The sequence below is a fragment of the Inquilinus limosus genome (assembly GCF_002195995.1).
GTDB classification, from domain to species: Bacteria; Pseudomonadota; Alphaproteobacteria; order DSM-16000; family Inquilinaceae; genus Inquilinus; species Inquilinus limosus_C.
Genome location: NZ_NHON01000022.1, coordinates 1 through 55932, shown reverse-complemented (window position 1 = coordinate 55932; position 55932 = coordinate 1). Strand labels below are relative to the sequence as shown.

Genomic DNA, 55932 nt, shown 5'->3' with positions numbered 1-55932 from the left:
GCCGCCCGCCGGGCCCTGGCCGGACGGGTTGAGTGGCCGTCATCTCTGGAAAGCGCGGAAGTCGGCGCTACGGGGCGTCGTGTCTCGGTCTGGGACGCCGGCGGTCGCTCGTTTCCATCTGATTCCCCTTCACTCAGGCACGCGGCATCTCGACCGGCCGTCCGGACATCGCCGGGACAGACCGATGATCGCGACCGCTTCCCCGGGGTTGAGATCCCAGATGAGGCGTAATGGCATTGAAGCACCACACGCCAGGCAGGTTTTAACACCTAGCCTTGGGGTTAGTCGGCCGCAGGCCACCCATTCCTTTTGACACCGTTCATCTAAGGGCGCAACCAGTAATTCGTCTGCTGATTTCATTGGTAATATGGATCGCAATTTATTTTATTTGTCTCATAATTGCGCAATTGCGGCACACGGCTTTTATCAGTTCTTGACCGAAGAACCTCCGCTCAGTTTCCTATGCTAGGACGAAGCGGCAGATGCGGCAAGCTTTCACTGCTAAATCTTCCCAGGAAAATTACCGATCTCTGGCGTCGGCCTGGGAATTACAAGCTTCCCCTCGGGGGGTCAGGCCGCCGCCTTGCGCTCCAGGCGCCGGACCGCATCGGCGAGCGGCCGCGCCGCGTCATCATAGCCATCCCAGGCGGAGCCCTTCGCCAGCAGCCCGGGCGCGGTGCGCATCGTGTAGCGCTTGGGGTCGAGCCCCTTCCGCACCTGGTCCCAGGTCAGCGGCATCGACACCGTCGCCCCCGGCCGGGCCCGCGGCGACAGCGGCGCCACCGCGGTCGACATCCGGTCGTTGCGCAGATAGTCGAGGAAGATCCGGCCGCGGCGCTTGTCCTTGGCCATGTTGACGACGTAGCGGTCCGGCGCGTCGCCGGCCAGGCGCACGCAGACCTCCTTGGCGAAACCTTTCGCCTCCGCCCAGTCCGGCCCGCCGCCGCGGGGCGCGGCCAGCGGCGCCACCACATGCAGCCCCTTGCCGCCGGTGGTCTTGCAGAAGGGGACGAGGCCGATGGCCTCCAGCCGGTCCTTCAAGGCCCGGGCGGCCTCGACCACCGCGTCGAAGGCGACGCCGGGGCCGGGATCGAGGTCGAACACCAGGCGGCCGGGCCGGTCGATCTGGCCGGGCCATCCGTTCCAGGGATGCAGCTCCAGCCCGCCGGACTGCGCCACCGCGGCCAGCCCCTCGACCCGGTCGATCTGCAGATAGGGCTTGCGGTCGCCCGCCACCTTGACGAGGGACAGCAGGCTGGACGTGCCGGGCATGGCGTGGCGCTGGAAGAACACCTGGCCGCCGATGCCGTCCGGCGCGCGCAGGATCGAGCAGGGCCGGCCCTGGATATGCGGCAGCATCCAGGCGCCGACCGCCTCGAGATACTGCGCCAAGTCGAGCTTGGTGACCGGCTCGCCGTCGCCGGCATCGGGCCACAGCGCCTTGTCGGCCTTGGACAGGGCCACGCCCAGCACCGTCGCCTTGCCCGTGGCGGCCCGGCCACGGGCCGGCTTCGCCGCCTTGGCGGGCGCCGGTTCCGCCAGCTCGGTCTCGGCCGCCGGGGCGGGAGCCTCGGCCTCGACCTCCTCCGCCGGCTTGTCCTCGCGCAGACCCTTGAACGCGGCCTGCCGCACCATGCCGGAACCGGTCCAGCCGGCGAACTCGATCTCGGCCACCAGGTCCGGCCGGGCCCAATGCACGCCGCGCTCCTTCCGCGGCGCTCCGGCGCCGGTGAAGGGCGATGTGTCGGCTTCGACCGCCTTCAGCCACGGCAGCAGCCGCTCGACCTTGGCGGCGCCGTAGCCGGTGCCGACCCGGCCGATATAGACCAGGTGGCCGCCGCGATGGACGCCGACCAGCAGGGATCGGAAGCGGTTGCCGGTGGTGGACCAGCCGCCGATCACCACCTCCTCGCCGCCGCGGCACTTGGCCTTGGTCCAGCGATCGCTGCGGCCGGACTGGTAGGCGGAATCGAGGCGCTTGGAGATGATGCCTTCGAGTTTCAGCTGGCAGGCGGAGCGCAGCACGGCCTCGCCCGCCTCCTCGAAATGGTCGACATAGCGGATGGGCGTGGTGGCATCGCAGCCCTGCTCCTCCAGCAGCGCGCGCAGCCGGTCCTTGCGCGCGGACAGCGGCTCCGGCCGCCAGTCGCGGTCGCCCTCATGCAGCAGGTCGAAGGCGAAGAAGATCAGGTCGCGGCTGCGACCTTCCGACAGCGCCACCTGCAGGGCGGGGAAGTTCGGATGGCCGTCCTCGTCCAGCGCCACCGCCTCGCCGTCGATGATGCAGTCCGGCCAGCCCTTCGCCGCATCGGCGGTGGCCTGGAAACGATGGGTCCAGTCCAGCCCCTTGCGGGTCTTCAGCGTCGCCTTGCCGCCGTCGATCCGGAGCTGCAGGCGATAGCCGTCGAACTTGATCTCATGCGCCCAGCCCTTGCCGCCGGGCGGCCGGTCGACGGAGAGGCACAGCTCCGGCGGGATGAAGTCCGGCATCGCCGAGGCGCCGGCCTTCCCCTTCCGCCGCGGCGCGAACGCCTTGGCCGCCGCCTTCTCCGGCTTGGCGGACGAATCCCAGACCGCATCCGACCGCGCCGAGGCCCCACCGCCCAGCATGAAGGGTTTCGGCCCACGGCCACGACCCGCCGCGATCTCGGCCATGGCCCGGCCGGAGGCGACGGAGCGGTCCTCGGCCAGCACCGCATCGCCGTCGGCTTCCACCGCGTGCTCGTCGCGATGCTTGATCAGCAGCCAGTTGGTGCGCTTGCCGCCGGTGCGGTCCCGCTTCATCCGCACCAGCACCCAGCTGCCGTGCAGCCGGTCGCCGTCCAGCGTGAACTTCAGCTCGCCCTTGGCCAGCTGCTGCTGCGGCGACGCCCGCCCCTCGGGCTGCCAGACACCGCGGTCCCACAGCTGGACCGTGCCGCCGCCATATTGCCCCTTGGGAATGGTGCCCTCGAAATCGCCATAGGCCAGCGGATGGTCCTCGACCTCCACGGCCAGGCGCTTGTCATGCGGGTCCAGCGACGGCCCCTTGGTCACCGCCCAGGACTTGAACACGCCGTCGAGCTCCAGCCGCAGGTCGTAATGCAGCCGCGTCGCCGCATGCTTCTGGATGACGAAGCGCAGCCGGTCGGAGGCGGCGACGCCGGTCGCGTCGCTGGGTTCGGCCGTCTTCTCGAAGTCGCGCTTGCGCCGGTAGGTCGACAGGCTGTCCCTGGCCATCGCCTTCGCCCGAAAGTTGCGTCGCCCTGGGAACGATGCGCGCGACGCGGCGGTTCCGGAAGACCCTTCTGGCGCGGCGCCCGATTCTAGCGCGGCGCCCAGTCGCCCTCCCGCACCCCGGGCACGGCCAGCAGCGTCTCCACCGCCGGCGGCAGGCCGTTGTCGGCCGGGTAGCCGCGCCAGAACAGGTCGTAGCGCAGGGTGCTGACCCCGGATGCAGGCTGGACGGTGATCGAGCTGGCGACGATGCGGAAACCCGCCTGCTCGAGCGCCGCCTCGACGTCGCGGGCGCCCAGCCGCCCCTGCTCCACGGTCAGGCTGAGGCGGGCCTTGCGCTGCTGCCTCACGCTCTCCTCCAGCCATTTCAGGCCCCACAGCGTGGCCAGTCCGATGGCGAAGGCGATGCCGCCCAGGATCAGCTCCGCCGCGCCGAAGCACAGGCCCATCACCGTGACGAACCACAGCGTCGCCGCCGTGGTGACGCCCAGCACCAGGCTGCCGCGGCGCAGGATGGCGCCGCCGCCGATGAAGCCGATGCCGGACAGGATGCCGAGCGGCAGGCGCATCACATCCATCCGGACGAAGGAATCCCCGGCCTTGCCGGTGGTGGCGAGCAGCTGGTTGGCCAGCACCATCGAGAAGGCTGCCGCGAGGCAGACCAGCAGATGCGTGCGCATCCCGGCCGCGCGGCCATGCGCTTCGCGATTCCAGCCGATGATCGCGCCGGCGAGGGTGGCGAGCGCGAGGCGCAGCAGGATATCGGGCCAGGTCGGGACCAGCGGCATTGACGGGCGCCCTCCGGTGACGTGCGATTCAGGAACCCGGCGGGACGGCCGCCCGTTCCTTCCGGGACCGATCCGCTGCCCCGAGGACGAGATGGCACCGCGCGCGACCTGGAAAGGCACCTTGAAGCTGGGCTTCCTGTCCTGCCCGGTCGCCCTGTACACCGCCGTCGGCGAGGGCGACGAGATCCACTTCAACATGGTCAACCGCCGCACCGGCCACCGGCTGCGGCGCCTGTTCGTCGATGCCGAGACCGGCAAGCCGGTCGAGCGCGACCAGCAGGTGAAGGGCTATGAGGTCGACACCGACCGCTATGTCGTGCTGACCGAGGAGGAGATCGAGGCCGCGATCCCCGACAGCACCAAGACCATCGAGATCGAGAGCTTCGTTCCGCGCGACCGGGTCGACCGCGTCGCCATCGACCGGCCCTACTACCTGGCGCCGGCGGATGCCGTGGGGGCCGAGGCCTTCGCGGTGATCCGGGCGGCCTGCGAGAAGGCCGGGACGGTCGGGATCGGCCGCACCGTGCTGTTCCGGCGCGACCGGGTGGTGATGCTGTGCCCGGAAGGACCGGGCTTCCTGGCCAACCTGCTGCATTTCGAATATGAGATGCGCGACGAGGCCCAGGCCTTCGACGACATCCCGGCCATGAAGATCACCGGCGAGATGCTGGACCTGGCCCGGCACATCATCGGCCAGAAGAAGGGGCGGTTCGATCCGGCGAAGTTCGAGGACCGCTACGAGACGGCGCTGATGGAACTGATCCGGGCCAAGCAGCGCGGCGAGACGATCAAGCCGCCGGCGGCGCCGAAGCGCGGCCAGGTCATCGACCTGATGGCCGCGCTGCGCGAGAGCGCCGGGGCTTCGGCGAAACCCGGCCGCAAGTCTTCGGCGAAGCCCAAATCGACGGCCAAGGGCAAGACCACGCCGGCCGCCCGATCGACCCGGCGGCGCAAGGCGAGCTGATCGCCCGCACATTGCCTCTCCCGCCTACGGGAGCCTCTCGGAATTTTCAACACCGTCATTGCGAGCGCAGCGAAGCAATCCAGGGGCCAGTGCGCACCGGCCCCTGGATTGCTTCGTCGGCTTCGCCTCCTCGCAATGACGGCGGGGAGGGCGTTCGAAGATCCCGTTCGCGGAACAAGCAACGCGTTGTTCTGCGTGCATAAATAGAATTGCACTAGCCTTAATTGCCGTTTGTGTTCATGATACGTTCTATGCATGAGGCAGGCGGCCGAGATCGACATGCGCAGCAAGCGGATGACCGAGCGGCAGCAGGAGAGGGCGTCGCCGGAGTCGCCGGTCGAGTTCGGCCTGATCCAGTCGCGCCTGTCCCGGTCGATCCGGCTGTCGGCCGCGATGGCCGAGCGGATCCGTGCCGACTACCTGATGCGCCGGGGCGAGCGCGAGGCGTCGGGCGAGCAGCAGCGCCGGGAACAGGTCACCGAGACCGTGACCAAGGCGATCGCGACGCCCGCGGATGGCGAGGGTGCCGAATATCTGCGCACGGCGGTGTGGGAGACGCTGGTCGAGGACGAGATCCTGGACGCGCAGCTGGACACGCTGTCGGAGGAGGCGTTCGTGCAGGCGGTGTGCCGCAAGCTCGGCCGCCCGCCGCCCTCGATCCCGCTGCCGCAGAGCTGCCGCGAGGATGCCGAGGACGCTCCGCAGGCGGAGCCCGCCGAGGCGGGCGACCGCGAGATCGTGGCGGAAGCCGCCGAGCCCGCATCTGCCAAGGGCTGGCCTCGCCCGATGGACGAGTCCGTCACCGGACTGCCTCCGCCGGAGCCGTCGAAACCGGACAGCAGTTAATCGCCACGTCGCCTCCCCTCACCGTCATTGCGAGGAGGCGAAGCCGACGAAGCAATCCATCGGTCCGCTCGTGCGGCTGCATGGATTGCTTCGCTGCGCTCGCAATGACGCTGTTTGGAATTTTGAGAAGGTCGGGGTACCGCGTCTGTTCCCAAGATGTCACGCCGAGACCTTCCGCCGATCTCGCGCCCGTCACCGCTTCCGCTTGTTGGACTCCAGGCTCTTGCGCAGGGCGGCCATCAGGTCGATGACCTTGCCGGTCTCCTCGGCCTCGGGCTTCGGCGCCTTCACCGTCCGGCCCTTCTTCTTGCGGGCGATGATCTTCTGCAGCGAGGCCTGGACCCGGTCGGCCAGCAGGTCCTCGCTCCACTGCACCGTCCGTTCCTTGATCACCGACAGGGCCAGCTTCATCGCGTCCTTCGGCGGCGTGGCCGGCTCGATGCCGCCGAAAGCCTCGCCCTCGTCGCGCACCTCGTCGGCCTGGCGCAGGGTCCAGACCACCATGCCCCTGCCGCGCGGCTCGATCATGATCGGCCGCTCGCGCCGGTACAGCACCAGCTTCGACAGCCCGACCATCTTCGTCGCGGCCATCGCCTCGCGGATCACGCTGAACGCCTCCTCGCCCACCGGCTCGCTCGGCGCCAGGAAATGCGGGCGGTCGCGCCAGACCAGACCGACCTCGGCGCGCGGGACGAAGCTCTCGATGTCGATGGTGCGCGTGGTCTCCAGCGCGACGGCGGAGAACTCGTCATCGGTCAGGGTGACGTAGTCGTCCTCGCCGACCGGATAGCCGCGCAGCTGGTCGTCCTCCGCCACCGGCCTGCCGGAGACGCTGTCGACATACTGGCTGACGACGCGATTGCCGGTCGCCTGGTTCAGCGTGTGGAAGCGCACCCGCTCGGCCTGGGTGACGGCCGGAATCATCTCCACCGGGCAGGTCACCAGGCTGAGCTTGAGATAGCCGGACCAGAAGCTGCGGGCCGCCATGGGCTGCCTCCACGACGATGTCTCCTGGCGAAGAAAGCGCCGTGGCCGGCCGGAGGTTCCCCGCCGGCCGGCCCGCCTGCTTACTTGGCGGCAGCCTTGCGGCCGCGGCCCGACTTCGCCGGCGCCGGTGCGGGCTCCGCCGGGCGGCGGGTGCCGAGGCCGATGCTCTTGGCCAGCGAGCTGCGCTGCTTGGCGTAGTTCGGCGCGACCATCGGATAGTCGGCCGGCAGGCCCCAGCGCTCGCGGTATTCGTCCGGGGTCATGTTGTAGGCGGCCTGAAGATGCCGCTTCAGCATCTTCAGCTTCTTGCCGTCCTCGAGGCAGACGATGTAGTCGGGCGTCACCGACTTGCGGACCGGCACCGCCGGCTCCGGCCGGCTCGGCGCCGTGACGGCCGGCTTGCCGAGACCTGTCAGGGCGCCATAGACCTGCTCGATCAGCGCCGGCAGGTCGCTCGGCGCGACGCTGTTGTGCGAGACATGGGCGGCCACGATCTGAACGGTGTGCTTGCGCACCTCATCTGACGAAGTCGGCTTCAAATCATCGGCGATGTCCGCACCCATCAAATCTCTCCTGTGAATGGATTGGACATAGATATCGCATTCCACACACACGTCCAGACTTATCTGAGACAAAACGGTGTCGCCGTTGTTCGAAGACTTCCGCTTCCTTGGCCGGACGGCCGGAGCGGCGGCCGCCATGGTCGAAGCCGGCCCGCAGGCGAGACCGGCAAGGCCGGGCCGCGCCGGCACACGGCACCGCCCGGGGAGCCGGATTGAAGCATTCAGAGCACGAAATCGCCGGCCGCCAGGGTCATGGCGCCGGACAGCTGAATATGGAAGTCGGAGACCTTGTCGCCGTCGATGTCTCCGGCAATGGTGGTGACCCCGCCGCTGACCGCATAGCGCAGCTGGCCGGCGACACCGGAGTACAGCGCGGTGCCGATGAAGATGAAGGCCTGGTCGCCGGCCGCGCCGGCGTTGGCGTCGATCGCCGAGAGGTCGATCCGGTCACCCTGGGCATGGCTGAAATCGGTGATCCGGTCCGCCCCGGCGCCGGCCGGGCTGTCGGCCGCGGCGGCATAGACGAAGCGGTCGGCGCCGGCACCGCCGGTGAGCGTGTCCCGGCCGCCGGCCCCGATGAGCACGTCGTTGCCATTCCAGCCCTGCAGGACATTGGCGCCGCCGTCGCCGGCGAGGCTGTCGTTGCCCTGGCTTCCCGACAGGTTCTCGATGCCCTGCAGATTGTCTCCTTCGGCATCGCCACCGCTGTTGGAAGCGTCGATGGCAAGGCCGACCGAGACCCCGGCCGATGCGGTGTAGTAACTGGCGGCGTCGATGCCGTCGCCGCCGTTCAGCTCGTCTGCTCCCGCCCCGCCGCGGAGCACATCATTGCCGCCATTGCCGTTGAGGAAGTCGGTTTCGGCACTGCCCGTGACGGTGTCGCCGCCGGAGCCGCCATAATATTCGAGGCTCTCGACATTGATCGCGACGAGACCTTTGCTGTCGGTGGCGGATGTACCGGTGAAGGTCAGCGTCACCCCCGCGGTCCCGCCGCTGTCGTCGACCGAGAGCCGATCGTTGCCGATGCCGCCATCCACCCTGTCCACCACCGGAGCGGCCCCGGCCTCGGCGGCCGCGACGATGTTCTCGCCGCCGGCGAACATCCGGTCACGGGGCGCCAGGACATCGTCGCCCGCTCCTCCGGTCAGGATGTCGCTGCCGGCACCGCCGGCGAGGTCGTCATCACCGGCCCCGCCCGTGACGGTGTCGGCGCCGGAGCCGCCGTAATAGCTCAAGGTCTCGACATTGACCGCCGAGATCCCGAGGAGGCCGATGGTCACGCTGGTGCCGATGAGCGCCGCAGTGACGTTCCCATCGCCATCGCGGTTGTCGATGACCAGCCTGTCGGCCCCGGTGCCGCCGTCGACCGAGTCCAGGATGCCGGCCTGGATATAGTCGTCGCCATCGCCGCCGAGCAGGACGTCGCCGGCCCCATCCTCGGTCGACAGGTTGTAAGGCGGGGTGGTGCCCTGGGTGCCGCCGAACAGCTGGTCGCTGCCGGCGCCGCCCTCCAGCCGGTCGGCGCCGGCATCGCCATACTGGATGTCGTCACCGGCCCCGCCGCGCAGGCTGTCGGCGCCGTCGCCGCCGAACAGCCAATCGGTGCCCGCCCCGCCCTCAAGGATGTCGTTGCCGGCCGCATCGAACAGCCGGTCGTTGCCATCGAGACCGGCAAGGACGTCATTGCCGTCGGCGCCGAAGAGATCATTCGCGCCGGAGGAGCCGGTCAGCCGGTCGCCGAGGGCCGAGCCCACGAGGTTCTCGACGTCGCCGGCGATCACGTCGCCTTCGGCATCACCGCCGGATCCCGCACCGCCGATGGCGACCGTCACACCCGCCGCGCTGCCCCAGTAGCTGACCGTGTCGAAGCCGGCGCCGCCGACCAGGAGGTCGGCCCCGGCCCCGCCCCAAAGCGTGTCGTTGCCATCGTCGCCATACAGCACGTCGGCCCCGCCGAGGCCGTAGAGCGTGTCGCTGCCGCCCAGGCCGTGAACCACGTCGTCGCGATCGGAGCCGAGGATCAGGTCGTCTTTGGGCGTACCGGAAAGAATGGTCATGTTGGATCTCCCCGTGAAGGTCCTCCAGACAGCAAGTCTAGGACAAATCATGGTCGTTTCACGGATCGTCGCCCGACGACGTCAGTCGGCGCCGGCCGGCTCCCGCCCGACATGGATCCGGCCCCCCGCCGCCCGGACGATCTGCGCCAGCTCGGCCGGCAGCGGCCGGTCGACCACCAGATCGTCGATCGCGTCGAAGCCGCAGACCCGCTCGACCGCCGAGAGGCCGAACTTGCTGGCATCCGCCACCAGCATCGACCGGTCCGACTGCCGCAGCATGGCGCGCTTCACCGCCGCCTGGCCTGGGCTGACGTCGCAGGGGCCGTTATGGCCCAGCCCGGATGCCCCGATGATGGCGCGGTGGGCGTTGAAGCGGGCCAGGTATTCGATCGTCTCCTCGCCGGTGACCAGCGCCTCCGACCCGTCATAGGCGCCGGGGCAGAGCCGGACCCTGAAGCCGGGATTCGCGGCGGCGACCGCGGCGATGGCGGTCGAGTTGGTGATGACGGTCAGCTCCCGCGCCCGCTGCGCCAGGTGCCGGATCACCTGATAGGTGGTCGACCCGCCGTCGATCATCACCACCGCGCCGTCGGCCACCAGCCCGGCGGCCGCATCGCCGATGAGGCCCCGCTCGGCGACCCGCACATTCTGCCGGATGGCCAGCGATGCCTCGCTGGTCACCGGGCGCAGCGTGGCCCCGCCATAGGTCCGGCTGAGCAGGCCGCTGGCGTTGAGCTCGGCGATGTCGCGCCGGATCGTCTCGCCGGTGACGCCGAGCTGCTCGGCCAGCAGCGAGACCCGGATCGACGCCTGCTCGGCGATCTGCCGCAGGATCAGCTCGTGCCGGTCCTTCTTCTTCGGTTTGCTGAGCCGCACCAGACGACCTCGCGATCAAGACCAGCCGGGCCGGCGCCGCAGGCCGGTCAGGTCCGCAGCGCCACCTCCGCGGCGATCACGACGGGGCTGTTGAGCGGCGTCGCCGTCACCCCGACGGCGGTGCGCGCATGCCGGCCGGTCTCGGGGCCGAACAGGTCCACCAGCAGCTCGGAGGCGGCGGCGACCACGGTGGTGGCGCGGTCGAAGCCCGCCGCGGTCAGCACGAAGCCCTCGAGCCTGAGCCAGGCGGCGACGCGGCCGAGATCCCCGATCTCCCGCTTCAGCGAGCCGAGCACGGCGAGCAGCGCCAGCCGCGCCGACTGCCGCGCCTCGTCCGGCGAGACCTCGATCCCGACCCGGCCGAAGGGGCCGGCGGGGTTGCCGTCCGGCGCCTGCGGGCCGTGGCCGGAGATGTGCACCCGGTCGCCGAAGCGGCGCGCCCAGGCGAAGGGCATCGGCGCGTCCGCCGGCAGCCGGAGCGGCGGCGGCAGGTAGAGCCCGCGGGCCTGGATGCGGCTCTCGACCACCACGCCTCCATGGCGCAGCGGCAGATGCGCCGTGACGGAATGGTCGCCATAGCCGGCAACGCCCGCCCGGCCGGTCAGGGTGGTCATGGTCAACCTCTCGCAGCTTCAGGCCGGCCGATCGCGCCGGCCGGGATCCCGCCTCGCACCAGGACGCTAGCAGCGGCGGAACGAGCGGGCCCCTCCCATTTGGGAGGTTCCACAAAAGATCGTCGGACTCGGACATCGGCGGTTATGCGGCTGCGACGCCATGGCCCGGACCGGCGGTGTCGCCGCCGCTGGAAAGCCGGGTACAATCGAAACGGACTGCCCGAACGAGAGGACCCGACGGATGGCACTGCACCGCCCGGCCCCCTGCCTCCGGCGCATCGCCGGCCTCGCCGCCGCGCTGCTGCTGGCCGGCCTGTCCGCGGCCCGGGCCGAGCCCGCCTTCACCGATCCCTGGCCCGCGGTCGGCGACGCCGCCGGGCGGATCGTGGCGGTGCCGAGCCACAGCCCCTTCGTGCCGTCCGAGATCGGGCCCGACGCCCCGGCCACCCCGGCGCATGTCACCTGGTACCCGCCGGCCGGCGCCGACGCCGCGCACAAGGCCCCGGCCGTGGTGCTGCTGCACGGCGCCGCCAGCGTCGACGACAACCGCGAGCCTCATTACGCCCGGCAACTGGCGGCGATGGGCATCGGCGCCGCGGTGGTCGACGTGTTCGGCGCCCGCCGCGACATCGCCACCAGCTTCACCGACCGGGTGATCCGGATCACCGAGACCATGGCCCTGGCCGACGCCTATGCCACCCTGGCCTGGCTGAAGGCGCGGCCGGAGATCGACGGCGGCCGGGTGGCGGTGTGGGGCTTCTCCTACGGCGCCATGGCCAGCATCGTCGCCACCAACGCCGCCATCGCCGACCGCTTCGCCGCCCTCTACCAGCTGGGCGACACGCGCTTCGCCGCCCATGTCGCCTTCTACGGCCCTTGCATCATCGGCTTCGAGCAGCCGCGCACCACCGGCGCGCCGGTGCTGATGGCCTGGGGCGACCGCGACGCCATCATGGATCCGGCCCGCTGCCAGGTCACCGCGGCGGCGCTGCGCCAGGGCGGGTCGCAGGTGCGGACCATCGTCTACCCCGGTGCCGTGCATCAGTGGGACGGCAGCCGCCCGGGGCCGCGGCCGATCGGCCGCCTGCTGAACGACTGCGACTTCCAGGTCGAGCGCGACCTGACGGTGCGCGACGGCAATCTGGGAATCGCCATGGGCGGCAGCTTCACCCGCAAGCTGATCCTGGCCAACTGCGTCGGCGGCGAACCCTATCTGATCGGCCGCGACGACGCGGTGCGGGCCAGGTCGGACCGCGACGTGGCCGCCTTCCTGTCGGCCGCCTTCGGGCTGGCCCAGCGCAGCTGATCCGATGTCGGCCCTGCACCGGCTGATCACCATGCTGGCGCCGCTGGTGCCGGCGCTGCGCGCCTTGGCGCCGCGGCCGGTGACGGCGGCGGAGCGCCTCGCCGCCTTCCCGACCAGCGGCCTGCCCCTCTCCCGGCCGGTCGACATCCGCTGGAACGGCCACCAGATCCCCTTCATCGAGGCCGAGACCGACGGCGACCTTGCGGTGGCGCTGGGGCTGGTCCACGCCCATCTGCGCGGCGGCCAGATCGCGCTGATGAAGCGGGTGGCGCAGGGCCGGCTGTCGGAGATCGCCGGGCCGGTCGCGCGCGACATCGACCATGCGCTGCGCATCCTCGACTACGGCCACGCCGCCGACACGGTGATCGACCGCATGCCGGCGGACAGCCGGGCCTTCGCCGAGGCCTTCGTCACCGGCGTCAACGCCTATCACGCGCTGGAGCGGGCGCCGCCGCCGGAATTCGCCCTGCTGGGGCTGCGGCACGAGCCCTACACGCTGCGCGACCTGTGGTCGATCGGCCGGCTGGCCGGCAGCGACATCAACTGGGTGGCCTATTTCGGCCTGCTGCGCGAGCGCGGCACGCCCGGCTTCGCCGAGGGCTGGGCCCGCACGCTCAAGGCCGGGGCCAACGCCGTCACCAGCTTCACCACCGACGGCCGGCAGGCGGCGCTGGCCACACTGCTGACGGCGACCGGCCGCACCGGCAGCAATAGTGTCGCCGTGGCCGCCAGTCACAGCGCCACCGGCGGCGCGATGATCGCCAGCGACCCGCATCTGTCGCTGGCGCTGCCCAACCTGTGGCTGGTCGCCGGCATGCGCTCGCCCGGCTACCACATGGCCGGGCTGATGGTGCCGGGCCTGCCCTTCGTCGCCGTCGGCCGCAGCCCGCATCTCGCCTGGGGCGGCACCAACATGCGGGCGGCGTCGAGCGACCTGTACGACGTCAAGGCGCTGCCGGATGCCGAAATCGAGACCCGCGAGACGGTGATCCGCACCCGCTTCTGGCGATCGGCGCGGCGCAAGGTCCGGCGCACCCGATTCGGCCCGATCGTCAGCGACGCCAAGGTGGCGCGCAGCCGGCCGGGCGACACCATCGCCCTGCGCTGGATCGGCCATGAGCCGACCGACGAGGTCACCGCCCTGCTGCGCGCCAGCCGCGCCACCACGCCGGAGGCGTTCCGCGCCGCCTTCGCCGGCTTCGGCGTCTCGGCCCAGAACATGCTGGTGGCCGGGGCGGACGGGCGGATCGGCCAGATCATGGCCGCGACCCTGCCGGTGCGCAGCCGTTTCCCGCCGGCCGACCCGGTGCTGGACGCCGGCGACCCGGAGACGCATTGGCAGGGCCTGGTCGACGCCCCGGCCCTGCCCTGGACCGCCGACCCGCCGGACGGGGTGCTGGCCACCGCCAACAACCGGCCGACCGACACCGCCTTGCCGGTCGGCTTCTTCTTCTCCGCCGACGAACGCGTGCGGCGCCTCTATGCCCTGCTGCGCGCCAAGGACCGGCTGGCGCCCGAGGATCTGGTGGCGCTGCAGGCCGACACCGTGTCGCCGGATTCGGGCGCCCTGGCCCGGCATCTGGCGGACGCGATCCGGGACGCGGGTGTCGGTGCCGAGCACGCCGTCCTCCTCGACCGGCTGGCCGGCTGGGACGGCGACTACGCCGCGGATTCGACCGGCGCCCCGGCCTTCGAGGCGCTGCTGCACCATCTGGTGCCGCGGGTCTACGGCGCCGAGACGATCGACGCCATGCCGCGGCTGATGGCGCAGTGGAACGCCATCACCGCCTTCCTGGCCGACGACCTGGCAGAGCTGGCGCCGGAGCGGCGGCGGCAGGTGCTGGCCGAGGCGGTCGGGCTGGCGGCGATCGACACTGGCCCGATCCCGAGCTGGGGCGAGATGCACCGGATGCGGGTGGCGCATGTACTGGCCAACCTGCCGGTGCTGGGCCGTTTCTTCGTGTTCGGCGATTATCCGACCGGCGGGTCGCGCGAGACGCCGATGAAGACCGCGCACGGCCTGGTGCGCGGCCGGCATAATGCCAGCTACGGCTCGATGGCCCGCCATGTCGCCGACATGTCCGACCCCGATGCCAGCTGGGTCACGCTGTTCGGCGGCCAGGACGGCTGGCTGGGCAGCGAAGGCCTGACCGACCAGATCCCGCTGTGGCGCGAGCGCCGGTCGATCCGCCTGCCGCTGCGGCCGGAAACGGTGGCGCGGGAGTTCCCGACCCTGACCCGCCTGTCGCCGCGATGATCGACTTTACCCCGGCCTTCCGGCTGACGGCGGCGCTGCGGCGCCGGCGGCTGCGGCGGCTGGACCCGGTGGAGAGCCAGCGCCGCACGCTCCTTCACTTGCTGCATCGCGCCGCCGGCACCCGCTTCGGCCGCGACCACGGCTTCGACCGCATCGGCGACGTCGCGGCGTTCCGGGCCGCCGTGCCGCTGCGCCCCTACGAGGAGATGTGGCGCGATTACTGGCAGCCGGCCTTCCCGATCGTCGAGGATGTCTCCTGGCCCGGCCGGATCCCGTTCTTCGCCGTCACCTCCGGCACCACCAGCGGCCGCAGCAAATACATCCCGGTCAGCGACGCAATGCGCCGGTCCAATGTCCGCGGCGGCTTCGACCTGACGGCCTGGCATCTCGGCGCCCGGCCGCAGAGCCACATGTTCGGCGGCCGCAGCCTGATGCTGGGCGGCAGCACCGCCCTGACCGAGGAAGCGCCGGGGGTGTTCAGCGGCGACCTCAGCGGCATCGCCGCCCGCACCCTGCCGCCCTGGGCCCGGCCCTTCGTCTTCCCGGGGCCGGACCTGGCCCTGCTGACCGACTGGGAGGAGAAGCTGGACCGCATCGCCCGCGGGTCGCTGACTCTCCCGATCCGCAGCGTTTCCGGCACCACAAGCTGGCTGCTGATCTTCCTGGAGCGGGTGTGCGCGCTGCGCCGCGCCCGCGGCGATGCGCCGGATCCGCCTTACCCCTCTCTCGACCTGCTGGTGCCGGGCGGCGTCGCGCTGGCGCCCTACCGGCCGCGGCTGGAGCAGGCGATCGCCGGCACCACCGCGGAGATCCGCGAGGTCTATGCCGCCAGCGAAGGCTTCATCGCGGTGCAGGACGGCGGGGTCGGCGACGGGCTGCGGCTGAACCTCGACCACGGGCTGTTCCTGGAGTTCGTGCCGGTGGAGGAGCTTGGGTCGCCCCGGCCGACGCGACACTGGATCGCCGATGCCGAGCCCGGGGTGAGCTACGCCATCGTGCTGACCACCTGCGCCGGCCTGTGGGCCACCGTGCTGGGCGACACGGTGCGCCTGGTCGGCCGCGACCCGCCGCGCATCCTGATCACCGGCCGCACCAGCTACGGCCTGTCGGCCTTCGGCGAGCACCTGATCGCCGAGGAGGTGGAGCGCGCCGTCGCCGATGCCACGGCCGCGATCGGTGCCGACATCGCCGATTTCGCCGTGATCGCGGTGTTCCCGGATGACGCGACGCCGGTCGGCCGGCACCGCTGGTTCGTGGAGTTCGCCGCGCCGCCCGGCCCGGATGCGGCCGCCCGCTTCGCCGCAATGCTCGATGCAAGGCTGTCGGCGCTGAACGACGACTATGCCGCCCACCGCGCCGGCGACACCGGCATGGGCCCGCCGGAGGTGGTGGCCGTGCCGCCGGGCCGTTTCGCCGCCTGGATGAAATCCCGCGGCCGGCTGGGGGGTCAGAACAAGGTGCCGCGGCTGATCGCCGATCCGGGGCTGGCGGCCGAGTTGTCGGCGTTCATGTCCGGCCCCTGAGGCCCCACGAGGGCGCGGACCATCAAGGTCGGATCATCGTTGCGCACGGCGTTCACACGGGTCGAGACCGGGTAGGCCTCGATCGGCAGGTCGGCCGGCGGCGCCAGCAGCGCCCGCAGCTGCGCCGGCGACGACGGCGTCTCGCCCAGCCAGGCCGGCCACTGCTCCGGCGCCAGCATCACCGGCATGCGGTGGTGGATCGGCCGCAGCCGCTCGACCGCGTCGGCGGTGACGATGGTGAAGGTCCGCACCCATTCCTCCGACTGCGGGTCCTTCCAGCCCTCCCACAGCCCGGCGAAGACCATGGGCGTTCCGTCGATCCGGCGGACGAAATGCGGCGTCCGGTCCGGCGCCCATTCGTAGAAGCCGTCGACCGGGACCAGGCAGCGCCGGGCCTGGAAGGCCTTGGCGAAGCTGCGCTTCTGGGCCAGGGTCTCCGACCGGGCGTTGATCAGCTTGGCGCCGCCCTTCAGATCCGCCTCCCAGCTCGGCACCAGGCCCCAGCGCAGCGGGTCGATCGACCGCCGCCCGGCCTTGGGGTTGAACCGGACCACCGCGATGTCCTGGGTCGGCGCCGCGTTGTAGCGCGCCGGGATGTTGGGGACCGGACCTTCGGCGCCGAACACCTCGACCAGCTCCTGCGCCGGCACTTTCTGGACGAAGCGTCCGCACATGGCTCAGGCCGGCACCGGCACGACGTAGGGCCCGAGCAGCAGGAACAACAGCATCGACAGCACCACGAATGTGACCAGCGTCAGGCCGAAATGGGCGCCGCGCTGTTCCTGCGGCACGCGCAGCACCAGGCCGGTGCCTCGATAGAGGATCAACATCGCGTAGCCGATGGCGAGTAACAGAAACAGCACCGCGGCCGGACCCGACAGGAGCAGCTGCACGCCGGGCCCCAGCATCTCGGCGACATACACCGGCGTCATCGCCAGCGCCACTAGGGTGAAGCCCGCGTCGAAGCTGGCAGCGGCGCCGAACATGCCGGCGTAGAATCGGACCACGGCCGCCATGATGAACAGCCCGGCGAGGTTCATTGGCACCCGGACCATCAAAGCCAGGACGAGAAGGCCAGCGCTCGGCCCCACTTCGGTGGCGGAAGCGAGCAGAAGCCATAGCGGCAGCGAGATGATCGAGGTCAGGACCAGCACCGGCAGCGCATGCTCGCGCACCACGATGCGCCAGTTCGGGGCCGGGACCCCATGGGCGGCCAGCGTCGCGTCGGGCTCGAACAGCATGCCGCGCACGCGGCCCACCACAGCGGCGAGATCCAAAACCGTCTCCAACACGTCGTCGCGGTCCTGCAGGACCGTCCCCCTAGAGCAGGGATATGGCCCTGCCCCCGAGGGGCATGCAACCCCACGCCTTGCAAGGCCGGGCCGCGCATGCCATGCCTGCCACCATGAAGCGGCAGATGCGACGGAGCAAGCCCGCGGCCCCCGGGTCGCGGCGCGAGATTGAGCTGGTGATCGAACGCCTGGGCGGCGGCGGCGACGGTATCGGCACGGTCGACGACCAGCGCGTCTACGTGCCCTTCGCCGCGCCGGGCGACCGGGTGCGCGCCCGGCTGGGCCGGCCGGACGGCCAGGCCTATCGCGGCGAGTTCATCGAGCTGGTGCAGCCCGGCTCGAATCACCGCGAGCCGCCCTGCCCGCATTTCGGCCCCTGCGGCGGCTGCCAGGTGCAGCATCTGGCCGCGCCGGTCTACACCGAGTGGAAACAGGGCCTGCTAGCCGGCGCCCTGGCCCGCAACGGCTTCGAGATCGAGGTCGGCGCCCTGGTCGAGACCCCGCCGCGCAGCCGCCGCCGCGCCAGCCTGGCGGCGCGGCACGGCCGGTTGGGCGTGTTCCTGGGCTTCAACGAGGCCGGGTCCAGCCGCATCGTCGACCTGACCGACTGCGTGGTGCTGCGGCCGGAGATCACGGCCCTGCTGCCGCCGCTGCGCGCGGTGCTGGCCCGGATCCTGCCGGAGAATGGCGGCGCCGACGTCGCCGTCACCCTGCTGGATGACGGCATCGACCTGGTGATCGTGGCCGAGGCAGGGCTGGACCTGGCACGGCGGGAGGCCCTGGCCGAATTCGCCGCGGCGCAGGACCTGGCGCGGCTGTCCTGGCGCGGCGCCGACGGCTTCACCGACCCGGTGGCGCATCGCCGGGCCGGGGTGGTGCATTTCGACGAGGTGCCGGTGGCGGTGCCGCCCGGCGGCTTCCTGCAGGCCAGCGCCGAGGGCGAGGCCGCGCTGACCCGGCTGGTGCGCGACGGCGTCGGCCAGGCGAAGCGGATCGCCGACCTGTTCTGCGGCGCCGGCACCTTCGCCCTGCCCATGGCGCGCGGCGCCCAGGTCACTGCGATCGACGGTGAGGCCGCTTCGGTCGAGGCGCTGGCATCGGCCGCCCGGCGCGGCGGCCGGGGCGAGCGGATCACGGCGCAGCGCCGCGACCTGTTCCGCCAGCCGCTGACGGCGGCGGAACTGCGCGGCTTCGACGCCGTGGTGTTCGACCCGCCGCGGGCCGGCGCCCGCGACCAAGCCGAGGCGCTGGCGGCCTCCACCGTGCCGGTGGTGGTCGCCGTCTCCTGCAACCCGTCGAGCCTGGCGCGCGACGCCCGGACCCTGGTCGATGGCGGCTACCGGCTGGAACGGGCGACCCCGGTCGACCAGTTCCTGTGGACGCCGCATCTGGAGGCGGTGGCGGTGTTCCGCCGATAAGAGCTGAGGGGACCTTCCCTTCGTTGTCATTGCCGGGCCTGACCCGGCAATCCAGAGAGCGTCGAGACCTTCTGGATGCCCGGGTCAAGCCCGGGCATGACACTGGGGGAAGGAGACGCGGTGAGCGGCTCAGCCGATCAGGCTGCGCAGCGGCACCAGCGGCCGTGGGCCGACATGGCTGATCACCTCGGCGGCGGCGACGCTGCCGATCCGACCGCTCTCGGCCAGGCCCAGGCCGCGGGTGAAGCCGTAGAGGAAGCCGGAGGCGTAGAGGTCGCCGGCGCCGGTGGTGTCGACCAGCTGGGCCAGCGCCGCCGCCTCGACCAGGACGGTCTCGCCGTCGGTCACGATCACCGAGCCCTTCTCGCTGCGGGTGATCGCCGCGACCTCGCAGCGGCCGCGCACCGCGGCGACGGCAGCGTCGAAATCGTCGACCTGGTACAGCGCCTTGATCTCCGCCTCATTGGCGAAGAGCAGGTCGACATGGCTGTCGATCAGCCCGAGGAAGCTGTCGCGGTGCCGCTCGACGCAGAAGCTGTCCGACAGGGTCAGCGACACCTTGCGGCCGGCGGCATGCGCCACCTGGGCGGCCTTGATGAAGGCCTCCTTCGCCGTCGGCCGGTCCCACAGATAGCCTTCGAGATAGGTCACCTGGGAGCCGGAGATCACCGCCTCGTCGACATCGTCGGGCGTCAGCTCGACGCAGGCGCCGAGATAGGTGTTCATCGTCCGCTGCGCGTCCGGCGTGACGATGATCAGGCTGCGCGCGGTGGGCGGCGTGCCCGGCACCGCGGGGTCGAGCGGCTTCGAATCGAAGTCGACGCCGACGGCGCGGATGTCGTGGCGATAGACGGCGCCGAGCTGGTCGCCCGTCACCTTGCCGATGAAGGCGGCCTTGCCGCCCAGCGAGGCCAGCCCCGCCGCGGTGTTGCCGGCGGAGCCGCCCGAGGCCTCGAGCCCCGGCCCCATGGCGGCGTAGAGCGCCTCGGCCCGCTCCGCGTCGATCAGCGTCATCGCCCCCTTCACCAGGCCGTGCGTGGTGATGAAGGCTTCGTCGTTCTTGGTGATGACATCGACGATGGCGTTGCCGATGCATGTGGCGTCGTAGCGGGCGCTCATGGGTCTCGCTGGTTGTGCGGCCAAGGATGCGACCCGCAAGGGGTCCCCGACCCTCTAGGCTGCGGCCGCCGCCGAGTCAACCGGGGCCGGGTCCCGGGCCGGTGCCGTGGGATGGGGCAGGTCGTAGCGCTCGGCGATCCGGTCGATCCACAGCCCGGGCGTGCCGTGCGGCCGCTCATGCGGAGCGAAGGGGGTGAGAACGGCGTCCAGCCGGGCCATCGCCGCCGTCACCTGCTCCGCCTCCGCCGGGGTCAGGGACGGCTTGCCGCCCTCCTCCGTCAGGGCGCGGATGCGGCTGCGCTCGACCAGCTTGGTCACCAGGTGACGGCCGTCGAAGCGGCGCAGGCAGACGGCATAGGCGCCGCCGAGCCAGTTCTCCTCCCAGATCTCGTCCAGCGCCTTGGCGAAGGCCGCCTCGTCGATCGTGCCGGCGGCGTCGAACAGCTCGGTCCAGCCGAAGCGGCGGCCTTCGGAGGCGAGCAGGGCGTGACGGAAATCGGCGGCGAACGCCTGCCGGAACTGCGCCGCCAACTCCGGCAGCGGCAGGGTCGCTTCCGCGGCGCGGCGGGCCCAGGGCGCCACGGCGCCGCCGAACCATTCCTCCGGCTGCGCCAGCGCCTCGCTGCGGATGGCGCTGCGCACGGTCAGGGACGGGTCGAGGACATAGGTCGGCCCCGGCAGGCAGCGGGCGGCGATCAGCGCGCGCAGCCGCTCCCCGGTCAGCCCGGCGGCCTGCGCCAGGGCGGCCGGCGTCAGGCAGCGGCGGCGCATATAGTCGAGAATGGCGAAGGTATCGGTCATGGTCGGCCTCCTGTGTCGGTCGCCCCACTCCACATCCGCGGCCGGCCCTTGACCAGCGAAGACAAATCGATCACCATCGAAGTATGAAGGAAGGCCTTGATCTTGCGAGCTTATCGTCGCTGATCGGCGATCCCAGCCGGGCGTTGATCTTGTCTGCCTTGTTCGGCGGGGAGGCGCTGCCGGCGGGCGAGCTGGCGTTCCGCGCGCGGGTCACGCCGCAGACCGCGTCGAGCCACCTGGCCAAGCTGGCGGAGGCCGGGCTGGTCACCGTCCGGCGGCTGGGCCGGCACCGCTACTACGCCCTGGCGGGGGCGGAGATCGGGGCGCTGCTGGAGACGATGCTGACCCTGGCCTCGCCGCCGCCCGCCATCGCGGCCTCGCGCTCGAAGGTGCCGGCGCCGCTGCGCGACGGGCGCATGTGCTACGACCACCTCGCCGGCCGGCTCGGCGTCGCGGTCACCAACGCGCTGGTGGCGCGGGGCGTGCTGCAGGCCGACGACCACGGCTTCGCCCTGTCCGACGCCGCGCCCGGCTGGCTCGCCGCCCTCGACATCGATGTCGACCGGCTGCGCCAGGGCCGCCGCGCCGTCACCCGCCAGTGCCAGGACTGGAGCGAAAGGCGGCCGCATCTGGCCGGCGCGCTGGGCGCCGCCATCGCCGACCGGTTCCTGGAGCAGGGCTGGATCCGGCGCGACCGCGACAGCCGCGCCGTGGCCCTGACCGCGGATGGCCGCGCCGCCCTGGCCCGGATCTTCGGGCCGGAGGTGCTGGACCAGGCGACCGCCGCCTGACGCCCCTCGCCGTCATTGCGAGGAGGCGAAGCCGACGAAGCAATCCAGGGGCCACAGCGAGCGGCCCTGGATTGCTTCGCTGCGCTCGCAATGACGATACTGGTGTTCCGCGAGGGAAGACGTCACGGCGGAGGAGATCGATGTCGGCGGCCACGGACCGTTTCACCGGCGGATGCGGCTGCGGCGCCGTGCGCTACACGGCGTCCGGCGCGCCGCGCTGGGCGGCCGCCTGCCATTGCCGCGACTGCCGCCGGGCCACCGGCGCGCCCTATTCCGCCTATGCCGGCTTCGAGCGCGCGCAGGTGGCCTGGAGCGGCGAGGCGCCGCGCCGCTTCGCCTCCTCCCCCGGCGTCGAGCGCCTGTTCTGCGGCCGCTGCGGCACGCCGCTGGCCTATGAGGGCGCCCACTGGCCGGACGAGGTGCATCTGCTGGCGACGACGCTGGACGATCCCGGCGCCCTGCCGCCGCGCGGCCATGTCTATGTCGGCGAAAAGCTGCCCTGGCTGCGCTTGGCCGACGGCCTGCCGCGCTATCGCACCACCGCCGGCGAGGGCGGGCCGCTGACCGACGAAGAATAGGCGCCGCCCTTGCGCCGCCGGCCCCGCCGCCCCAGGTGAACGGCCGCGACATCAACCGCCGAGCCCCGATGCCGACCGCCTTCCGCCTCGCCCTGCAGCAGATGACGTCCGACCCGGCGATCCGCCGCGTGCTGTGGGTCAGCTTCGCCGCCACCATCTTCCTGGTGCTGACCCTGCCGGCGCTGGCCGGCTGGGGCCTGTCCTTCGTGCAGATCGCCAACTGGTCCTGGGTCGACACCACCATCGACGTGCTGGGCGGCGTCGCCGTGCTGGCGCTGGGCATCCTGCTGTTCCCCGCCATCGTCGGCGCCGTGGCCGGCCTGTTCCTCGACGACGTCGCCGAGGCGGTCGAGGCCCGGCACTATCCCACCCTGCCGCCGCCGCGACGGCAGCGGATCGGCGAGATGATCTGGGGCGGCATCCGCTTCTTCCTGCTGCTGGCGGCGGTCAATCTGGTCGCGGTCGGCATCGTGCTGATCGTGCCCGGCGTCAACATCCTGGTGTTCTGGCTGGTCAACGGCTACCTGCTGGGCCGGGAGTATTTCGAGCTGGTGGCCGCGCGCCATGTCGAGCCGGCGGCGGCGCGGGCGCTGTGGCGCGAGCGCCAGGGCCGCTTCATCGTCGCCGGGCTCGTCCTGGCCGCGATCCTGCTGGTGCCGGTGGTCAACCTGGTGGTGCCGGTGCTGGGCGCCGCCTTCATGACCCATGTGTTTCACCGCACCATCGGCGGGCTCGTCCCGGCGGGGCGGGCTGCCGGATAATTCATTTGACCGAAATGCGGCTGAGTTGCTCCTGTCCGGGAACGGGGCTGGCCGCCGCGGGTTGATCGGCGGATACGCATCCAGCTACAGTCCCGGCCCCATCGTTTTGATGGGACATCGACTCCGGAACCACAACAAGCAGGGGGACACCCGCGTGTTTCGTCGACGCAACCCCGCTGGCGGAGGATCGGATGGCGGCAACGAGCGGCCAGGCTATTCCCCCGCCACGGACACGTCCGTAGTTCGGCCCACAGCCCCGATCGCGCCTCAAGGAGAGCCCATGTCGTCCACCGCCAAGCCGGCCACCGGCTACAAGACCGATCTGCCGCGCCGGATCGACCTGCCCGGGACCGGCGCCGCCGGTGCCGTGCGCCGGCCGGACTCCTCGGCGGCGGCGCCCGGCGGCCGCGAGTCGCCGCGCAAGCTGATCGTCGGCAGCGAGATCTCGCTGGCCGGCGAGATCACCGCCTGCGACCACCTGGTGGTCGAGGGCCGGATCGAAGCCAAGATCAAGGACTGCCAGACCATCGAGATCGCCGAGCAGGGCGTCTTCAAGGGCTCGGCGGAGATCAGCGACGGCGACATCGCCGGCCGGTTCGAGGGCGACCTGTCGGTCTCCGGCCTGCTGCGCCTGCGCGCCAGCGGCGTCGTCACCGGCACGATCAAGTATGGCGAGCTGCAGGTCGAGACCGGCGGCAAGCTGATCGGCACGCTGCAGCCGCTGGGCGGCGACACGGCCGCCACGGCCCCGGCCGCCGCGGCGGCGCCGCAGCCCGCGCCGACGCCGCTGTTCGACGACAAGGCCGAGGCCGGCAGCGGGGCCTGATTCCGCACGCCGAACCAGCGGATCCGTGACTGCGAACGGCCGGGGCGACCCGGCCGTTTCGCTGTCCGGCAGACGACTCGGGAGACCGGCCCATCGCTCCGCCGGGACAACCCGACCGGAGCCCGACGGCATATTCATAAGCCCGAAAAGAAAAAGGGCCGCAGCGAACTGCGGCCCGAGTTTAGGGAGGAAACGCCCAAGAAGTGCGTTACGACAGCAGCGAACTGCATGTCGCAATGCACAATTTAGGGTCTTCGCCGGACAAATCAAGGGGAAAATGAATTCCTCTTGCAGAACAGCCACTTAGAACCCATTCGTGCCTAAGATATGTGCATTTAGCACTTCTTTTGTGCTGCAGCGCACAAGTCAACGCCGAGTTCGGCCCGGCGCGGCGCCCCGACTCGCGGCCGGCGACTCGACGCTTCAGGCTTGCCCCCGGCCGCCGCATGAGGGAAGCATGGCCATCCCGACACAGTTGGCCCGCCATGTCTGAGCCCCTCGCCCTCATCGCCGATCTCGGCGGCACCAACGCCCGCTTCGCCCTGGCCGACGCCAAGGGCACGCGCGACACCAAGATCCTGCATGGGGCGGACTACCCGACCCTGGCCGACGCCGCCCATGCCTATCTCGGCATGGTCAAGCCGGCGGCACCGCCCAGGCAGGCGGCGATCGACGTGGCCAGCCCGGTCACCGGCGACCAGGTGACCCTGACCAACGCCGCCTGGTCCTTCTCGATCTCGGCCCTGAAGCAGGATCTGGGGCTGGACCGGCTGGAGGTGATCAACGACTTCACCGCCGTCGCCCTGGCGGTGCCGTATCTGGCGGAGGGCGACCGCACCCCGATCGGCAGCGGCACGCCGGTGGCGAATGCGCCGATCGGCGTGCTCGGCCCCGGCACCGGCCTCGGCGTCTCCGGCCTGGTGCCCAGCGGCGCGCGCTGGTCCGCCCTGGCCGGCGAGGGCGGGCACGTCACCATGGCGGCGGCGACCGAGCGCGAGGCCGCGGTGCTGGACCGGCTGCGCCATCGCCACCAGCACGTCTCGGCCGAGCGGGTGCTGTCCGGCATGGGGCTGGTCAATCTCTACGAGACGCTGGCGCAGTTGGACGGGATCGACCCGGTGCAGCGCGACGCGGCCGCCGTCAGCGATGGCGCCAAGACCGGCGATCCGCATTGCGCCGAGGCGGTATCGACCTTCGCCTCGATGCTCGGCACCGTCGCCGGCAACCTGGCGCTGACGCTGGGGTCGCGCGGCGGCGTCTACATCGCCGGCGGCATCGTGCCGAAGATGGGCGACCTGTTCGACGACGCGCTGTTCCGCCAGCGCTTCGAGGCCAAGGGCCGGATGCGCAGCTTCGTCGTCGGCATCCCGACCTATCTCGTCACCCACCCGCTGCCGGCCTTCCTCGGATTGCGTTCGGTGCTCCACCTGACCTGAGGGACGGCCCGCAAATGCTACTGGCGTGGCCGTCTGATGGCGGTTTCTCCGCTTCCGGTGCTCACGGACTCAAACGTCCGCTGCGCGCCGGTTCTCGAAACCACCACCAGCCGACTCACCCCAGCGCATTTCCGAACCGTCCTGCATTCCGGAGGCCCATGTGACGCTCGATCTCGACCGGCTGCGCGCCGACACGCCGGGCTGCGCCCGGGTGCTGCATCTCGACAATGCCGGCTCGGCCCTGCCGCCCGCCCCGGTGCTGGACGCCATGCTGCACCATCTGCGGCGGGAGGCGGAGATCGGCGGCTATGCCGCCGCGGCCGAGGCCGAGCCGCTTCTGGAGGGCGCCTATGCCTCGATCGCCCGGCTGATCGGCGCGCGGCCCGACGAGATCGCGATGATGGAGAACGCCACCCGGGCCTGGGACATGGTGTTCTACGGCCTGCCGTTCCGGCCCGGCGACCGGATCCTGACCGCCAAGGCCGAATACGCGTCCAACACCATCTCCTACCTGCAGGTGGCGCAGCGCACCGGCGCGGTGGTCGAGGTCGTGCCCGACGATGCCGCCGGCCAGCTCGACGTCGCGGCGCTGGAGCGGGCGGTGACGGCCACCGACCGCGGCCCGGCACGGCTGATCGCGGTCAGCCACATCCCGACCAATGGCGGGCTGGTGAATCCGGCAGCGGCGATCGGGAAGATCGCACGCGCGCATAGCATTCCCTATCTGCTCGACGCCTGCCAGTCGGTCGGCCAGATGCCGGTCGATGTCGAGGCGATCGGCTGCGACATGCTGTCGGCCACCGCCCGCAAGTTCCTGCGCGGGCCGCGCGCGGTCGGCTTCCTCTATGTCCGGCGGTCGATGCTGGACCGGATCGACCCGCCCTTCCTCGACCTCTACGCGGCGGAGATGGTGGCGCCCGACCGCTATGTGGTGCGCCCGGATGCCCGCCGCTTCGAGAATTTCGAGCGCAACTTCGTGGGCATCGTCGGCATGGGCGCCGCGGTGGACTACGCCCTGACCCTCGGCCTCGACGCCATCCGCGACCGCGCCCGAGGCCTGGCGAACCGGCTGCGCGACGGCCTGTCGGCCCTGCCCGGCGTCACCGTGCGCGACAAGGGCGCCGAGCGGTCGGCCATCGTCAGCTTCACCAAGGCGGACGAGCCGGCCGAGGCGCTGCACCAGCGGCTGCGCGCAGCCGGCATCAACACCAGCGTCACCCGCCGCCGCTCGACCATGTTCGACATGACCGACCGCGGCCTGGACGCGATGCTGCGGGCCTCGCCGCACTACTATAACAGCGAAGCCGAGATCGACCGCTTCCTGGCGGCGGTCGGCGGCCGCGAGGGGTAGCCCACCCCCCAGGAATCGGGGATTTCGTTCCTGCGCCCCGGCCGCGCATCCTGCCAGCCGATCCGGGTGCGGCCCGGCGATTGCATCCATCGCGACCATGGCAGGCACCGACAAGGACTATCGGCAGACCGTCGTCACCATCGCCGGCACCGGGGCGATGCTGGCGGCGCGCCTGTGCAACTTCGAGACCGCCAAGTCCTATCTGCTGCGCGAGCATATGGACTTCCTGGACAGCCGGGTGCGGCCGCTGCTGCGCAGCATGCAGGGGCCCTGGGTCGACATCATCGGCTATGCCAGCCATCGCGGCGGCGAGGGCTACAATCAGCGGCTGTCGGAGCAGCGCTGCCAGAGGGTCCGGGACTATCTCGACGCCCTGGACGACGTGAACTTCCAGATCGTCCGCGGACTCGGCGAGACCCAGAGCGGCAGCGACGGCGAGGCGGACAATTACGGCTGGTGGCGGGCCGTGGGCATCTATGTCTACGCCACCAGGCCGCCGCGCGCGCCGGCCGATGACGGGCGGTCGACCGAGTTCAAGATCCGCGTTCTGGGCGGCGCCTCGGCCTCGAACTACGCCCAGGCCGACGACTACACCTTCGAGATCGTCGACACCAAGCACGATGTCGGGGCGACGTTCCTCTATTACGGCTTCGGCGGCTCCATTCCGCTTCCGGAACAGATCCCGACCATCCCGTTCTCCCAGGTCCAGGCCGGTCCGTTCACGCCGTTCAGGACCACCGCGCCTGTCTACCTGTCGGATTTCGACGGGGCCGCGGAGCTTTACCAGGACCCCGGCATCGCCGGCGGGTGGGTTTCGGTGGGCGGCACCTACCGGTTGGTGATCGAGAGCACGAGCCTCTACAAGGCCGGCGTCTCCGTCCGCCCGTCGATCATCCCGATCTCCGGCGGCTTCGGGCTGGCCACGCCATCGGCGGGGTCCGCCAGCTTCGGCCTGCTGAAGATGCGGGCGCCGGGATCGCCCTGACGGGGGGCGGCCGGGCGGCGCGGCTTCATTCGCCCAGCAGGTGCAGCACCACCTCGCGCCGGTGCGGCCGGCGGCGGTGCTCGAACAGATAGATCCCCTGCCAGGTGCCGAGCACCGGCCGGCCCGACGCGACCGGGATCGACAGCTGCACCTGGGTCAGCGCGGTGCGGAGATGGGCCGGCATGTCGTCCGGCCCCTCGGCATCATGGATGTAGCCGTCGCCCTCGGGCGCGATCCGCTCGAAATAGGCCTCCAGGTCGGCCCGGACATCGGGGTCGGCATTCTCCTGGATCAGCAGCGAGGCCGAGGTGTGCCGGCAGAACACGGTCAGCAGGCCGGTGCGGATCCCCCGGGCTTCGACCCAGGGCACGATCTGCGGCGTGATCTCGACCAGCCCCTTGCCGCGGGTGGTGACCTGGAGGGTGTGGAGGAATTGCTGCATCACCTGCCCTCGAATAGATCCGCGATTGTCTCGTCTTTCGCCCCTACATCCGGGATGACGATCTGCCCTTCGTAGCCGCCGGGCCGGCGTCGCTCGACGACATAGGCTATGAGTTCGACCCATGGCGTGCCGTCGCGCTCGATGACCACACGCTCACCGGCCCGCACCTGTTGTGCCAGGGCCGGTAGCTTGGATTTTGCCTCGCGTATACTGACCCGGATCATTTGGTCCTCTGGCACTTTCTAGATTCGTCATGGCGAGGAGCGAAGCGACGTGGCCATCCAGGGATCGACGCCACTGGATGGCCACGCCCCTTTGGGGCTCGCCATGACAGCTCCGTACTTCATTCGACGTGCAGAACACTTCGAACGGCTGTCGACTGCAAGCCGAACCGCAGTGCCTTCCCGATCCCCGGCCGATCGGCGAGAATGAGCGCATGGGCGAGCCGATCGACGACTTCTATCCGCAGGTGCCGGTGTTCGAGGGCTTCGCCCGTCTGACCGACGCCACGCTGTACCGGCCGCTGCCGGAGGACTGGGTGATCGGCCTGTCGGACGTCGTCGCCTCCACCGCCGCGATCCGGGCCGGCCAGTACAAGAGCGTCAACGTCGCCGGCGCGGCGCTGATCGCCGCCGTGTCCAACGCGCTGGGCCAGCGGGACTATCCCTTCGCCTTCGGCGGCGACGGCGCCAGCTTCGCCCTGCCGCCGGCGGATGCCGAGACCGCCCGCACCGCCCTGGCCGCCACCGCCGCCTGGGTGCGCGACGAGCTGGGCCTGACCCTGCGCGTGGCCCTGGTGCCGATGTCGGCGATCCGCACCGCCGGCTGGGATGTGCGCATCGCCCGCTACGCCCCGTCGCCGGACGTGACCTATGCCATGTTCATGGGCGGCGGCCTGGCCTGGGCCGGGCAGGAGCTGAAGGCCGGCGCCTTCGCGGTCGAGCCGGCGCCGCCCGGCACCCGGCCCGACCTGTCCGGCCTGTTCTGCCGCTGGCAGGAATTCCCGGCCCGGCACGGCGTGGTGCTGTCGCTGATCGCCACCCCGGCCGTGGCCGAGAGCGAGGCCCCGTTCCAGGAGTTGGTCGGCGACATCCTGCGCATGACCGGGCGGGAGAGCGAGGCGCAGCATCCCCTGGCCGACCTGCGCAGCGGCATGGGCTGGCCGCCGCCGGGCCTGGATGCGGAGGCGCGGGCATCGCGCCGGTCCGGCCAGTCGCTGCTGTCGCGCAAGCTGCTGGTGGGGCTGAAGAGCCTGACATCCTGGGCGATCCTGCGCTTCCGCATCCCGATCGGCCCGTTCCGGCCCGACCGCTATCTGGGCGAGCTGGTGGCCAATGCCGATTTCCGCAAATACGACGACGGGCTGCGGATGACGCTGGACTGCACCCCGGCGCTGGCGGACCGGCTGGAGGCGCGGCTGCTGGCGGCCGAGCAGGCCGGCATCGCCCGCTTCGGACTGCACCGGCAGGAGGCGGCGATCGTCACCTGCTACACCCCTTCGGCGATGCGCAGCGACCATGTTCATTTCGTCGACGGCGCCGCCGGAGGCTACGCCGCCGCCGCGGCCCGGCTGAAGCCGTCGTGACGCCCAGCGCCGGCAACCTGTTCCACGCCCTGCGGCCGGACGCGGCGGAGGAGCAGGTGTCGACCCTGCTGGAGGAGGCGGGCTTCGTGCTGGAGCGCATCGTCTCCACCGGCCAGGCCAGCCCGTCGGGCTTCTGGTACGACCAGGAGCGGGCGGAATGGGTGGTGCTGCTGCGCGGCTCCGCCGGCCTCGCATTCGAGGGCGAGGCGGAACCCCGCACCCTGCGTCCCGGCGACTGGGTGCACATCCCGGCCCATGCCCGCCACCGCGTCGCCTGGACCGACCCGGACGAACCGACCGTGTGGCTGGCGCTGCATCATGGGTGATCCGGCCTGATACTACTGGCCGTTGAGATCGACTCTTCAGTCTCTTTTCCCGTCATGGCAAGGAGCGAAGCGACGTGGCCATCCAGGGGCCGGTGCGAGCGGCCCTGGATGGCCACGCCCCTGCGGGGCTCGCCATGACGGGAAAAGAATGACGGAATCCGGCCAAGAACTTCAGGCCGCGATCAGCTCGAACCGATCCACGTCAACGAGGCCTCGGTCGGTTATCTTCAGATGCGGGATCACCGGCAGCGGCAGGAAGGCGAGTTGGATGAAGGGCTCCGGCAGCGGGCAGCCCATCGCCTTGACCGCCCGGCGCAGCGATCGCAGGTCGTCCGCCACCCGCTCGAAGGGCTGCAGGCTCATCAGCCCGGCCAGGGGCAGGGCGATCTCGCCGGCCACCTGGCCGTTGCGGACGGCGACGAAGCCGCCCTGCAGCTCGATCAGCCGGTTCACCGCCGCGGCCATGTCGGCGTCGTTGTCGCCGACCACGCAGATGTTGTGGCTGTCATGCCCGACCGAGGAGGCCAGCGCGCCGTCGCGGAAGCCGAAGCCCCGCACGAAGGCACGGCCGATGTTGCGGTTCACCCCGTGCCGGGCGAGGACGCAGATCTTGAGGATGTCCTGCTCCGGATCCGGGTGGCGGCAGCCGTCACGCCAGGGCAGCGTCGCGGTCAGCGCCTCGGTGATGATCTTGCCCGGGATCAGCCCGATCACCGGGCCGGTCGGGCCCGTGGTCGGGGCGCGGAAATCCTCCGCCGCCACCGGGTCGAGCCTGACCGAGCCGAGGCCGACCGGGGCCGGCGCGGCGCGGCCGTCGAAGATCGCCGGCCCGACCACGCGCCCGGCGCTGATTACCTGCGACACGGCGCAGTCTTCCAGGTCGTCGAGCAGCACCAGGTCGGCGCGGCGGCCGGGCGCGACCAGGCCGCGGTCGCGCAGGCCGAAACCCTGGGCGGCGGACCAGGTGGCGGCGCGATAGACATGGGCCACCGGCGCGCCACGGCGGATCGCCGACCGGATCAGGTGGTCGAGATGCCCTTCCTCGGCGATGTCCAGCGGGTTGCGGTCGTCGGTGCACAGGCCGAGCAGCGGCGAGGTCTCGGCCGAGATGATCGGCGCCAAAGCGTGCACATCCTTGCTGACCGACCCGTCGCGGATCAGGATCTGCATGCCCTTGCGCAGCTTCTCCAGCGCTTCCTCCGGCTCCGTCGTCTCGTGGCAGTTGCGGATGCCGCAGGCGAGATAGGCGTTCAGCGGCTTGCCTGTCAGCAGCGGCGAATGGCCGTCGATATGGCCGTCCTGGAAGGCGGCCAGCTTCTCCAGCACCGCCTCGTCCTTGGCCAGCAGGCCGGGGAAGTTCATGAACTCGGCCAGGCCGATCACCTTGGGGTGACCGCGGTGCCGCACCAGCTCGGCGGCGTCGAGCCGCGCCCCGGCGGTCTCGAGCTCCGTCGCCGGCACGCAGGAGGAGAGCTGGACCCGCAGATCCATCGCGGTGCCGAGGGCGCCGTCGAGGAAATAGCTCAAGCCCGCCTCGCCCAGCACGTTGCAGATCTCGTGCGGGTCGCAGACCGCGGTGGTGGTGCCGCGCGGCAGCACGCAGCGGTCGAACTCCGCCGGCGTGACCAGGGTCGATTCGCAATGCACATGGGTGTCGATGAGGCCGGGCACCACGACCTTGCCGCGGCCGTCGATCTCGACCGCCCCGCTGTAATCGTCGCAGGTGCCGACGATGCGGTCGCCGCAGACCGCCACGTCGCCGTCCAGCAGCGCGCCGCTGATCACGTCGAGGGTGCGGGCGCCCTTGATCACCAGATCGGCGGGCGCGCGGCCCAGCGCCTGGTCGATTCGCGTCCTCAATTCCGCTGTGCCGCTCATGCCTGTCCTCTCCAACCGGGGTAACAGCCTAGCAGGATCGACGCCGGTTATGCCCGCCTCAGAAATAGATAGAATTTTAGGATAATTATTAATACCGTCCGCCACGGCGACACCGGCGCCGGTTTTGGACTATCACCTGATCGGGGGCCGCCAAGCCCCGGGGGATGATCGGGAGACGGTGGGGAATGGAGAAGTTTCTGGGCTCGGTCCGCTCGATCGTCCTGCTTGCGATCCTCGGCTTCCTGCTGTTCTTCGGCACGGCGGGATGGCTGGGCAAGCAGTTCCTGGCCGACAACGCCCGCACGCAGGGCTGGGTCGACCACACCAACCTCGTGATCACCACGATCTATGAGGCGCGGCTGAGCATCGCCCGGGCGCAGGCCCTGAGCCGCAGCTTCGTCATCACCGGCAACCAGCAGGACGCGGCGGTGGCGGAGGACAGCGCGCGGCTGGCCACCGACAAGCTGCTGGACCTGCGCGGCATGACCACCGACAACCCGGTGCAGGTGCAGCGCTTCGACGACGCCGCGGCCATCGCCGAGCAGATCCTGGTCACCAATGACCGGATCATCGCCGCGGTCCGGCGCGGCGATCGCGACGGCGCCGGCACCATCGTCAAGGATGCCGTCGACCAGGCGCCGGCCTTCCGCGCCAGGATCGACGACGCCGTGCAGGCCGAGAAGGCGCTGCTGGCGGAGCGCCAGGCCGCCACCGCGGCGACGCTGGGGCGGATCATCTGGCTGCTGGGCGGTATCGCCGCGCTGGCGGCCCTGTGCGGGCTGCTGGCGGCCTGGGCGATGTCGCGCCAGGTGCGCACCGACCAGCGGCGCTACCGCGAGCTGGAGCGGGCGAAGCAGGAGAGCGACGCCGGCGCCCGGGCGCTGGCGGAGAGCCAGGCGCAGCTGCAGGCGGTGCTGGACAGCGCCCGCGACCCGATCCTGGTGGTCGGCCAGGACGGCGTGGTCGAGCTGGCCAACCTTGCCTGCGGCGAGGCCTTCGGCGTGGCCGGCGGCGAGCTGACCGGCACCGACATCTCCGTGCTGGTGCCGGCCCTGGCCGGCGGCGCCCATCCGGCCGGCGAGATCACGGTGACGCGGCGCGACGGCAGCAGCTTCCCGGCCGAGATCTCGACCGGCGTGTTCGAGCGCGACGGCCGCAGCGTCTCGGTCTGCATCCTGCGCGACATGACCGAGCGGCACCGGCTGGACCAGCTGAAGAACGAGTTCGTGTCGACGGTGAGCCATGAGCTGCGCACGCCGCTGACCTCGATCCGCGGCTCGCTGGGCCTGATCGTGGCCGGGGCGGCGGGGGCGCTGCCGGACAAGGCCAGGTCGCTCTTGGAGATCGCGCACAAGAACAGCGAACGGCTGGTCGGGCTGGTCAACGACATCCTGGACATCGAGAAGATCGAATCCGGCCGCATGGAGTTCCGCCACGACCGGCTGGAGGCCGGGGCGCTGGTCGAGCAGGCGGTCGAGGCCAACCAGGCCTATGCGGCCCAGCACGAGGTCGAGTACCGGATCGCGGCCCGGCCGGACGCGCCGCTGCCGGTGCAGGGCGACGCCGACCGACTGATCCAGGTGCTGACCAACCTGCTGTCCAACGCCGCCAAGTTCTCGCCGGCCAGCAGCACCATCGAGGTGGCCGTGGAAACCGTCGGCCGCCAGGCCCGGATCAGCGTGCGCGACCGCGGCGCCGGCATCCCCGAGGCATTCCGCAGCCGGATCTTCCAGCGCTTCGCCCAGGCCGATGCCAGCGACGTGCGGCGCAAGGGCGGCACCGGCCTGGGCCTGTCGATCGCCAAGGCGATCGTCGAGCGCCATGGCGGCCGCATCGGCTTCGAGCCGGCGGAGGGCGGCGGCACCTGCTTCTGGTTCACCCTGCCGCTGCTGGCCGAGGCGCAGGAGACGACCGCCATGCCCGGCGACGCCCGGCGCCAGGTGCTGATCTGCGAGGACGACGCCGACGTCGCCACCCTGCTGGGCCTGATGATCGAGCAGGATGGCTGGCGGGTCGACTTCGCGCGCGACGCCGAGACGGCGCTGGAGAAGGCGCGCACCGGCCAGTACGACGCGATGACCGTCGACCTGCTGCTGCCGGGCATGGACGGCATCACGCTGATCCGCCAGCTGCGGGCCGACCCGGCCACGGCGGACCTGCCGATCGTCGTCGTCTCCGCCACCGCCCAGGACGGCAAGCGCGAGCTGAACGGCGACGCCTTCAACATCGTCGACTGGCTGGACAAGCCGATCGAGCAGCTGCGGCTGCGCGCGGCGCTGCGCCAGGCCGGCTTGCGCAGCCGCAACGGCCGCGCCTGCATCCTGCATGTCGAGGACGATGACGACGTGATCGAGGTGGTCGGCGCCATCGTCCGCGACGAGGCGGAAATCGTGCCGGCCCGGTCGCTGCAGGAAGGCCGGGAGAAGCTGGCGGCGCGGCGCTTCGACCTGGTCATCATCGATGTCGGCCTGCCCGACGGCTCCGGCCTCGACCTCCTCGAGACGATCAACGCCCGCACGCCGCGGGAGCCGGTGCTGATCTTCTCGGCCCAGGATTCCAGCGCCTCCTACGCCAGCGCGGTCTCCGCCTCGCTGGTCAAGAGCCGCACCGACAACGAGCAGCTGCACCAGACCATCACCGACCTGATCAACGGCCTGATCCAGGACAAGCAAGGGGCTCCCCGCTATGGCCGATGAGGCGCTGACCCGCATCCTCTATGTCGAGGACGATGCCGACATCCGATCGGTCGCCGGCTTCGCGCTGGAGGCGGTGGGCGGCTTCGTCCTGGCCGCCTGCGCCTCGGGCGAGGAGGCGCTGGCCCAGGCGCCCGGCTTCGCGCCGCAGCTGCTGCTGCTCGACGTCATGATGCCGGGCATGGACGGCCCCGAGACGCTGGCGGCGCTGCGCGGGATGCCGGGGACGGCGGCGACGCCGGCCGTGTTCATGACGGCCAAGGTGCAGCCGCAGGAGGTGGCGCGCTACCGTGCCCTCGGCGCCATCGACGTCATCTCCAAGCCGTTCGACCCGATGACGCTGTCCGACGAGATCCGCGCCATCTGGGCCCGCCGCGATGGCTGAGATCGATGATTTGTGAAAGTTCCAGGCCATCCCTCTTTGTCATCACCGGGCTTGACCCGGTGATCCAGGGGCCGTCGAGAGCCGCTCTTGCAGCCCTGGATGCCCGGGTCGAGCCCGGGCATGGCGGAGAAGAGAGGTGCCTCAGCGAGCCGGGATCGGGAGCAGATCGATGACTCAGGACGCGCTGCAGGTGCATCTCGACCGGCTGCGGGCGAAGTTCGCGGCTGAGCTGCCGCAGAAGCTGGCCGAGGCCGAGGCCCTGCTGGCGGCGCTGCGGGCCGGCGACGGCGAGGCGCTGAAGGGGCTGCGCTTCGTCGTGCACCGGCTGAACGGCACCGGCGGCACCATGGGCTTCGCCGCGCTGTCGCAGGCCGCGGCGGTGCTGGAGACACGGCTGGACGCCTGCCTCAAGGCCGGCGGCGCCGGGCCCGAGGACCAAGCCGCGATCGCCGAAGGGCTGGCGGCCGTGAAGGCTACCGCCTGAGCCGGTTCAGGCGGTTTCCACCACCTCGATCTCGGCGGTGATCTCGGCGACCTTGCCGAGCATGATCGAGGCCGAGCAGTACTTCTCCTTCGACAGCGCCACGGCGCGCTCGACCTTGGCGCGGTCCAGGCCGCGGCCGGAGACGATGTAGCGCAGATGGATCCGGGTGAAGACCTTGGGGTCGGTCTCGGCGCGCTCGGCCTCGACCTCGACCCGGCAGTCGGACACCGGCTCGCGCCCCCGCTCCAGGATCATCACCACGTCGAAGGCGGTGCAGCCGCCGAGGCCGAGCAGCAGCATCTCCATCGGCCGGACGCCGAGGTTGCGCCCGCCGCTCTCCGGCGCGCCGTCCATGACCACGGCATGGCCGCTGCCGGATTCGCCGACGAAGGTGCGGCCTTCGACCCAGGTGATGCGGGCTTTCATCTGATCTGCTCCAGGAACCGATTCGAACCGGCACCCTAGCAGGGGGCCGGAGGATCGTCAGCCGGGCGGCATCGGCGCGGCATCGGCCGGGCGCTCGGCGATCTCCAGCACCAGCTTGCGCACCACCGCCTCGGTGAAGCGGGCATCGGCGTCGGCGGTGATGACGAAGGCGCCGGGCCCGCCGATCACCTGGGCACGAAAGAAATCCTCCAGCGACCCTCCGCCCCAGCCCGGCCGGCCGCTGCGCGACAGCACGGCCAGGCCGTTGATGGTGATGCCGGCGGCCAGCGCCTCGGCCCGCACCTCCGGCAGCGGCCGGCCGCCGCGCTGGCCGGCATCGGCCGAGATGTCGATCACCTTGCGCAACCCCTGGTGGTCGTTGCCCTCGATCAGCCGGACCGAGAGGCCGATGGCGTTGCTGATCGAATTCCAGCCGGTCGCGCGCCGCGGCGCCGCCGCCAGGGCCGCGCCGAAGGCAGCGGCGCTGTCCGCCCCGTCGATCACGGTCCAGTCGACGATGACATGCTGCGAGTCCGCGCCGCCCCATTCGACGAAGGCGACCGCGATCCGCCCGGTGATGCCTCCGCGGATCGCCTGCTGCACCCGCGGGTCCGCCAGGGCCTTGGCGTAGCCTTCGCGCTGCAGCCGCAGCTCCTCGTCATCGATCGAGCCGGAGCCGTCGGTGGCGAAGACCAGCTCGACATCGACGTCGACTTCCTGCGCCGCGGCGGGGGCCGCGCACAGCGCCAGGGTCAGGGCGAGACCGCGATGCAGCACCGGCGCCTCCCGCTTCGATCGGAGGCGATCAGCATCCCGGCAGGATTCCGCTCTGTCAAACGCCCGCAGGCCGCACCCCGAATCCGGGCTTTGCATCGCCGCCGCTTTGCAGTATGGTCCGCGCCGCTTCGGGTCCTTGGGCCCGAGTCCATGGCCTGCACTCGTAGCTCAGCTGGATAGAGCGCCGCCCTCCGGAGGCGGAGGTCACAGGTTCGAATCCTGTCGAGTGCGCCATCCCCCTCAGACATCTCGCTGCCATCCACCCCACGGTCGCCATGCCGATGGGAACCCGCTTCCTGGTGGGCCCATTGCCCAGGCATGGCGAAGTGCCGCGACCCGCTCGACTGGACCGTCCTTCCCACCGGACACGGCACCGGATCGGTGACCTGCCGCGATTTCCGCGGCTGGTACGCCCGGAACGCCCAAGGCCGGGTGCAGATCACCTGGACGGACGGGCCGGATGAGGAGCGGTCCTCGGAGGTCTACCGCGCCGCGACCACGGCCTGCGAACAGGCCGATGACGGCCGCCAGACCAGCAAGGCGGGCCGCGTCGATGCCGGAGGCTAGCCGTGGCAATGGGGCGTAAGGCGTCCGACTGGACCGTCGAGCATACCGGCACCGAAGGCACGGTGGCCTGCGCCGAGTATCTGGGCCGCTTCCGTGTCGATCGCGACGGTGCCGTCCGGATCACATGGTCGCCGCCGCCGGGACCCGCGGTGGATCGAGGAACGATCAGCCGGGCCGCCCAGGAAGCCATCGAAGCCGCGATCCGCCCGCGGGCCTAGCCCGCGCCCCGTCGTATCGTAGGGGTGCCGCCACCCCTTCCCCATATGTCAGACATGTGTCGCAATCCCCGGCAGCGCCAGGGGACAAACGGCGCTGAGGGCCCGGCCCGGATCTCTCCCCACCATGGTCCGGGCCGGGCTTGCCGTCAGTGTCGGGCGCCGGCGCTCAGTTCTTCGAGTTCGGAATGATGATGCGCCGGATGTCGTCGGCGCTCCGCCCATTGTCGTTGCGGTTCCGGTTCCGGTTCCGGTCCCCGTCGTCGTTTCGCCCTCTGTTCCCGTTGCCATCGATCCCGAACAGGCGGCGGGCCCGCTGCTCGGCGTCACCGTCGGACCTCGACCGGCGCCGGTTGTCGTCGCGGTCATCGTCCCGGTCGCGGTCCCGATGGCGGTAGCGATACCGGTCGCGATCACGATCATAGTCGCGATACCGGTATCGGTACCGGTCGCGGTCATAGCCGCGGTAGTAGTTGTCGTCGTCGTCGTACCAGCTGGAATAGCCGTTGCCGTAGTAGCCGTCGTAATAGCCGGGTCCCGTCTGGCAGGACGCCAGCAGCGGGGCCGAGGCCGCGATGGCGACCGCCACAAGCCCTGTCCGGAACAAACCTCTGCCGTGCTCCACGACGCTCTCCCTCGTCGCTCATCCGAGCTGCGGATGGTCATAGGACTCTATGTCGAAATGCGGGTACGCCAAGGGACCCGGCTCAGGCCCGGGCAAAGCGGCGCCGGGCGGCAAAGTTGCCCTGCGGGCCCGCTGACCCATTCGGGTGATCCCGCCGGCAGGCAGGGGCTGGCATAATGACAGGGCATTCGACACACGCCTTTTCGCCGATTTCTCACGATTTGAGGTGACGATTGGAGTGGCGGGCGGCGCCACGGCAGGCGCCCCGCTTATCCTGCCCCGCAACCGGCGGGGCCATGTGCGGCCGGAACCGCGCCCTTCACCACCACCGCGGGCTTCGGGCGAGACATCCATGTCCGGCAGCCGGAGCCTGAATGTCGAGATCGACCGCTCGGCCGGCGGGCCAGGGCTACGACCGGGTGATCGCGCTGGCCAGCACCGTCCTGGCCGACAATGTCGAGGAGCTGACGCTGGACGGCCTGGCCAGGCTCAACGGCACCGGCAACGCCGGCAACAACCGGATCTTCGGCAATGACGGCGCCAATGTGCTGACCGGCGGCGACGGCAACGACATCCTGAACGGGAATGGCGGCGACGACGTGCTGCGCGGCGGGCAAGGGGCCGACGAGTTGGCCGGCCGCGGCAACGGCACCGCCCTGGGCGACACCGCGACCTATAGCGACAGCAGCGTCGGCATCGTCGCCAACCTGGCCACCGGCGTGGGCTCCGGCGGCGCGGCCCAGGGCGACACCTATATCGAGGTCGAGAACATCGAGGGCAGCCGGGGCGATGATGACCTGACGGGCAGCATCGGCGCCAATATCCTGCGCGGCCTCGGCGGCAACGACGTGCTTCGCGGCGGCGCGGGGGCCGATACGCTCGACGGCGGCGCCGGGACGGACACTGCCAGCTACTTCACCAGCTCGGCCGGGGTCTCGGTCAGCCTGGCCACCGGGGCCGGCAGCGGCGGCGACGCCCAGGGCGATGCCCTGACCGGCATCGAGGCGCTGTCCGGCAGCCAGGGCAACGACACCCTTACCGGCGATGCCGGCGCCAACACGCTGCAGGGCTGGAACGGCAGCGACGTCCTGATCGGCGGCATCGGCAAGGACACGCTGACGGGAGGCGCGGGCGCCGACCGCTTCGCCTATGGCGGCACGGCCCAGAGCACGGTCGGCGCCAATGCCGACCGGATCACCGATTTCAGCCACGCCCAGGGCGACCGTGTGGACCTGTCGGCGATCGACGCCAGCACCGTCCTGGCCGGCAACCAGGCCTTCAGCTTCATCGGCACCGGCCTCTACACCGGTGTCGCCGGCCAGCTGCGCTATACCGTCAGCAACGGCGTCACCACCATCGCCGGCGACGTCAACGGCGACAAGGTCAGCGACTTCCACATCCAGCTGACCGGCGGCATCGCCCTGGTGGCCGGCGACTTCGTGCTCTGACGCGACCGGTCCGACCCGGCCACCACCTCCTCGGCGAGGGCGAAGCTGGTGCTCATGCCCATGCCGCTGGTGACCTGGACCACCCCGGGAATTGGAAGATATAAAAGAGAGATGACACCCCCACGCTCATGGTCGAGCGCGAATCCTACGTTCCCCCTTGGTATGAGAGACCTTCGTCTTGCAATTGTTCTTGAACAAGCCCCGCTAAGTATTCTTCCATCATTGAGAAATCGAGATTGCCATCTTCCCAAGCACGGTCAGCTGCATTCAGGGCTGCATAGTAAGGCTCACGATTCTCTCTAATTCTCTCTGGCACTATCTTTCGGCCACCCAAAACACCGCCAGCTTTTGCACAGAGAAGATAGTAGCATGCTGCACGCGCAGTGCGTCCATTGCCCTCAATGAATGGATGGACCCAGTTCATCCGCCACAATCCATATGCGGCAAGCTCAGTATAACTCCAATTGTACCAGTTCTCGTGTATCGTACTGATGAACTGATCCATTAACATCGGCACTTCGCGAAAGTGAGGGGGTATATGAGAGCCAACATATATCGGCTCATCTCTAAATCTACCCCCAAACTGAGAAATATTGGCTACAGCAACGTGATTAAGATCCCAGAGCATGTATTTATCAAAAACTCGGCCGCCCTGGCTTATTCCTATTTCAACGCAATTAAGAAGAAGATCATATTGCCGGATCAGATTCTTCTCTTGAATCCGGTCATAAAGATCTCTGTTCTCTTCCTCAAGGACAAGCATGCCACATCAAAGAAGCTCGGTTGCCCGAGCTTCTCCCTGAGCTGTAAAGTTAGCTTACCGTGCGATCTTGATGCTCTTGGCTGCTACGCGGGCAGAATCCTTTGTGATTCGAGACCCTTCCGGCGCATTGCCATAGGCAAAACTAACCCGCTGCTCCTGCAGCTGCTGCTCCGAGACTCCCCTTTTGATCGACTCACTCAAAAGACGCTCAAGATCAGGCCGATGAGGAGCCGGCTTTAGAACTGATTTCCGTGCGACCATGGCGGCTTCCTTTCGACAACTCTCCATACCTCGCTTGCGGGCCACTGGACACGCCAATCCCGCCGATGGCGGGCAGCCGGCCCGCTAATCGTTGGTATCGAGCGCATCTCCGTCGCGATCCACCAAGCTCATCGTCATGATGATACGCCACCCTCCGCCTAACGCCAGAGGACAATCCGTATCCCCAATTTTTTAATCCATCATGTTGCAATGGACACACAAGATGATGTGGGCAAACGTTAAGTTATCTCCAACTGATATGCGGCGACACGCCTCACCCAGCCCCTGCAGCTGGTCCTTACAAAATCAATGAACTGGTCGCCAGCAGGGCCGCCATCATAAGCGCCTCAATGTCATAGCAGCGTTTACAAAACGACCGCGGAGGACGCAGAGCCGTATGCGAAATGCAGGCGGCCGGGTCAGGCGGCGTGGCGGGGGGCCGCTGCGCCGAACAGCCCGGCCACCACCTCCTCGGCGATGGCGAAGCTGGTGCTCATGCCCGTGCCGCTGGTGACCTGGACCACCCGCGTTGCCTCGTCCGGCGCCTCGGCGAAGGCCTCGGCCGGGCCGGAGGGGTAGATGCCGACCCAGCGCTCGGTCACCACCGGCTGCGGCACGTCCAACAGTTCGGCCATGTGGCGCAGGATCAGCCCCTCCACCGCCTGCGGCGCGAAGGGGTCGGGCGAGTCGTCGTAATGGTGGGAATCGCCGACCACCAGGGAGCCGTCGGCCGACTGCACCACGATCAGGTGGATGCCGTTGGCCAGCGTCTCCGGCACCTCGGCGGCCAGGCGGGCCTTCAGCGGCGCCGCCTCCGGCAGGTCGGCGAAGCCGTGGTAGCGGCCGAGGCTGAGGTCGCCCATCACCGCCGCCGGCAGCCGCCAGCCCGGGGCCGCGACACGCAGCATCTGCAGCTTGCACAGGGTGGTGCGGCGGCGGGCCATGATCTCCGGGAACAGCGACCGCAAATCCGGGCCGGGGCAGACCACGATGCGGTCGGCCAGGATCGCGCCCTCGCCGGTCTCGACCCGCGGCGCCTGCACGGCGCGGACCTGGACGCCGCGGCGGAAGGTGACGCCATGCGCCGATTCCAGCCAGGCGGCCAGGCGCGGGATCGCCTCGCGTGGCTCGATCCGCAGCTCATGCGGGCTCCACAGCCCGGCGCGCAGCCCATCGGACCGCGCCATCGGCAGCCGCGCCGACAGGCCGGCGGCCGGCAGCAGGGTGCAGCCCTCGCCCATCTCGGTGCGGGCGAAGGCCTCGAGGACGGCCTGCCCTTCCGGGGTCCGGGCCAGCAGCGCGGTGCCGCAGTGCTGCACCGGGATGCCGGCCTGGGGTGCCACCTCGGCCCAGACGTCGCGGCTGCGCATCGCCCGGCGCCAGGTCGGGCCGGCCGACTGTCCGCTGACGGTGACAAAGCCGAAATTGCGGATCGAGGCGCCGATGGCGCGCGCCTCGCGGTCGATCACCACCACCCGGCGGCCCTGCCGCGCCGCGGCGAGGGCATGGGCGAGGCCGAGGATGCCGGCGCCGACGATGGCGAGATCATAGCGGCTCACGGCGCGTCCCCGGCGGTGATGCGGGCCTGGATCCGGTCCAGTGCGGCCGGGACGTCGGCGATGCCGTCCACGACCTCATGCGCGCCGGCGGCCTGCAGCTTCTCGGTCGCGGCCCGGCGCAGCGACGCCTGGCGGTCCGCCGGCAGGGAAGCCCATTCCGCCTCGGTCAACCCGACCTCGTTGCCGGTGACGCCGAGCGCGATGGTCCACATGCCGGCGTTCAGCCCCTCGGCCACATCGACCACGGTGTCGCCGATCTTGACCGCGGCCTGCACCGGATGGATGTCGAGCTCGATCAGCGCCTTCAACGCCATGGCCGGGCCGGGGCGGCCGGAGGGGGTCTCGCCGGCGCAGACGATCACCTCCGGCGCATAGCCCCGCCGGGCCGCCTCCGGGATCACCACCTCCATCACCGGGCGCGGGAAGCCGGTGGTGGTGCCGATGCGGATGCCGCGGGCCTTGAGCGCCGCCATGGCCTCGACCGTGCCGGGGATCAGCACCGCGTGCCGCCGCACCGCCGCGATCTGCAGCGGCAGGAACCGCTCATAGAGGTCGTCGACATCGGCGATCACCGGCGCCCGGCCCTGCGCTCGTTCCCAGGCCGCCGCGACCTGCGGCATGTCCAGCAGCGCCCGGATGTGGTCCCATTTGGCCATGCCCATCGGCAGCCGGGCGGTGGCCAGCGGCACCTCGACACCCATGGCGGCGAAGGCCTCGACCAGCGAGGTGATCGGCGCCTGGCAGCCGAAATCGACCGTGGTGCCGGCCCAGTCGAAGATCGCGGCCCGGATCGGGCCGTCATAGCGGCGACGTGGAATGAAGCTCATGGCGCGCTCCCGGACAGCGGTGGGCCGGAGGAACCGGATGGCGGGAGAAAACCAGAGAGTCTAATATTGATCCAATTCATATTCTCCATATGGATCATTGATGAGCTCAACACTTGCCGTGCAGCTGCGCGCCTTCCACGCGGTGGCGGCGGAAGGCAGCTTCACCAAGGCGGCACGGGCGATCGGCGTGTCGCAATCGACCCTGTCGATCGAGGTCAAGGCGCTGGAGCAGCGCTACGGCGTGCAGCTGTTCCGCCGCTCCGGCCGGTCGATCGAGCTGACCCTGCTGGGCGCCGAGCTGATGACCTGCACCAACCGCGTCTTCGCCGCGCAGGACGAGGCGGTGGAACTGCTGCAGGGCACCAGCCGGGTGCCGACCGGCACGCTGCGCCTGGGCGCGGACGGGCCGTTCCACGCCATGCCGCTGATCGCCGCCTTCACCGCCCGGCATGACGGGGCGCGGGTGCGGATGACGGTCGGCAACGCCCAGCGGGTGCTGGCCGACCTGGTCGACATCCGCCTCGACGTCGCGGTGCTGGCCCGGGTGCCGGGCGACCCGCAGCTGCACGCCCTGCCGCTGTGGCACGACCCGGTGCATGTGCTGCTGCCGCGCGGCCATGCTTTGGCTCGGATGCGGGTGGCGCCGGCCCATCTGATCGCGCGGGAGCGGTTGGTGATGCGCGAGGCCGGGTCGATGACGCGGGAGACGGTGGAGCGCGCCTTCGCCGCGGTCGACCTGCCGCTGACGCCCTGGATGGAGGTGGAGGGGCGGGAGGCGTCGCGCGAGGCGATCGCCGCCGGCCTGGGCATCGGCTTCATGTCGGCCGGCGAGCTGACGCCGGATCCGCGCTTCGTCAGCCGCCCGATCGGCGGCTGCCGGGTGGAGATGGACGAGTATGTGGTGTGCCTGCGCGAACGCCAGCGCCTGGCCATCGTCCGCGCCTTCCTCGACATCGCCGCCGAGGCCAGCCGGGCGCGGCGCGAGGCCGCGCCCGGCGGCTGAGACTATCCCTGGCTGAAATCCGGCGGCGGCTGACCGAAATCGACCAGCGGCCGCACCTCGACGAAGCCGATGCGGGCCAGTGGGTGTCCGGCGGCGACCTCGGCCGCCTCGTCCAGGTCGCGCGCCTCGATCACCACGAAGCCGCCGAGGATCTCCTTGGTCTCCATGAACGGGCCGTCGACGGCCGAGGTCTTGCCCTCACGCACCTTCACGGTGCGGGCGCCGTCGGGCAGCTCCAGCGCCTCGCCGGCCACGAAATGGCCGCTGGCCTTGAGCACCTGGTCATGGGTCGAGCATTTCTCCAGCACCGCCCGGGCCTCGGCGCTGCCGCCGAACAGGGTCTGCGGATCGTAGTAGATCAGGCAGGCATAGCGCATGAGGGGCTCCTTCTGCTTGCGCCGTGAATGCCCCTTATCGCCGGGTCCTTGCTGGATTCGACATGCGGTCGCGATTTTCTAGGCCAGGTGGCAGGCGACCTGGTGGCCCTCGCCCAGCTCCCGCATCTCCGGCACCTCGGCGCGGCAGCGGTCGGTCGCCAGCGGGCAGCGGGTGTGGAAGCGGCAGCCGGCCGGCGGGCTGGCCGGGCTGGGCAGCTCGCCCTTCAGCACGGCACGGTCACGCGGCGCGTCCGGGTCGATCGCCGGGATCGCCGACAAGAGCGCGCGGGTATAGGGGTGCAGCGGCCGGTCGAACAGCGCGTCGCGGCCGGCGGTCTCCACGATCACGCCGAGATACATCACCGCGATCTCGTCACAGAGATGCTCCACCACCGCGAGGTCGTGCGAGATGAACAGGAAGGTGACGCCCCGCTGCTCCTTGAGGTCGGCGAACAGGTTGATGATCTGCGCCTGGATCGAGACGTCGAGGGCCGAGACCGGCTCGTCCGCCACGATCAGCTCCGGCTTCAGCGCCAGGGCGCGGGCGATGCCGATGCGCTGGCGCTGGCCGCCGGAGAATTCATGCGGGTAGCGGGAATACTGGTACGGAGCCAGGCCGCAGATGCGCATCACCTCCAGCACCGCGTCGCGCAGCTCGGCCCGCCGGACCAGGCCGTGCGCCAGGAGGGCCTCGCCGATCGCGTCGCCGACCCGGACCCGCGGGTTGAGCGAGCCATAGGGGTCCTGGAACACCAGCTGCATCTTCGGCCGCAGCTTCCGCCGGCCGCGGCGGCCGATGGCGTTGATGTCCCGCCCGTCGAAGCGCACCGTGCCCGCGGTCGGCTCGTACAGCCCCAGCACGGTGCGGCCGAGCGTCGACTTGCCGCTGCCGGATTCGCCGACCAGGCCGAAGCTGGTGCCGCGGCGGATGCGGAAGGTCACCCCGTCGACCGCGCGGACATGGCCGGTGACCTGGCCGAACACCCCGTCGCGGATCGGGAAATGGGTCTTGAGGCCCTCGACCTCGAGCAGCGGAGCTTCGGTCATGGGATAGCCCACCGGACGAAGCCGAATGAGTCCCCCCTCCCCTCGCGGGAGGGGGGTAGGGGGAGGGGSTTTTCTCCGCCCCGCTCCGACGGTCCTCTGAGGTCGATCGGCCCGGATGGCGGACGTGACGCTACCCTTTCGCGCGCGGACGCGCGCAGACCCCTCCCCCTGCCCCCCTCCCGCAAGGGGAGGGGGGACAAGAGAAGGATGGCACTCGCTGCTCTGCTCATGTTGCCCCGCCCATCATAGCGCCCCCTGCTGAGCCAGGAAGCAGGCGGCGCGGTGCGGCGCGCCGGCGGGTTCCAGCACCGGGATGCCGGTGCGGCAGATGTCGGCCGCGGCGAAGCAGCGATCGGCGAAGGCGCACCAGCCGGGCAGATGCGCCGGGCTGGGCACCTGACCCGGGATCGACGGCAGCCGGCGCTGGCGGCGGCCGGGAACCGGGCGCGAGGCCAGCAGGCCGCGGGTATAGGGATGCTTGGGCCGCAGCAGGATGTCGCGCACCGGCCCGGTCTCGACCACCCGGCCGGCATACATCACCACCACCCGGTCGGCGAGTTCCGCCACCATGCCGAGGTCGTGGGTGATCAGCATCAGCGCCGTGCCCTGCTCGCGCTTCAGCCGGCCCAGCAGCTCCAGGATCTGGGCCTGGATGGTGACGTCGAGCGCGGTGGTCGGCTCGTCCGCGATCAGCAGCTTCGGGCCGCAGCTGAGCGCGATCGCGATCATCACCCGCTGCAGCATCCCGCCCGACAGCTGATGCGGATAGCCCTCGACGATCTTGTCCGCCCTGGCGATGCCGACCCGGGCCAGGAGCGCGATCGCCTCGTCCCAGGCCGCCTTCGGCGCCAGGCCGCGATGCTCGACCAGCGGCTCGACGATCTGCTCGCCGATGGTCAGCACCGGGTTCAGCGCACTCATCGGCTCCTGGAAGATCATGGCGATCTCGTTGCCGCGCAGGCCGCGCATCTCCTCCGGCTTCAGCCCCAGCAGGTCGCGGCCGCGATAAAGGATACGGCCGCCGGCGACCTTCCCGGCCGGGCGCGGCAGCAGGCCCATCAGCGACAGGGCGGTGACGCTCTTGCCGCAGCCGGATTCACCGACCACGCCGACCGTCTCGCCCTCGGCGATGCCGAAGCTGACCCCGGTCACGGCCCGGGCGACGCCTTCCTCGGTGCGGAACTGGACCGACAGGTCCTGGAATTCGACAAGGTGTTCCACGTGAAACTACCGCTTCATCTTCGGGTCGAGCGCGTCGCGCAGCCCGTCGCCGAGGATGTTGATGGCGACCACGGTCAGGAAGATCGCGACGCCGGGCGGTACCCACAGCCAGGGCCGGCGCTGGAAGTCGACGAAGCTGTTGGCGGTGTCCATCATGTTGCCCCAGGACGGGGTCGGCGGCACCACACCGAGGCCGAGATAGCTGAGATAGGCCTCGTTCAGGATCGCGTCGGCGACGCCGACGGTGGCGACCACGATCAGGATCGGCACGGTGTTCGGCAGCAGATGGTGGAACAGGCGCCGGTGCAGCGGCAGGCCCAGCACCTCGGTCGCCACCATGAAGTCGCGCTCGCGCAGCGACAGGATCTGCGACCGCACCAGCCGGGCGACGCGGATCCAGTTCGGCAGGCTGAGCATGACGACGACCAGGTAGATGCGCTGGTCCGGCGGCACCTTCAGCTCCGACAGCACGGCGCCGAGGATGATCAGGAGCGGCAGGGTCGGGATCGTCATCACGATGTCGGCGCAGCGCATGATCACGGCGTCGACCAGCCCGCCGAGATAGCCAGCCACCGCGCCGGCGATGTAGCCGACCACCACCGACAGCAGCACCGAGGCCAGGCCCACGGTCAGCGAGATCCGGCCCGCCGCCATCAGCCGGGCCAGGATGTCGCGGCCGAGGAAATCCGTGCCCAGCCAGTGCCGCAGGCCGGGCGGCCGGTTGGGGCTGAGCGCGTCGGTCGCGTTCAGGTCCCACGGGCTGATCCAGGGCCCGACGACGCAGACCAGCACGATCAGCAGCAGCACCGTGGCGGCGACCAGGGCGGCGCGGTTACGCCTGAGGCGCCACAGCGCGTCGCCGAGCGGCGAGCGGGTGACGGCGAGGCGGCCGGCGAGCTCCGCCAGCTCGGCCTCGCGCGCCCGGCGGCGGCGGAACGGGTTCAGCAGCGACGCGAACGCCATGGCCTAGCGCCGCCGCAGCCGGATGCGCGGGTCGGCCGCGGCATAGGCGATGTCGGCGACCAGGTTGCCGAGGATGGTCAGCGCCGCCAGCGCCATGGTGAAGCCCATCAGCACCGGATAGTCGCGCGCCGCCAGCGTGTCGATCTGGATGTGCCCGGCGCCCGGCCAGTTGAAGATCTTCTCGGTGACGATGGCGCCGGAGAACAGGCCCGGCAGCTCGAAGCCCAGCAGGGTGATGATCGGCAGCAGGGCGTTGCGCAGCGCGTGCTTCAGCACCACCGTCCGCTCCTTCAGCCCCTTGGCGCGGGCGGTGCGGACGAAGTCCATCGACAGCGATTCGAGCATGCTGGCGCGGATGTAGCGGGTCAGGCTGCCGGCCTGCAGCGCGGTCAGCACCAGCACCGGCAGCACCATGTGGCCGGCGATCTCGACCACCCGCGGCCAGCCCGTCGCCTCGCTGCCGGTGCTGATCATGCCGCCGACCGGCAGCCAGCGCAGATCGACCGCGAACCATTTGATCAGCAAGAGGCACAGGAAGAAGACCGGGAAGGACATGGCGGCGAACACCGCCAGCGTCACCATCCGGTCGTACCAGGAATAGGGCTTCACCGCCGCCGTTACGCCGGCCAGCAGCGACAGGGTCCAGTACAGCAGCATCGCCGTGCCGGCGAGGAGGAAGGAGTTCCAGACATACTGGTTCAGCAGGGTGCCGACCGGGATCTGGTACTGCATCGAATAGCCGAGATCGCCGCTGACGAGCCGGCCGAGCCAGTCGAGGTAGCGGTCAACCACCGGCCGGTCGAGTCCGTACAGCGACTTCAGCTCCGCCGCGCGCTCGGGCGTCAGGTTGATGTTGCCGTCGACGAAATCGCCCGGCGTCAGGGCGAAGACGAAGAAGATCAGCGCCGACGCCCCCAGCAGCATCGGCACCGCCAGCAGCAGGCGGCGGATGACGAAGGTCCTCATCGGGAGCGGCCGGCCCGATGACGATACGCGCGTTGCCTCTCCCGCTTGCGGGAGAGGTCGGAGCCGCGCCAGCGGCTCCGGGTGAGGGCCCTTTGTCGAGGCCGGTGCCAGCCCTCACCCGGAATCGCTTCGCGATTCCGACCTCTCCCGCCACGCGGGAGAGGCAACGCATCGGAGGCGCATGGAAGAAGGATGGCAGCGGCGCTCACTGCACGATCTTCAGCTTCGGCAGGCTGGCGATGATGCCGTTGTAGATGTCCGGCTTGAAGCCCTCGACCCGGGCATCCGTCCCCGACAGGATCTTGCGATAGGCGAGGAAGATCACCGGCGGGTTGTCGGCCAGCGCCTTGTACAGCTGGTGGTAGATCGGCTTGCGCTGCTCCGGGTCCAGCGTGGCGTTGCCCGCCAGGATCAGCTTCTCCACCGTGTCGTCATGGTAGCCCAGCCGGCCGACCTCGCCGGTCGACAGGAAGTCCTCGACCCCGTCATGCGGGTCGTTGATGGTCGAGGTGCGGAAGGTGGCGAGGTTGTAGTCGCCGGCCTTCCGCTTCGCCAGCAGGGCGTTGAAGTCCGACACCTCGGGCACGAGGTCGACGCCGATCGCCTTCCAGTTCTCCTTGGCGATCGGGATCAGCGCGTCGTTGATCAGCGACTTGGTGGCCAGCAGGCGCAGCGACAGGCGCTGGCCGTCCTTGGCCCGGATGCCGTCCGCCCCGGGCTTCCAGCCGGCCTCGTCCAGCAGCGCCGCGGCCTTGGCCGGGTCGTAGGCGAAAGGCTCGACCGCGCCGGCGTCATAGGCCCAGGAGATCGGCGCCACCGGCTGGGTCGCGACCGTGCCGTAGCCCTGATAGACCACGGTCACCAGGGTCTGGCGGTCGAGGCCGTAGGTCAGGGCATGCCGCACCCGGACGTCCTGCAGCAGCGGGTCCTTCGGGTTGAACTCGATCATGCTGTAGTCGCTGGAGCCGTACAGGTTGATCGCGGCGAAGCCCAGGCTCTGCAGCGCGTCGACATTGTCCTGGCTGACCGTGAAGCCGTCATAGTCGGTCTCGCCGGTCTGGAACAGCTGCAGCTTGGTGGCGTCCGAGGTGATCCGGTAGATGAAATGCTCCACCCCCGGCTTGCCGGCGTAGTAGCGCGGATTGGCGTGGAACCGCACCTCCTGCCCCGGGATGAACTTGTCGAACACATAGGGGCCGGCGCCCAGCGGGTCGCCGCCGAGGGCGCGGATGCCGTCGAGCTGGCCGCGGGCGAAGCCCTTGCCATAATGCGCTTTCGACAGCACCGGACCGCCGAGCAGCGCCAGCGTCTTGGCGCCCGCCTGGGTGGTGGTGATCTGGATGGTCTGCGGGTCGATCACCTTGAGGCCGGAGATGCTGTCGGCCTTGCCGGCCTTGTACTCCGCCCCGCCGGCGATGGCGGCCGGGGTGATGTCGGTCTCGCTCTCCAGCGTCGGGTCGTGCAGCACGGTCAGGGTGAAGGCCACGTCCTCGGCCGTCAGGGCCGAGCCGTCGCTGAAGGTCAGGCCGGGTCGTAGCTTGATGGTGTAGACGAGGTTGTCCGGGCTGACGGTCCAGGACTCCGCCTGCTCCGGGATCAGCTTGCCCTGGCTGTCATAGTTGATCAGCCGGCCGAAGATCACCTCGGTGACGTTCTCGTCCCAGCCATTGCTGAAGAAATAGGGGTTGAACACGCCCTGCGGCGCGCTGATCGAGGCGACGACCGTGTCCTTGCGGGCCTTGGCCGTGGCCGGGATCGCCGACGGGTCGGACGCCGGGGTGATGCCGTCGGGCAGCGCGTCCTGGGCCAGAGCGGGCGTGCCGCCGGCGACGGCGAGGATCAGGGCCAGCGCGGCCAGGCTGGGCGTGCGGTAGGAGCGCATCGAAGGGGTTCCTCCTCGGGCGGGAAGTCTCGGCGTGCCAGGGCGTGAAATAAAAGTCAACTACACGCTTGTGTAGATAAATCTCGACCGAACCGTGTCTTGTTCAGCCCTCCGGGCCGCGCTCGATCCGCACCAGCCAGCGGGTCTCGCCGGCATCCTCGGGTTCCACCGACAGCACGCGATGGCCGCTTTCGGTCGCCGAGCGCGGAACATTGATCAGCGGCTCACCCGCATTCAGCCGTATTTCCGCCACTTCGCCGGGCTTCATATCTTCCAGCAGCAGCTTGGTTTTGACGAAAGTGAAAGGGCAGACTTCCGCCGTTACATCGAGTGTCCGGACCGTCGGCTCATTGCTCATGACGCATTCTCGATTTTCATGGCGATTCATGTTGCAGTCCAGTAGTGGGCGACTTATATACCCAACAATCGTGCCGCGGGAGTATGAACATGAGCAATGAAACGCCGTCCAGCGATTTGATGAACCTGACAAGCCAAATCGTCGCGGCACATGTAGGAAACAATACCGTTGCAATCTCGGACCTGCCCGGCCTGATCGAGCAAGTCTACCGCGCATTGAACGGTCTCGGGACTGAACCGACGCCGGTCGCGGAAAAACCCCAGCCGGCGGTTCCCATCAAGAAGTCGGTCACGCCGGACTACATCATCTGTCTCGAGGACGGCAAGCAGCTGAAGATGCTGAAGCGGCACCTGAAGACGGCCTACAACATGACCCCGGACGAGTACCGGGAGCGTTGGGGCCTGCCGGCCGACTATCCGATGGTCGCGCCGAACTACGCCAAGCAGCGCAGCAAGCTGGCCAAGCAGATCGGCCTCGGCACCCGCGCGCGGCGGGACTGACGGCGAGTCGCAGGCGGTCCGCCCCCAAGGCGGGCCGCCGGTTTCCCGGCCCCGGCCGGCACGCCGCGCCCTTGGCCGCGAAATCCGCGCACATTTGTAACCGTTCTGCTTTATAATTGGGCGAGCGCCTTGTGCGACGACAGCAGAATCGCCGCGGCGCATCGGGGGAATTGAAGCGGACGGACGCAGCATGGCAGTCACAACCTTCGTCGATGACCACGGGTTCAGCCTGCGCGCAGGCAATCTCGAGGTCCGGCTGGCCGAGACGGAGGAGGAGATTTGGGCGGCCCAGGAGCTGCGCTATGCCATCTTCTATCAGGAGATGGCGGCGCAGCCTTCGGTCGAGATGGCGGCTGCCCGCCGCGACTTCGATGCCTATGACGACGTCGCCGACCACCTGCTGGTGATCGACCATGCGCGCGGCAAGGGCGTCGACGGCGTGGTCGGCACCTACCGGCTGATCCAGCGCGACGGGGCGGCGAAGATCGGCGCCTTCTACTCCGCCAGCGAATACGACATCAGCAAGATCGAGGCCCATCCCGGCCGGATCCTGGAGCTCGGGCGGTCCTGCGTCGCCGGCCCCTATCGCTCCGGCGGCACCATGCAGCTGCTGTGGCGCGGCATCGCCGCCTATCTGTTCCAGCATGACATCGAGATCATGTTCGGCTGCGGCAGCCTGCCCGGGACCGACCCGGAGGCGCTGAAGCTGCCGCTGTCCTACCTGTACCACTATCATCTGGCGCCGCCGGCGCTGCGGCCCAAGGCCCTGCCCGAGCGCTACACCGACATGCGGCTGCTGCCGCTGACCGAGATCGACCAGCGCGAGGCGATCGCCGCCCTGCCGCCGCTGATCAAGGGCTATCTGCGCCTCGGCGGCCATGTCGGCGACGGCGCGGTGATCGATGAGCAGTTCGGCACCACCGACGTCGCCATCATCGTCAAGACCGACCTGGTGACCGAGAAGTACTTCAAGCACTACGAGCTGAAGCGCGAGCAGCGGCCGGTCCTGGCCTTCCGGAAGGACTGACCGGAGCGATGGCGGGCACGCGTCTCGGGTCGAAGCTCCGGGCGGTGGCCCGGCTCGCCGTCTATGTGCCCTGGACCGTCATGCTGATGCCGGTGCAGGCCCTGGCCGTGCGCTTCGGCTGGCGGCTGCAGACCAGCCTGCCGGTGTTCTACCACCGCACCTGCTGCCGTATCCTCGGCCTCGGCGTCGAGGTCCGCGGCGTTCAGTCGGAGGCGGCGCCGACCCTGTTCGTCTCCAACCACCTGTCCTATCTCGACATCGAGGTGCTGGGATCGCTGATCCCCGGCAGCTTCGTCGCCAAGACCGAGGTCGGCACCTGGCCGTTCTTCGGCGCCCTGGCCCGGCTGCAGCGCACGGTGTTCGTCGACCGGACCAAGCGCGGCTCGGCCGACATCCAGCGCGACAGCCTGCAGGCGCGGCTGGAGGCCGGCGACAACCTGGTGCTGTTCCCGGAGGGCACGTCGAGCGACGGCAACCGCACCCTGCCGTTCAAGAGCGCGCTGTTCGCCGCCGCCGGGCTGCGCATCGACGGCAGGCCGTTGACGGTGCAGCCGGTGTCGCTGGCCTGCACCACGCTGGACGGCATCCCGCTGGGCCGCCGGCTGCGGCCGATCTACGCCTGGTACGGCGACATGGACCTGCTGCCCCATCTGTGGAACGTGGTGAAGCAGGGCCAGCTCCGGATCACCGTGATCTTCCATCCGCCGGTGACGCTGGAGAATGTCCGGTCGCGCAAGGCGCTGGCGGACCATTGCTGGCGCGCGATCGCCAGCGGCGTCTCCGACGCCAATGCCGGCCGGCTGCCGGCCCCCGGGAACGACAGCATGGCCGATCAGCGCCGCGCCGCATGACCCAAGGCTTGATTTTCGCCCGCGGCGCCGTGATCTATCATCGCAATCCCAAGACCTGGACCGCATCGGACCCGCGCGCGTGAAGACCGCAGCCAATAAGAAGTTGTTCATCAAGACCTGGGGCTGTCAGATGAACGTCTACGACAGCGGTCGGATGGCGGACATCCTGGCCCCGCTGGGCTATGCCCTGGCGGACAGCCCGGAGGGGGCCGACATGGTCATCCTCAACACCTGCCACATCCGCGAGAAGGCGACGGAGAAGGTGTTCTCCGACCTCGGCCGGCTGCGCCCCCAGAAGGAGGCGAAGGCCGGTGAGGAACCGATGATCGTCGCCGTCGCCGGCTGCGTCGCCCAGGCCGAGGGCGAGGAGATCGCCCGCCGCGCCCCCTGGGTCGACATGGTGTTCGGGCCGCAGACCTACCACCAACTGCCGGAGATGGTGGCCCGCGCCCATCGCCAGGCCGGCAAGCCGCTGGTCAACACCGACTTCCCGGTCGAGAGCAAGTTCGACCACCTGCCGGGTGACCAGGGCGTCCAGGGCGCCTCGGCCTTCCTGTCGGTGCAGGAGGGCTGCGACAAGTTCTGCACCTTCTGCGTCGTGCCCTATACCCGCGGCGCCGAGTATTCGCGCGATGTCGCCGGCATCCTGGGCGAGGCGCGCCGGCTGGTCGCCGTCGGCACCCGCGAGATCACCCTGCTGGGCCAGAACGTCAATGCCTTCCACGGCGACGGGCCGGACGGGGCGGTCTGGGGCCTCGGCCGGCTGATCCGCGCCCTGGCCGAGATCGATGGGCTGGACCGCATCCGCTACACCACCAGCCACCCGCGCGACATGGACGACGACCTGATCGCCGCCCATCGCGACGTGCCGCAGCTGATGCCGTTCCTGCACCTGCCGGTGCAGGCCGGGTCCGACCGCATCCTGGCGGCGATGAACCGCAAGCATGACGCCGACGCCTACCGCCGCACCGTCGACCGGCTGCGCGCCGCCCGGCCGGACCTGGCCCTGTCCTCCGACTTCATCGTCGGCTTCCCGGGCGAGACCGACCGCGACTTCGCCGACACGCTGAAGCTGGTCACGGAGATCGGCTTCGCCCAGGCCTACAGCTTCAAGTACAGCGCCCGCCCCGGCACCCCGGCCGCGGCGCTGGACGACCAGTTGCCGGAGACGGCGAAGGACGAGCGGCTGCAGGCGCTGCAGCAGCTGTTGTGGGCGCAGCAGGCCGCGTTCAACCAGGGCATGGCCGGCCGGGTCGTGCCGGTGCTGCTGGACCGCCAGGGCCGCCGCCCCGGCCAGTTGCACGGCCGCAGCCCGTGGATGCAGTCGGTGCATCTCGACGCGCCGGCCCGGCTGCTGGGCACCATCCAGCCGGTCCGCATCACCGAGGGCAAGCTGCTGAGCCTGGCCGGCACCGTCGCCCTGGCGGATGCGGAGGCGGCGGCGTGACCCGCAACCCCGAGGATTCCGGGCTGATGCCAGCGCAATCCAAGACCGCGACGAAGCCGGGCGCCAAGCCGGCGGCCCAGCGCGTCGACGTCAGCTTCGACGACAATCGCCTGCTGCCGCTGCTGTATGGCGAGCACGACACCCATCTGCTGCGGATCGAGCATCAGCTCGGCGTCTCGCTCTCCTCCCGCGGCAACACGGTGACCATCAAGGGCCCGGCCGAGTCCGTCGATCAGGCCCGGCTGGTGCTGGAGACGCTGTGGCAGCGCCTGTCCCAGGGCCAGGGCGCCACCAACGCCGATATCGACGGCGTGATCCGGCTGCTGCGCGACGCGCCGGCCGCCGAGGGCGCTTCGGCGCGCACGATGCTGAAGGCCGAGGCCGCGATCGTCACCCGGCGCAAGCGCATCGGCCCGCGTTCGCCGACCCAGGCCGACTATATCGAGGCGCTGGCGCAGAGCGAGATGGTGTTCGGCGTCGGCCCGGCCGGCACCGGCAAGACCTATCTCGCCGTCGCCCAGGCGGTGTCGATGCTGATCGCGGGGCTGGTCGACCGCATCGTGCTGTCGCGCCCGGCGGTCGAGGCCGGGGAGCGGCTGGGCTTCCTGCCCGGCGACATGAAGGAGAAGGTCGACCCCTATCTCCGCCCGCTCTACGACGCCCTCTACGACCTGCTGCCGGCCGAGCAGGTGGCCAAGCACATGGAGACCGGCGTGATCGAGATCGCGCCGTTGGCCTTCATGCGCGGCCGCACCCTGGCCCATTCCTTCGTCATCCTCGACGAGGCGCAGAACACCACGGTGATGCAGATGCGCATGGCCCTGACCCGCATGGGCGAGGCCAGCCGCATGGTGGTCACCGGCGACATCAGCCAGGTCGACCTGCCGCGCGGCGAGAAATCCGGCCTGGTCGACGCGCTGGAGATCCTGGACGGGGTCGAGGGCATCCGCGTCGTCCGCTTCAACGACCGCGACGTGGTGCGCCACCCGCTGGTCGCGCGCATCGTGCGCGCCTATGAGGCGGCAGACAGCGCCCGGAAGCCGAAGTCGTGATCGACCTCGCCGTCTCGATCGACGCGCCCGGTTGGTCGGCGCTGGGCCCGGGCTTCGCCGACGAGGATGCGCTGGCCGCGGCGCTGGAGCCGCTGGTCGAGGCCACGGTCGCCGCCGGGGCCGGCCCGGGCGCCGCGATCGAGCCCGGCCGCCCGACCGAGCTGTCGGTCGTGTTCGCCGACAACGACACGGTGCAACGGCTGAACCGCGACTATCGCGGCAAGGACGCGCCGACCAACGTGCTGTCCTTCGCCCTGACCGAGGCCGAGGAGCCCGACTTTCCCGGCGCGCCGCTGGTGCTGGGCGACGTGGTGCTGGCGCTGGAGACGGTGCTGGCCGAGGCGGAGCGGGACAGGAAGGCCCCCGCCGACCATGCCCGCCACCTGGTGGTTCATGGTATCCTGCACCTGCTGGGCCACGACCATATGACCGACGACGAGGCCGAGGCGATGGAGCGGATCGAGACCGCGATCCTCGCCCGCTTCGGCATCGCCGACCCTTATTCCGATCCCCCCGATTCCCCGCCCCACCCTGCCTGAGCGGATCGAGACCGCGATCCTCGCCCGCTTCGGCATCGCCGACCCTTATTCCGATCCCCCCGATTCCCCGCCCCACCCTGCCT

The 55932-nt window shown here is 70.3% G+C and carries 55 protein-coding genes and 1 tRNA gene; 29 read left to right on the top strand and 27 right to left on the bottom strand.

Translation table 11 applies throughout. The features are described 5' to 3' along the window. Positions 1–570: 570 nt before the first annotated feature. Together ligD and BWR60_RS13925 are read right to left on the bottom strand one after the other, a co-directional pair. Positions 571–3219 (bottom strand): DNA ligase D, encoded by a 2649-nt coding sequence (gene ligD / locus BWR60_RS13930; RefSeq protein WP_088151630.1) that lies wholly within the window; start codon positions 3217–3219, stop codon positions 571–573. A gap of 86 nt (positions 3220–3305) precedes the next feature. Next, positions 3306–4004, bottom strand: coding sequence for an MgtC/SapB family protein (locus tag BWR60_RS13925; protein WP_088151629.1), 699 nt, complete (start codon positions 4002–4004; stop codon positions 3306–3308). Between the two features lie 91 nt (positions 4005–4095). Here BWR60_RS13925 and BWR60_RS13920 point away from each other — a divergent pair, with 91 nt between their 5' ends. Both BWR60_RS13920 and BWR60_RS13915 read left to right on the top strand, forming a co-directional pair. After that, a complete protein-coding gene (locus BWR60_RS13920; protein WP_088151628.1) occupies positions 4096–4968 on the top strand; it encodes a Ku protein in 873 nt (290 codons plus the stop codon). 255 nt (positions 4969–5223) lie between these two features. Beyond that, complete coding sequence (locus BWR60_RS13915) at positions 5224–5814, top strand: hypothetical protein (RefSeq protein ID WP_088151627.1); 591 nt, start codon at positions 5224–5226, stop codon at positions 5812–5814. Positions 5815–6006: 192 nt separating this feature from the next. Here BWR60_RS13915 and BWR60_RS13910 read toward each other — a convergent pair whose 3' ends face one another. The 5 genes from BWR60_RS13910 to BWR60_RS13890 all read right to left on the bottom strand — a co-directional run bounded on the left by BWR60_RS13910 (position 6007) and on the right by BWR60_RS13890 (position 10911). Continuing rightward, the gene (locus tag BWR60_RS13910) at positions 6007–6801 is read right to left on the bottom strand and encodes a Ku protein (RefSeq protein ID WP_088151626.1); all 795 of its coding nucleotides are present in this window, start codon (positions 6799–6801) and stop codon (positions 6007–6009) included. Between the two features lie 80 nt (positions 6802–6881). Next, positions 6882–7364 (bottom strand): MucR family transcriptional regulator, encoded by a 483-nt coding sequence (locus BWR60_RS13905; protein ID WP_088151625.1) that lies wholly within the window; start codon positions 7362–7364, stop codon positions 6882–6884. A gap of 221 nt (positions 7365–7585) precedes the next feature. Then, positions 7586–9421, bottom strand: coding sequence for a calcium-binding protein (locus BWR60_RS13900; protein ID WP_179221762.1), 1836 nt, complete (start codon positions 9419–9421; stop codon positions 7586–7588). A gap of 81 nt (positions 9422–9502) precedes the next feature. Then, positions 9503–10297 carry a DeoR/GlpR family DNA-binding transcription regulator gene (locus BWR60_RS13895; RefSeq protein WP_088151623.1) on the bottom strand — a complete coding sequence of 265 codons (795 nt, stop codon included), beginning with the start codon at positions 10295–10297 and terminating at the stop codon, positions 9503–9505. Between the two features lie 47 nt (positions 10298–10344). Then, positions 10345–10911: a RidA family protein gene (locus BWR60_RS13890; RefSeq protein WP_218823486.1), complete on the bottom strand. Its 567-nt coding sequence runs from the start codon at positions 10909–10911 to the stop codon at positions 10345–10347. A 241-nt stretch (positions 10912–11152) separates the two neighbouring features. On the opposite strand from BWR60_RS13890, the gene BWR60_RS13885 reads away from it, so the two are divergent. Genes BWR60_RS13885 through BWR60_RS13875 form a run of 3 tightly spaced genes read left to right on the top strand, consistent with a single transcriptional unit; the run spans position 11153 to position 15997 of the window. Then, the gene (locus BWR60_RS13885; RefSeq protein ID WP_088151622.1) at positions 11153–12217 is read left to right on the top strand and encodes a dienelactone hydrolase family protein; all 1065 of its coding nucleotides are present in this window, start codon (positions 11153–11155) and stop codon (positions 12215–12217) included. Positions 12218–12221: 4 nt separating this feature from the next. Beyond that, positions 12222–14474, top strand: a complete 2253-nt coding sequence (locus tag BWR60_RS13880) for a penicillin acylase family protein (protein WP_088151621.1) — start codon at positions 12222–12224, stop codon at positions 14472–14474. Then, entirely contained in the window at positions 14471–15997 is a 1527-nt protein-coding gene (locus BWR60_RS13875) for a GH3 family domain-containing protein (RefSeq protein ID WP_088151620.1), read from the top strand. Before BWR60_RS13880 ends, BWR60_RS13875 begins: the two co-directional genes overlap by 4 nt. Here the strand turns inward: BWR60_RS13875 and BWR60_RS13870 are convergent. Together BWR60_RS13870 and BWR60_RS13865 are read right to left on the bottom strand one after the other, a co-directional pair. Next, entirely contained in the window at positions 15922–16671 is a 750-nt protein-coding gene (locus BWR60_RS13870) for an SOS response-associated peptidase (RefSeq protein ID WP_088151619.1), read from the bottom strand. The genes BWR60_RS13875 and BWR60_RS13870 overlap by 76 nt on opposite strands. Before the next feature lie 3 nt (positions 16672–16674). Next, positions 16675–17289 (bottom strand): YIP1 family protein, encoded by a 615-nt coding sequence (locus BWR60_RS13865; RefSeq protein WP_144445619.1) that lies wholly within the window; start codon positions 17287–17289, stop codon positions 16675–16677. A 176-nt stretch (positions 17290–17465) separates the two neighbouring features. Between BWR60_RS13865 and BWR60_RS13860 the strand changes: the two genes are divergently transcribed. Further along, positions 17466–18707, top strand: coding sequence for a class I SAM-dependent RNA methyltransferase (locus tag BWR60_RS13860; protein WP_230983049.1), 1242 nt, complete (start codon positions 17466–17468; stop codon positions 18705–18707). 129 nt (positions 18708–18836) lie between these two features. Here the strand turns inward: BWR60_RS13860 and BWR60_RS13855 are convergent, their stop codons facing one another. Both BWR60_RS13855 and BWR60_RS13850 read right to left on the bottom strand, forming a co-directional pair. Next, positions 18837–19826, bottom strand: coding sequence for an adenosine kinase (locus tag BWR60_RS13855; protein WP_088151616.1), 990 nt, complete (start codon positions 19824–19826; stop codon positions 18837–18839). A 54-nt stretch (positions 19827–19880) separates the two neighbouring features. Next, positions 19881–20627 carry a DUF6058 family natural product biosynthesis protein gene (locus BWR60_RS13850; protein ID WP_088151615.1) on the bottom strand — a complete coding sequence of 249 codons (747 nt, stop codon included), beginning with the start codon at positions 20625–20627 and terminating at the stop codon, positions 19881–19883. Between the two features lie 83 nt (positions 20628–20710). On the opposite strand from BWR60_RS13850, the gene BWR60_RS13845 reads away from it, so the two are divergent. The 7 genes from BWR60_RS13845 to BWR60_RS13815 all read left to right on the top strand — a co-directional run bounded on the left by BWR60_RS13845 (position 20711) and on the right by BWR60_RS13815 (position 27355). Then, entirely contained in the window at positions 20711–21418 is a 708-nt protein-coding gene (locus tag BWR60_RS13845) for an ArsR/SmtB family transcription factor (RefSeq protein ID WP_088151614.1), read from the top strand. A 140-nt stretch (positions 21419–21558) separates the two neighbouring features. Next, the gene (locus BWR60_RS13840) at positions 21559–21996 is read left to right on the top strand and encodes a GFA family protein (RefSeq protein WP_088151613.1); all 438 of its coding nucleotides are present in this window, start codon (positions 21559–21561) and stop codon (positions 21994–21996) included. A 68-nt stretch (positions 21997–22064) separates the two neighbouring features. After that, positions 22065–22757, top strand: coding sequence for an EI24 domain-containing protein (locus tag BWR60_RS13835; RefSeq protein WP_088151612.1), 693 nt, complete (start codon positions 22065–22067; stop codon positions 22755–22757). Positions 22758–23037: 280 nt separating this feature from the next. Continuing rightward, positions 23038–23583: a bactofilin family protein gene (locus BWR60_RS37040; RefSeq protein WP_179221761.1), complete on the top strand. Its 546-nt coding sequence runs from the start codon at positions 23038–23040 to the stop codon at positions 23581–23583. 485 nt (positions 23584–24068) lie between these two features. Further along, positions 24069–25019: a glucokinase gene (glk, locus tag BWR60_RS13825; protein WP_088151610.1), complete on the top strand. Its 951-nt coding sequence runs from the start codon at positions 24069–24071 to the stop codon at positions 25017–25019. A gap of 160 nt (positions 25020–25179) precedes the next feature. After that, positions 25180–26370: an aminotransferase class V-fold PLP-dependent enzyme gene (locus BWR60_RS13820; protein WP_088151609.1), complete on the top strand. Its 1191-nt coding sequence runs from the start codon at positions 25180–25182 to the stop codon at positions 26368–26370. 97 nt (positions 26371–26467) lie between these two features. Further along, entirely contained in the window at positions 26468–27355 is an 888-nt protein-coding gene (locus BWR60_RS13815) for an OmpA family protein (RefSeq protein ID WP_088151608.1), read from the top strand. 25 nt (positions 27356–27380) lie between these two features. Here BWR60_RS13815 and BWR60_RS13810 read toward each other — a convergent pair whose 3' ends face one another. Both BWR60_RS13810 and BWR60_RS13805 read right to left on the bottom strand, forming a co-directional pair. Further along, positions 27381–27797, bottom strand: coding sequence for a secondary thiamine-phosphate synthase enzyme YjbQ (locus tag BWR60_RS13810; RefSeq protein WP_088151607.1), 417 nt, complete (start codon positions 27795–27797; stop codon positions 27381–27383). Continuing rightward, positions 27797–28021, bottom strand: coding sequence for a type II toxin-antitoxin system Phd/YefM family antitoxin (locus BWR60_RS13805; protein WP_088151606.1), 225 nt, complete (start codon positions 28019–28021; stop codon positions 27797–27799). The genes BWR60_RS13810 and BWR60_RS13805 overlap by 1 nt, the downstream gene beginning before the upstream one ends. Before the next feature lie 212 nt (positions 28022–28233). On the opposite strand from BWR60_RS13805, the gene BWR60_RS13800 reads away from it, so the two are divergent. Beyond that, on the top strand, positions 28234–29382 hold the full coding sequence (locus tag BWR60_RS13800; protein ID WP_088151605.1) for a DUF3095 domain-containing protein: 1149 nt from the start codon (positions 28234–28236) through the stop codon (positions 29380–29382). Then, a complete protein-coding gene (locus BWR60_RS13795) occupies positions 29379–29708 on the top strand; it encodes a cupin domain-containing protein (protein WP_088151604.1) in 330 nt (109 codons plus the stop codon). Before BWR60_RS13800 ends, BWR60_RS13795 begins: the two co-directional genes overlap by 4 nt. A 171-nt stretch (positions 29709–29879) precedes the next feature. On the opposite strand, the gene ade is transcribed toward BWR60_RS13795, so the two are convergent. Next, a complete protein-coding gene (ade, locus tag BWR60_RS13790; protein ID WP_088151603.1) occupies positions 29880–31586 on the bottom strand; it encodes an adenine deaminase in 1707 nt (568 codons plus the stop codon). A gap of 185 nt (positions 31587–31771) precedes the next feature. Between ade and BWR60_RS13785 the strand changes: the two genes are divergently transcribed. The 3 genes from BWR60_RS13785 (at position 31772) to BWR60_RS13775 (ending at position 35148) form a co-directional block, all read left to right on the top strand. Further along, positions 31772–34282 (top strand): response regulator, encoded by a 2511-nt coding sequence (locus BWR60_RS13785; RefSeq protein WP_179221760.1) that lies wholly within the window; start codon positions 31772–31774, stop codon positions 34280–34282. After that, positions 34272–34664: a response regulator gene (locus tag BWR60_RS13780; protein ID WP_088151601.1), complete on the top strand. Its 393-nt coding sequence runs from the start codon at positions 34272–34274 to the stop codon at positions 34662–34664. Before BWR60_RS13785 ends, BWR60_RS13780 begins: the two co-directional genes overlap by 11 nt. A gap of 169 nt (positions 34665–34833) precedes the next feature. After that, on the top strand, positions 34834–35148 hold the full coding sequence (locus tag BWR60_RS13775) for an Hpt domain-containing protein (RefSeq protein WP_088151600.1): 315 nt from the start codon (positions 34834–34836) through the stop codon (positions 35146–35148). A gap of 6 nt (positions 35149–35154) precedes the next feature. Here the strand turns inward: BWR60_RS13775 and BWR60_RS13770 are convergent, their stop codons facing one another. Further along, the gene (locus tag BWR60_RS13770; protein WP_088151599.1) at positions 35155–35574 is read right to left on the bottom strand and encodes an OsmC family protein; all 420 of its coding nucleotides are present in this window, start codon (positions 35572–35574) and stop codon (positions 35155–35157) included. A gap of 57 nt (positions 35575–35631) precedes the next feature. After that, positions 35632–36351: a DUF1194 domain-containing protein gene (locus tag BWR60_RS13765; RefSeq protein WP_218823485.1), complete on the bottom strand. Its 720-nt coding sequence runs from the start codon at positions 36349–36351 to the stop codon at positions 35632–35634. Positions 36352–36508: 157 nt separating this feature from the next. Here BWR60_RS13765 and BWR60_RS13760 point away from each other — a divergent pair. The 3 genes from BWR60_RS13760 (at position 36509) to BWR60_RS13750 (ending at position 37136) form a co-directional block, all read left to right on the top strand. After that, positions 36509–36585 (top strand) — tRNA-Arg (locus BWR60_RS13760). Between the two features lie 84 nt (positions 36586–36669). Further along, positions 36670–36918 carry a hypothetical protein gene (locus BWR60_RS13755; RefSeq protein WP_088151597.1) on the top strand — a complete coding sequence of 83 codons (249 nt, stop codon included), beginning with the start codon at positions 36670–36672 and terminating at the stop codon, positions 36916–36918. 2 nt (positions 36919–36920) lie between these two features. Beyond that, positions 36921–37136, top strand: a complete 216-nt coding sequence (locus tag BWR60_RS13750; RefSeq protein WP_034831732.1) for a hypothetical protein — start codon at positions 36921–36923, stop codon at positions 37134–37136. Positions 37137–37302: 166 nt separating this feature from the next. On the opposite strand, the gene BWR60_RS37035 is transcribed toward BWR60_RS13750, so the two are convergent. Beyond that, positions 37303–37722, bottom strand: a complete 420-nt coding sequence (locus BWR60_RS37035) for a hypothetical protein (protein ID WP_179221759.1) — start codon at positions 37720–37722, stop codon at positions 37303–37305. Positions 37723–38132: 410 nt separating this feature from the next. Between BWR60_RS37035 and BWR60_RS13735 the strand changes: the two genes are divergently transcribed. Further along, a complete protein-coding gene (locus tag BWR60_RS13735; protein WP_088151595.1) occupies positions 38133–39206 on the top strand; it encodes a calcium-binding protein in 1074 nt (357 codons plus the stop codon). Between the two features lie 145 nt (positions 39207–39351). Here the strand turns inward: BWR60_RS13735 and BWR60_RS13730 are convergent, their stop codons facing one another. The 3 genes from BWR60_RS13730 to phnX all read right to left on the bottom strand — a co-directional run bounded on the left by BWR60_RS13730 (position 39352) and on the right by phnX (position 42616). After that, positions 39352–39969 carry a Fic family protein gene (locus tag BWR60_RS13730; RefSeq protein WP_088151594.1) on the bottom strand — a complete coding sequence of 206 codons (618 nt, stop codon included), beginning with the start codon at positions 39967–39969 and terminating at the stop codon, positions 39352–39354. A gap of 680 nt (positions 39970–40649) precedes the next feature. After that, a complete protein-coding gene (locus BWR60_RS13725; protein WP_088151593.1) occupies positions 40650–41789 on the bottom strand; it encodes a TIGR03364 family FAD-dependent oxidoreductase in 1140 nt (379 codons plus the stop codon). Next, complete coding sequence (phnX, locus tag BWR60_RS13720) at positions 41786–42616, bottom strand: phosphonoacetaldehyde hydrolase (RefSeq protein ID WP_088151592.1); 831 nt, start codon at positions 42614–42616, stop codon at positions 41786–41788. Before phnX ends, BWR60_RS13725 begins: the two co-directional genes overlap by 4 nt. Positions 42617–42716: 100 nt before the next feature. Between phnX and BWR60_RS13715 the strand changes: the two genes are divergently transcribed. Beyond that, positions 42717–43619, top strand: a complete 903-nt coding sequence (locus BWR60_RS13715; RefSeq protein ID WP_088151591.1) for a LysR substrate-binding domain-containing protein — start codon at positions 42717–42719, stop codon at positions 43617–43619. A 2-nt stretch (positions 43620–43621) separates the two neighbouring features. Here BWR60_RS13715 and BWR60_RS13710 read toward each other — a convergent pair whose 3' ends face one another. The 7 genes from BWR60_RS13710 to BWR60_RS13680 form a co-directional block, all read right to left on the bottom strand. Further along, entirely contained in the window at positions 43622–43996 is a 375-nt protein-coding gene (locus BWR60_RS13710; RefSeq protein ID WP_088151590.1) for a YciI family protein, read from the bottom strand. A 78-nt stretch (positions 43997–44074) separates the two neighbouring features. After that, on the bottom strand, positions 44075–45043 hold the full coding sequence (locus BWR60_RS13705; protein WP_088151654.1) for an ABC transporter ATP-binding protein: 969 nt from the start codon (positions 45041–45043) through the stop codon (positions 44075–44077). Between the two features lie 243 nt (positions 45044–45286). After that, the gene (locus BWR60_RS13700; RefSeq protein WP_088151589.1) at positions 45287–46264 is read right to left on the bottom strand and encodes an ABC transporter ATP-binding protein; all 978 of its coding nucleotides are present in this window, start codon (positions 46262–46264) and stop codon (positions 45287–45289) included. A gap of 6 nt (positions 46265–46270) precedes the next feature. Then, entirely contained in the window at positions 46271–47227 is a 957-nt protein-coding gene (locus BWR60_RS13695) for an ABC transporter permease (RefSeq protein WP_088151588.1), read from the bottom strand. A gap of 3 nt (positions 47228–47230) precedes the next feature. After that, on the bottom strand, positions 47231–48193 hold the full coding sequence (locus tag BWR60_RS13690; RefSeq protein WP_088151587.1) for an ABC transporter permease: 963 nt from the start codon (positions 48191–48193) through the stop codon (positions 47231–47233). A 205-nt stretch (positions 48194–48398) separates the two neighbouring features. Then, positions 48399–50075 (bottom strand): ABC transporter substrate-binding protein, encoded by a 1677-nt coding sequence (locus BWR60_RS13685; protein ID WP_088151586.1) that lies wholly within the window; start codon positions 50073–50075, stop codon positions 48399–48401. Positions 50076–50178: 103 nt separating this feature from the next. Beyond that, positions 50179–50433 carry a sulfurtransferase TusA family protein gene (locus BWR60_RS13680; protein WP_088151585.1) on the bottom strand — a complete coding sequence of 85 codons (255 nt, stop codon included), beginning with the start codon at positions 50431–50433 and terminating at the stop codon, positions 50179–50181. A gap of 89 nt (positions 50434–50522) precedes the next feature. On the opposite strand from BWR60_RS13680, the gene BWR60_RS13675 reads away from it, so the two are divergent. The 6 genes from BWR60_RS13675 to ybeY all read left to right on the top strand — a co-directional run bounded on the left by BWR60_RS13675 (position 50523) and on the right by ybeY (position 55849). After that, positions 50523–50933 (top strand): MucR family transcriptional regulator, encoded by a 411-nt coding sequence (locus BWR60_RS13675; RefSeq protein ID WP_088151584.1) that lies wholly within the window; start codon positions 50523–50525, stop codon positions 50931–50933. A 190-nt stretch (positions 50934–51123) separates the two neighbouring features. Beyond that, positions 51124–51960, top strand: a complete 837-nt coding sequence (locus tag BWR60_RS13670) for a GNAT family N-acetyltransferase (protein ID WP_088151583.1) — start codon at positions 51124–51126, stop codon at positions 51958–51960. Between the two features lie 8 nt (positions 51961–51968). Further along, a complete protein-coding gene (locus tag BWR60_RS13665) occupies positions 51969–52811 on the top strand; it encodes a lysophospholipid acyltransferase family protein (RefSeq protein ID WP_088151582.1) in 843 nt (280 codons plus the stop codon). 79 nt (positions 52812–52890) lie between these two features. After that, a complete protein-coding gene (gene miaB, locus BWR60_RS13660; RefSeq protein ID WP_429913025.1) occupies positions 52891–54258 on the top strand; it encodes a tRNA (N6-isopentenyl adenosine(37)-C2)-methylthiotransferase MiaB in 1368 nt (455 codons plus the stop codon). Beyond that, positions 54255–55310 carry a PhoH family protein gene (locus BWR60_RS13655; RefSeq protein WP_429913024.1) on the top strand — a complete coding sequence of 352 codons (1056 nt, stop codon included), beginning with the start codon at positions 54255–54257 and terminating at the stop codon, positions 55308–55310. Before miaB ends, BWR60_RS13655 begins: the two co-directional genes overlap by 4 nt. Next, positions 55307–55849 carry an rRNA maturation RNase YbeY gene (gene ybeY / locus BWR60_RS13650; protein WP_088151580.1) on the top strand — a complete coding sequence of 181 codons (543 nt, stop codon included), beginning with the start codon at positions 55307–55309 and terminating at the stop codon, positions 55847–55849. The genes BWR60_RS13655 and ybeY overlap by 4 nt, the downstream gene beginning before the upstream one ends. Positions 55850–55932: the final 83 nt, after the last annotated feature.

Excerpts from the sequence above, each read along its gene's own strand:
- ligD (WP_088151630.1), bottom strand. The coding sequence starts at position 3,219 with ATGGCCAGGGACAGCCTGTCGACCTACCGGCGCAAGCGCGACTTCGAG.
- BWR60_RS13925 (WP_088151629.1), bottom strand. The coding sequence starts at position 4,004 with ATGCCGCTGGTCCCGACCTGGCCCGATATCCTGCTGCGCCTCGCGCTC.
- BWR60_RS13920 (WP_088151628.1), top strand. The coding sequence starts at position 4,096 with ATGGCACCGCGCGCGACCTGGAAAGGCACCTTGAAGCTGGGCTTCCTG.
- BWR60_RS13915 (WP_088151627.1), top strand. The coding sequence starts at position 5,224 with ATGAGGCAGGCGGCCGAGATCGACATGCGCAGCAAGCGGATGACCGAG.
- BWR60_RS13910 (WP_088151626.1), bottom strand. The coding sequence starts at position 6,801 with ATGGCGGCCCGCAGCTTCTGGTCCGGCTATCTCAAGCTCAGCCTGGTG.
- BWR60_RS13905 (WP_088151625.1), bottom strand. The coding sequence starts at position 7,364 with ATGGGTGCGGACATCGCCGATGATTTGAAGCCGACTTCGTCAGATGAG.
- BWR60_RS13900 (WP_179221762.1), bottom strand. The coding sequence starts at position 9,421 with ATGACCATTCTTTCCGGTACGCCCAAAGACGACCTGATCCTCGGCTCC.
- BWR60_RS13890 (WP_218823486.1), bottom strand. The coding sequence starts at position 10,911 with ATGACCACCCTGACCGGCCGGGCGGGCGTTGCCGGCTATGGCGACCAT.
- BWR60_RS13885 (WP_088151622.1), top strand. The coding sequence starts at position 11,153 with ATGGCACTGCACCGCCCGGCCCCCTGCCTCCGGCGCATCGCCGGCCTC.
- BWR60_RS13880 (WP_088151621.1), top strand. The coding sequence starts at position 12,222 with ATGTCGGCCCTGCACCGGCTGATCACCATGCTGGCGCCGCTGGTGCCG.
- BWR60_RS13875 (WP_088151620.1), top strand. The coding sequence starts at position 14,471 with ATGATCGACTTTACCCCGGCCTTCCGGCTGACGGCGGCGCTGCGGCGC.
- BWR60_RS13870 (WP_088151619.1), bottom strand. The coding sequence starts at position 16,671 with ATGTGCGGACGCTTCGTCCAGAAAGTGCCGGCGCAGGAGCTGGTCGAG.
- BWR60_RS13855 (WP_088151616.1), bottom strand. The coding sequence starts at position 19,826 with ATGAGCGCCCGCTACGACGCCACATGCATCGGCAACGCCATCGTCGAT.
- BWR60_RS13850 (WP_088151615.1), bottom strand. The coding sequence starts at position 20,627 with ATGACCGATACCTTCGCCATTCTCGACTATATGCGCCGCCGCTGCCTG.
- BWR60_RS13845 (WP_088151614.1), top strand. The coding sequence starts at position 20,711 with ATGAAGGAAGGCCTTGATCTTGCGAGCTTATCGTCGCTGATCGGCGAT.
- BWR60_RS13840 (WP_088151613.1), top strand. The coding sequence starts at position 21,559 with ATGTCGGCGGCCACGGACCGTTTCACCGGCGGATGCGGCTGCGGCGCC.
- BWR60_RS13835 (WP_088151612.1), top strand. The coding sequence starts at position 22,065 with ATGCCGACCGCCTTCCGCCTCGCCCTGCAGCAGATGACGTCCGACCCG.
- BWR60_RS37040 (WP_179221761.1), top strand. The coding sequence starts at position 23,038 with ATGTCGTCCACCGCCAAGCCGGCCACCGGCTACAAGACCGATCTGCCG.
- glk (WP_088151610.1), top strand. The coding sequence starts at position 24,069 with ATGTCTGAGCCCCTCGCCCTCATCGCCGATCTCGGCGGCACCAACGCC.
- BWR60_RS13815 (WP_088151608.1), top strand. The coding sequence starts at position 26,468 with ATGGCAGGCACCGACAAGGACTATCGGCAGACCGTCGTCACCATCGCC.
- BWR60_RS13810 (WP_088151607.1), bottom strand. The coding sequence starts at position 27,797 with ATGCAGCAATTCCTCCACACCCTCCAGGTCACCACCCGCGGCAAGGGG.
- BWR60_RS13805 (WP_088151606.1), bottom strand. The coding sequence starts at position 28,021 with ATGATCCGGGTCAGTATACGCGAGGCAAAATCCAAGCTACCGGCCCTG.
- BWR60_RS13800 (WP_088151605.1), top strand. The coding sequence starts at position 28,234 with ATGGGCGAGCCGATCGACGACTTCTATCCGCAGGTGCCGGTGTTCGAG.
- ade (WP_088151603.1), bottom strand. The coding sequence starts at position 31,586 with ATGAGCGGCACAGCGGAATTGAGGACGCGAATCGACCAGGCGCTGGGC.
- BWR60_RS13785 (WP_179221760.1), top strand. The coding sequence starts at position 31,772 with ATGGAGAAGTTTCTGGGCTCGGTCCGCTCGATCGTCCTGCTTGCGATC.
- BWR60_RS13780 (WP_088151601.1), top strand. The coding sequence starts at position 34,272 with ATGGCCGATGAGGCGCTGACCCGCATCCTCTATGTCGAGGACGATGCC.
- BWR60_RS13775 (WP_088151600.1), top strand. The coding sequence starts at position 34,834 with ATGACTCAGGACGCGCTGCAGGTGCATCTCGACCGGCTGCGGGCGAAG.
- BWR60_RS13770 (WP_088151599.1), bottom strand. The coding sequence starts at position 35,574 with ATGAAAGCCCGCATCACCTGGGTCGAAGGCCGCACCTTCGTCGGCGAA.
- BWR60_RS13755 (WP_088151597.1), top strand. The coding sequence starts at position 36,670 with ATGGCGAAGTGCCGCGACCCGCTCGACTGGACCGTCCTTCCCACCGGA.
- BWR60_RS13735 (WP_088151595.1), top strand. The coding sequence starts at position 38,133 with ATGTCGAGATCGACCGCTCGGCCGGCGGGCCAGGGCTACGACCGGGTG.
- BWR60_RS13730 (WP_088151594.1), bottom strand. The coding sequence starts at position 39,969 with ATGCTTGTCCTTGAGGAAGAGAACAGAGATCTTTATGACCGGATTCAA.
- phnX (WP_088151592.1), bottom strand. The coding sequence starts at position 42,616 with ATGAGCTTCATTCCACGTCGCCGCTATGACGGCCCGATCCGGGCCGCG.
- BWR60_RS13715 (WP_088151591.1), top strand. The coding sequence starts at position 42,717 with ATGAGCTCAACACTTGCCGTGCAGCTGCGCGCCTTCCACGCGGTGGCG.
- BWR60_RS13710 (WP_088151590.1), bottom strand. The coding sequence starts at position 43,996 with ATGCGCTATGCCTGCCTGATCTACTACGATCCGCAGACCCTGTTCGGC.
- BWR60_RS13705 (WP_088151654.1), bottom strand. The coding sequence starts at position 45,043 with ATGACCGAAGCTCCGCTGCTCGAGGTCGAGGGCCTCAAGACCCATTTC.
- BWR60_RS13695 (WP_088151588.1), bottom strand. The coding sequence starts at position 47,227 with ATGGCGTTCGCGTCGCTGCTGAACCCGTTCCGCCGCCGCCGGGCGCGC.
- BWR60_RS13690 (WP_088151587.1), bottom strand. The coding sequence starts at position 48,193 with ATGAGGACCTTCGTCATCCGCCGCCTGCTGCTGGCGGTGCCGATGCTG.
- BWR60_RS13685 (WP_088151586.1), bottom strand. The coding sequence starts at position 50,075 with ATGCGCTCCTACCGCACGCCCAGCCTGGCCGCGCTGGCCCTGATCCTC.
- BWR60_RS13680 (WP_088151585.1), bottom strand. The coding sequence starts at position 50,433 with ATGAGCAATGAGCCGACGGTCCGGACACTCGATGTAACGGCGGAAGTC.
- BWR60_RS13675 (WP_088151584.1), top strand. The coding sequence starts at position 50,523 with ATGAGCAATGAAACGCCGTCCAGCGATTTGATGAACCTGACAAGCCAA.
- BWR60_RS13670 (WP_088151583.1), top strand. The coding sequence starts at position 51,124 with ATGGCAGTCACAACCTTCGTCGATGACCACGGGTTCAGCCTGCGCGCA.
- BWR60_RS13665 (WP_088151582.1), top strand. The coding sequence starts at position 51,969 with ATGGCGGGCACGCGTCTCGGGTCGAAGCTCCGGGCGGTGGCCCGGCTC.